The 40504-nt window shown below is 73.9% G+C and carries 40 protein-coding genes; 17 read left to right on the forward strand and 23 right to left on the reverse strand.

Features of this window, described 5'->3' with window-relative positions; all coding sequences use genetic code 11:
• Window positions 1-157: 157 nt before the first annotated feature.
• From DMH08_RS18520 to DMH08_RS18530, 3 genes are read left to right on the forward strand one after another with little or no spacing between them, the layout of a single operon-like run.
• Window positions 158-1228, forward strand: coding sequence for a ferredoxin--NADP reductase (locus DMH08_RS18520; RefSeq protein ID WP_026401972.1), 1071 nt, complete (start codon window positions 158-160; stop codon window positions 1226-1228).
• A gap of 30 nt (window positions 1229-1258) precedes the next feature.
• Complete coding sequence (locus DMH08_RS18525) at window positions 1259-1975, forward strand: enoyl-CoA hydratase/isomerase family protein (protein ID WP_125616303.1); 717 nt, start codon at window positions 1259-1261, stop codon at window positions 1973-1975.
• On the forward strand, window positions 1965-2888 hold the full coding sequence (locus DMH08_RS18530) for an alpha/beta hydrolase fold domain-containing protein (RefSeq protein ID WP_233617673.1): 924 nt from the start codon (window positions 1965-1967) through the stop codon (window positions 2886-2888). Before DMH08_RS18525 ends, DMH08_RS18530 begins: the two co-directional genes overlap by 11 nt.
• Here the strand turns inward: DMH08_RS18530 and DMH08_RS18535 are convergent.
• The 10 genes from DMH08_RS18535 to DMH08_RS18580 all read right to left on the reverse strand — a co-directional run bounded on the left by DMH08_RS18535 (window position 2797) and on the right by DMH08_RS18580 (window position 14022).
• Window positions 2797-3687, reverse strand: a complete 891-nt coding sequence (locus DMH08_RS18535) for an SDR family NAD(P)-dependent oxidoreductase (protein ID WP_026401969.1) — start codon at window positions 3685-3687, stop codon at window positions 2797-2799. The genes DMH08_RS18530 and DMH08_RS18535 overlap by 92 nt on opposite strands.
• Complete coding sequence (locus DMH08_RS18540; RefSeq protein WP_125616306.1) at window positions 3684-4595, reverse strand: LLM class F420-dependent oxidoreductase; 912 nt, start codon at window positions 4593-4595, stop codon at window positions 3684-3686. The genes DMH08_RS18535 and DMH08_RS18540 overlap by 4 nt, the downstream gene beginning before the upstream one ends.
• A gap of 94 nt (window positions 4596-4689) precedes the next feature.
• Window positions 4690-5991 (reverse strand): amidohydrolase family protein, encoded by a 1302-nt coding sequence (locus DMH08_RS18545; protein ID WP_125616309.1) that lies wholly within the window; start codon window positions 5989-5991, stop codon window positions 4690-4692.
• Window positions 5992-6005: 14 nt separating this feature from the next.
• On the reverse strand, window positions 6006-6449 hold the full coding sequence (locus DMH08_RS41055; protein ID WP_199747874.1) for a hypothetical protein: 444 nt from the start codon (window positions 6447-6449) through the stop codon (window positions 6006-6008).
• Window positions 6446-7207 carry an ABC transporter ATP-binding protein gene (locus DMH08_RS18555; RefSeq protein WP_125616312.1) on the reverse strand — a complete coding sequence of 254 codons (762 nt, stop codon included), beginning with the start codon at window positions 7205-7207 and terminating at the stop codon, window positions 6446-6448. Before DMH08_RS18555 ends, DMH08_RS41055 begins: the two co-directional genes overlap by 4 nt.
• Window positions 7204-7905: an ABC transporter ATP-binding protein gene (locus DMH08_RS18560; RefSeq protein ID WP_125616315.1), complete on the reverse strand. Its 702-nt coding sequence runs from the start codon at window positions 7903-7905 to the stop codon at window positions 7204-7206. Before DMH08_RS18560 ends, DMH08_RS18555 begins: the two co-directional genes overlap by 4 nt.
• Complete coding sequence (locus DMH08_RS18565; RefSeq protein ID WP_125616317.1) at window positions 7886-9949, reverse strand: ABC transporter permease subunit; 2064 nt, start codon at window positions 9947-9949, stop codon at window positions 7886-7888. Before DMH08_RS18565 ends, DMH08_RS18560 begins: the two co-directional genes overlap by 20 nt.
• 15 nt (window positions 9950-9964) lie before the next feature.
• Window positions 9965-11344 carry an ABC transporter substrate-binding protein gene (locus tag DMH08_RS18570; protein ID WP_199747875.1) on the reverse strand — a complete coding sequence of 460 codons (1380 nt, stop codon included), beginning with the start codon at window positions 11342-11344 and terminating at the stop codon, window positions 9965-9967.
• Window positions 11345-11380: 36 nt separating this feature from the next.
• Window positions 11381-12589: a CaiB/BaiF CoA transferase family protein gene (locus DMH08_RS18575; protein WP_125616320.1), complete on the reverse strand. Its 1209-nt coding sequence runs from the start codon at window positions 12587-12589 to the stop codon at window positions 11381-11383.
• Entirely contained in the window at window positions 12586-14022 is a 1437-nt protein-coding gene (locus tag DMH08_RS18580; protein WP_125616324.1) for an aldehyde dehydrogenase family protein, read from the reverse strand. Before DMH08_RS18580 ends, DMH08_RS18575 begins: the two co-directional genes overlap by 4 nt.
• Window positions 14023-14249: 227 nt before the next feature.
• On the opposite strand from DMH08_RS18580, the gene DMH08_RS18585 reads away from it, so the two are divergent.
• The 3 genes from DMH08_RS18585 to DMH08_RS18595 are packed head-to-tail and all read left to right on the forward strand — an operon-like array spanning window position 14250 to window position 16338.
• Window positions 14250-15056: a TauD/TfdA dioxygenase family protein gene (locus DMH08_RS18585; RefSeq protein WP_125616327.1), complete on the forward strand. Its 807-nt coding sequence runs from the start codon at window positions 14250-14252 to the stop codon at window positions 15054-15056.
• Window positions 15053-15793: an SDR family NAD(P)-dependent oxidoreductase gene (locus DMH08_RS18590; RefSeq protein WP_051300526.1), complete on the forward strand. Its 741-nt coding sequence runs from the start codon at window positions 15053-15055 to the stop codon at window positions 15791-15793. The genes DMH08_RS18585 and DMH08_RS18590 overlap by 4 nt, the downstream gene beginning before the upstream one ends.
• Entirely contained in the window at window positions 15790-16338 is a 549-nt protein-coding gene (locus DMH08_RS18595) for a carboxymuconolactone decarboxylase family protein (protein ID WP_199747877.1), read from the forward strand. The genes DMH08_RS18590 and DMH08_RS18595 overlap by 4 nt, the downstream gene beginning before the upstream one ends.
• A gap of 72 nt (window positions 16339-16410) precedes the next feature.
• Here the strand turns inward: DMH08_RS18595 and DMH08_RS18600 are convergent, their stop codons facing one another.
• Genes DMH08_RS18600 through DMH08_RS18610 form a run of 3 tightly spaced genes read right to left on the reverse strand, consistent with a single transcriptional unit; the run spans window position 16411 to window position 19220 of the window.
• Window positions 16411-17202 (reverse strand): enoyl-CoA hydratase, encoded by a 792-nt coding sequence (locus DMH08_RS18600; RefSeq protein ID WP_125616330.1) that lies wholly within the window; start codon window positions 17200-17202, stop codon window positions 16411-16413.
• Between the two features lie 9 nt (window positions 17203-17211).
• On the reverse strand, window positions 17212-18360 hold the full coding sequence (locus DMH08_RS18605) for an acyl-CoA dehydrogenase family protein (RefSeq protein ID WP_125616333.1): 1149 nt from the start codon (window positions 18358-18360) through the stop codon (window positions 17212-17214).
• Entirely contained in the window at window positions 18357-19220 is an 864-nt protein-coding gene (locus tag DMH08_RS18610) for an acyl-CoA dehydrogenase family protein (protein WP_125616336.1), read from the reverse strand. The genes DMH08_RS18605 and DMH08_RS18610 overlap by 4 nt, the downstream gene beginning before the upstream one ends.
• Window positions 19221-19295: 75 nt before the next feature.
• Here DMH08_RS18610 and DMH08_RS18615 point away from each other — a divergent pair, with 75 nt between their 5' ends.
• Entirely contained in the window at window positions 19296-19952 is a 657-nt protein-coding gene (locus tag DMH08_RS18615; protein WP_125616339.1) for a TetR/AcrR family transcriptional regulator, read from the forward strand.
• Between the two features lie 51 nt (window positions 19953-20003).
• On the opposite strand, the gene DMH08_RS18620 is transcribed toward DMH08_RS18615, so the two are convergent.
• Genes DMH08_RS18620 through DMH08_RS18630 form a run of 3 tightly spaced genes read right to left on the reverse strand, consistent with a single transcriptional unit; the run spans window position 20004 to window position 23246 of the window.
• Entirely contained in the window at window positions 20004-20531 is a 528-nt protein-coding gene (locus tag DMH08_RS18620; RefSeq protein WP_026401953.1) for a DoxX family protein, read from the reverse strand.
• Between the two features lies 1 nt (window position 20532).
• Window positions 20533-21543 carry an alpha/beta hydrolase gene (locus DMH08_RS18625; protein WP_125616342.1) on the reverse strand — a complete coding sequence of 337 codons (1011 nt, stop codon included), beginning with the start codon at window positions 21541-21543 and terminating at the stop codon, window positions 20533-20535.
• The gene (locus DMH08_RS18630; protein WP_199747878.1) at window positions 21540-23246 is read right to left on the reverse strand and encodes a thiolase C-terminal domain-containing protein; all 1707 of its coding nucleotides are present in this window, start codon (window positions 23244-23246) and stop codon (window positions 21540-21542) included. The genes DMH08_RS18625 and DMH08_RS18630 overlap by 4 nt, the downstream gene beginning before the upstream one ends.
• 128 nt (window positions 23247-23374) lie before the next feature.
• Between DMH08_RS18630 and DMH08_RS18635 the strand changes: the two genes are divergently transcribed.
• Window positions 23375-24550 (forward strand): NAD(P)/FAD-dependent oxidoreductase, encoded by a 1176-nt coding sequence (locus DMH08_RS18635; RefSeq protein ID WP_125616345.1) that lies wholly within the window; start codon window positions 23375-23377, stop codon window positions 24548-24550.
• A 39-nt stretch (window positions 24551-24589) separates the two neighbouring features.
• Here DMH08_RS18635 and DMH08_RS18640 read toward each other — a convergent pair whose 3' ends face one another.
• Complete coding sequence (locus tag DMH08_RS18640) at window positions 24590-26053, reverse strand: MFS transporter (RefSeq protein ID WP_125616348.1); 1464 nt, start codon at window positions 26051-26053, stop codon at window positions 24590-24592.
• Between the two features lie 168 nt (window positions 26054-26221).
• Between DMH08_RS18640 and DMH08_RS18645 the strand changes: the two genes are divergently transcribed.
• Entirely contained in the window at window positions 26222-26677 is a 456-nt protein-coding gene (locus DMH08_RS18645) for a MarR family winged helix-turn-helix transcriptional regulator (RefSeq protein ID WP_026401950.1), read from the forward strand.
• Window positions 26678-26779: 102 nt separating this feature from the next.
• On the opposite strand, the gene DMH08_RS18650 is transcribed toward DMH08_RS18645, so the two are convergent.
• The 4 genes from DMH08_RS18650 to DMH08_RS18665 all read right to left on the reverse strand — a co-directional run bounded on the left by DMH08_RS18650 (window position 26780) and on the right by DMH08_RS18665 (window position 30178).
• Window positions 26780-28147, reverse strand: coding sequence for a cytochrome P450 (locus DMH08_RS18650; RefSeq protein ID WP_125616351.1), 1368 nt, complete (start codon window positions 28145-28147; stop codon window positions 26780-26782).
• A 63-nt stretch (window positions 28148-28210) separates the two neighbouring features.
• Entirely contained in the window at window positions 28211-28402 is a 192-nt protein-coding gene (locus DMH08_RS18655; RefSeq protein WP_026401948.1) for a ferredoxin, read from the reverse strand.
• Between the two features lie 36 nt (window positions 28403-28438).
• Window positions 28439-29299, reverse strand: coding sequence for a mycofactocin-coupled SDR family oxidoreductase (locus DMH08_RS18660; RefSeq protein WP_026401947.1), 861 nt, complete (start codon window positions 29297-29299; stop codon window positions 28439-28441).
• Window positions 29300-29335: 36 nt separating this feature from the next.
• Entirely contained in the window at window positions 29336-30178 is an 843-nt protein-coding gene (locus tag DMH08_RS18665; protein ID WP_125616354.1) for an NAD(P)-dependent oxidoreductase, read from the reverse strand.
• Between the two features lie 1302 nt (window positions 30179-31480).
• On the opposite strand from DMH08_RS18665, the gene DMH08_RS18670 reads away from it, so the two are divergent.
• From DMH08_RS18670 to DMH08_RS18690, 5 genes are all read left to right on the forward strand, one after another.
• On the forward strand, window positions 31481-32362 hold the full coding sequence (locus tag DMH08_RS18670; RefSeq protein WP_125616357.1) for an NAD(P)-dependent oxidoreductase: 882 nt from the start codon (window positions 31481-31483) through the stop codon (window positions 32360-32362).
• 265 nt (window positions 32363-32627) lie between these two features.
• On the forward strand, window positions 32628-33716 hold the full coding sequence (locus tag DMH08_RS18675; protein ID WP_125616360.1) for an NAD(P)H-dependent amine dehydrogenase family protein: 1089 nt from the start codon (window positions 32628-32630) through the stop codon (window positions 33714-33716).
• A gap of 45 nt (window positions 33717-33761) precedes the next feature.
• Window positions 33762-34193, forward strand: coding sequence for a carboxymuconolactone decarboxylase family protein (locus tag DMH08_RS18680; protein ID WP_233617674.1), 432 nt, complete (start codon window positions 33762-33764; stop codon window positions 34191-34193).
• Window positions 34190-35062, forward strand: coding sequence for an NAD(P)-dependent oxidoreductase (locus DMH08_RS18685; RefSeq protein ID WP_125616363.1), 873 nt, complete (start codon window positions 34190-34192; stop codon window positions 35060-35062). Before DMH08_RS18680 ends, DMH08_RS18685 begins: the two co-directional genes overlap by 4 nt.
• 99 nt (window positions 35063-35161) lie before the next feature.
• Entirely contained in the window at window positions 35162-36013 is an 852-nt protein-coding gene (locus DMH08_RS18690; RefSeq protein WP_125616366.1) for a DUF72 domain-containing protein, read from the forward strand.
• Between the two features lie 8 nt (window positions 36014-36021).
• Here the strand turns inward: DMH08_RS18690 and DMH08_RS18695 are convergent, their stop codons facing one another.
• Complete coding sequence (locus tag DMH08_RS18695) at window positions 36022-36501, reverse strand: inorganic diphosphatase (protein WP_026401942.1); 480 nt, start codon at window positions 36499-36501, stop codon at window positions 36022-36024.
• A gap of 70 nt (window positions 36502-36571) precedes the next feature.
• Window positions 36572-37486 carry a LysR family transcriptional regulator gene (locus tag DMH08_RS18700; RefSeq protein WP_026401941.1) on the reverse strand — a complete coding sequence of 305 codons (915 nt, stop codon included), beginning with the start codon at window positions 37484-37486 and terminating at the stop codon, window positions 36572-36574.
• Between the two features lie 105 nt (window positions 37487-37591).
• On the opposite strand from DMH08_RS18700, the gene DMH08_RS18705 reads away from it, so the two are divergent.
• From DMH08_RS18705 to DMH08_RS18715, 3 genes are all read left to right on the forward strand, one after another.
• Complete coding sequence (locus DMH08_RS18705) at window positions 37592-38566, forward strand: fumarylacetoacetate hydrolase family protein (protein ID WP_233617675.1); 975 nt, start codon at window positions 37592-37594, stop codon at window positions 38564-38566.
• Window positions 38566-39522, forward strand: coding sequence for a cyclase family protein (locus DMH08_RS18710; protein WP_199747880.1), 957 nt, complete (start codon window positions 38566-38568; stop codon window positions 39520-39522). The genes DMH08_RS18705 and DMH08_RS18710 overlap by 1 nt, the downstream gene beginning before the upstream one ends.
• The coding region (locus tag DMH08_RS18715) for an amidohydrolase family protein (RefSeq protein ID WP_148108595.1) at window positions 39519-40504 on the forward strand (986 nt) is incomplete at its 3' end. The genes DMH08_RS18710 and DMH08_RS18715, both read left to right, overlap by 4 nt.

Genomic DNA, 40504 nt, shown 5'->3' on the forward strand with positions numbered 1-40504 from the left:
GCATCCAGTTGGACACCAGCCCGCCCGGGACCCGCTTCACGGTCGTCATCAGCTCCCCGTCGGTGTCGGGGCGGGGCGGGTTCTCAGGCATGGCGTCAGCTCCGGAATCTCGAACCGAGAATTGCACTCTCCCAGATTGAGAAGATAGATTCCATACATGGCACGAGACCACGGCTTCCATCCGGTCCGGATCACGCGGGTCGTCGAGGAGACGGCCGACGCGCGCACCTTCGTGCTCGACGCGCCGTGGCCGTACCGGGCAGGGCAGTTCGTCACGTTCCGGGCGTGCGGCGTCCTGCGCAGCTACTCGATGTCCAGCTCCCCCGACACCGACGGGGAGCTGATGACGACCGTGAAGCGGGTCCCGGGCGGGCTGGTGTCCAACTGGATGCTCGACAACCTGGCGGCGGGCGACGTCGTCGAGGTGACGCGCCCGGCCGGGGTCTTCTGCCTGCGGGAGACGTCCGCGCCGCTGGTCGCGTTCTGCGGGGGCAGCGGCGTCACACCGGTCCTCTCCCTGGTCAAGAGCGCGCTCGCGACGACCCGGCGGCGGGTCCGGGTGCTCCTCGCCAACCGCGACGCCGACGCGGTCATCTTCCGGTCCGCGCTCGCCGACCTGGCCGACCGGCACCCGGACCGGCTCGAGGTCCACCACCACCTGGACGTCCTGAACGGCTTCGCCACCGAGACGCAGCTCCGCAACTTCGTGAACACCGACACGCACGCCGACTTCTACGTGTGCGGCCCCGCGCCGTTCATGGACCTGGCGGAGCGCGCGCTCCGCGCCCACGGCGCGGGCGCCGACCAGATCTTCGTCGAGCGCTTCGGCTCGGCGGACGCGTCCCCGGCCGAGCAGGAGCCCGCGGCGGAGACCGCGGCGGAGCCCGCGGCGGAGACCTCGCGCGAGGAGCCCGCCGCCGGGGACGGGACGCCCGAGGACGAACCGCGCGAGGACGGGACGGTCACGATCGTCCTCAACGGCAAGAAGCACACCGTCCCGCAGCACCCGGGCGAGACGCTGCTGCAGAGCGCCCGCCGGGCGGGGCTCGCCCCGCCGTTCTCCTGCGAGGCCGGGAACTGCGCCACCTGCATCGCCCAGATTACCGCGGGCGAGGCGAAGATGCGGGTCAACAACGCCCTGGACGACGACGAGGTGGCCGAGGGCCTGATCCTCACCTGCCAGGGCGAGCCCGTGTCCGCCGACGTCACCGTCGTCTACGAGGACTGAGCCCGGACCCGGGCGGTTGGAGCACCCTGAATGGTCGATCTCGAACTGGACGAGGGGCTGGCGGTCATCACCATCGACCGCCCGGAGGCGCGCAACGCCATCGCCCCCGCCACCATGGACGAACTGGACGAGGCCATCGACGCGGCCGCGGGCGCGCGCGCCCTCGTCGTCCGCGGCGCCGGCGACCGCGTGTTCGTCTCGGGCGGCGACCTGAAGCAGCTCGCCGCGATCCGCACCGAGGCCGACGCGACCGCGATGGCGCTGCGGATGCGCGGCGTCTGCGACCGGCTCGCCGCGTTCCCCGCCCCCGTGATCGCCGCGCTGAACGGCCACGCGCTGGGCGGCGGCGCGGAATTCGCGGTCGCCGCCGACATCAGAATCGCGGCCGACGACATCACGATCGGTTTCACCCAGTCCACGCTGGCGATCATGCCTGCCTGGGGCGGTGCCGAACGGCTCGCCGCCCTGGTCGGCCGCGGCCGGGCCCTGCTGCTCGCCGGGACCGGGGAGACGCTCGGCGCGGTCGAGGCGGAACGCGCCGGCCTCGTGGACCGGGTCGTCCCGCGCGCGACGTTCGACCGCGACTGGCGCGCGCTGGCCCGGTCGCTCGCGCACGCCCCGGCCCGCGAGATCAAGCGGGTCTCCGCGGGCGTGGGCGCGGACGAGGCCGCGCGCGCGTTCGCGCGGCTGTGGGTGGCCGACGAGCACTGGCAGGCGGTGGAGAGGATGACGCGACGTGGCAGGTGACCGGCTGATCAACGGCCGTGCGGCGGACGGGCGCGCGGCCCACGACGGCGTACCCGACGACGGCGTACTGGACGACGGTGCGCTCGACGACGGCGCGCTCGGTGACGGCGTGCCCGACGACGGGGTGCCCGACGACGGCGGGGCGGGCGCCCCGCGGATCGAGGAGGGCCCCGCGGGGCCCGTCCTGCGTCCGCCGGGCCGCGCCGACAAGACCGTCCTCTACCTGCGCGGGGACCGGCCGCACCCGGCGGCGTCGGCGTCGGCGCTGGAGCCGTACGGACGCCTCGCGCTGCGGGCGAACGCCGCGGTGGTGCTCCCCCGCCACCGCGCCGAGTTCCCCGCCGCGCTCGACGACGTCCACCGCGCGTACGAGCGGGCGCGGGAGTCGGGCCCGGTGATGCTGGCCGGCGACCGGCTCGGCGGCGGGCTGGCCGCGGCGCTGCTGGTCCGGCTGCGCGACACGGGGGCCGCGCAGCCGGCCTGCGCGGTGCTCGTCTCGGCGCTGCTCGACCTCACGCTGGAGGCGCCGAGCCTGCTGCTCAACGCCGCCGCCGACCCGACGTTCGACCTGGACGCCCTGCGGGAGCGGGTGGCGCGGCACGCCGGGGACACCCCCCGCACCGACCCGCTGCTCAGCCCGCTGCACGCGAACCTGCACGGCTTCCCGCCGCTGCGGCTGCTCACCGCCGGGACCGACCCCCTGCTGGACGACTCGCTGTCGTTCGCCGCCCGCGCGGCCCGGTCCGGGGTGACGGTGGACCTGCGGGTGCTCCAGGACGCCGCGGACCTGCGGACCGCGTTCGTCCCGGCCGTGGCCGACTTCATGGACGTGTGGAGCCCGCGGACGGATCCGGCCGACCGGTCAGAAGGTGCGCGGGAGCGTGGTTGGCCCACCCGGAACCGGGCCAGTTGAACCAGCCCGCCGACGCGGACGTCCCGCCGTCGGGGTGCAGCGTGGCGCCGGTGACGTAGGCCGACAGGCCCGACGCCAGGAACACCACGCACCCCGACACGTCCGTGACCCGGCCCGCCCGGCCCATCGGGATGGCGGCGCGCAGGCCGGCCTCGGTCGACAGCGCCCCGTCCCCGTGGGTGAAGCGGGCCATGTTCGGCGTCGGCGTGAAGTCGGGGGCGACGTTGTTGACGCGGATGCCGTCGGGGGCGAGCTCGACGGCGAGCGTCCGCGCGAACTGCTCCACGGCCGCCTTGGCCGCCGCGTAGACGGCGAAGCCGGGCGCCGCGCGGTGCGCCTCGATCGTCGTCATGTTCACGATGCTGCCGCCGCGCCCGCCCGCCCGCATCCGCGGGATCGCGAGCGAGCAGGCGTCCAGCACGTGCAGCAGGTTGGCGCGCAGCAGCGCGTCCCAGCCCTTCGCGTTCGTGTCGGTGAACGGGGCGCGGAACGTCCCGCCCGCGACGTTGACGAGGGTGTCGAGCCGCCCCCACCGCTCGTCGGCGGCGGCGAACAGCCTCTCCAGCGCCGCGTGGTCGCGGGCGTCGCCGTGGTGGACGACCGCGTCGCGGCCCCGGTCCGCGAGCGCGGCGCGCAGCCGGTCCGCCGCTTCCGCGTCGCTGTCGAGCACGGCCGGGCGGACGCCGTTGGCCGCGAGGTCGTCGACGATCGCCTCCCCGAGCCCGCCCGCCCCGCCGGTGACCACGGCGACGGTGCCGTCCAGTCCCGCGCGGTCCTCGAACCACCCCGGGGCCGTCACCGGCCCGCCGCCAGGTACGTCGCGCCGAACGCCTCGAGCCAGTCGAGGGTGGCCCGCGCGGTGCCCGTCCGGCTCGACACCAGCAGCCAGGTGACGCCCGCCTTCTCGATCTCGGCGAACGCCTCCCGGTGCCGGTCCGCGTCGGCGTCCGGCGCCGCGAGGCCCGCGCCCTGGTAGGAGTGGAGGACGTCGATGGGTTCGTCGCGTCCGGCTTCGGCCGCGGCCGCGCGCAGTTCGGCGGCGGCGCCGGCCAGTTCGCCGAGCGTGCCGAGCGCGGGAGTGCGGGCGGTCGCGCCGAGTCGCGCGCCGCCGGACATCGGCATCCAGCCCTGGGCGCGCAGCGCGGCCCGGCGGCGGCTCAGCTGGGAGTTGCCGCCGATCCAGATCGGGATCGGGTCCTGGACGGGGCGCGGCCGCGCGACCACGTCGCGCGCGCTGAAGTGCCGGCCCTCGTAGGAGAACGGCTCGCCGCTCCAGTGCATCGGGAGCACGTCGAGGGCCTCGTCGAACAGGGCGTTGCGCTCGTCCATGCCGACGCCGAGCGCGTGGAACTCGCTCTTCTGGTAGCCGGCGCCGAGCCCGAGGATCAGCCGCCCGTCCGACAGCTTGTCGAGCGTCGCGGCGGCCTTGGCGAGCAGGAACGGGTTGCGGTAGGGCGCGACCGCCAGGTGGGTGAGCAGCCGCAGCCGGACGGTCGCCGCGGCGACGTGCCCGAGCGCGACGAACGGGTCGAGCGTCTGGTGCCCGCCCGCGTGCAGCCAGCGGGCGCCCGGCACCGGATGCTCGCTGAGGGAGAACCCGTCGAACCCGGCCTTCTCCGCCGCCGCCGCCACCTTGTGGAGCGGCCCGGCGTCCAGGACGTCGCCGTCGGGTCCGTTCGCCTCCGGGTAGTGAAAGACGAAGCGCATTCTCTGTCTCCTCACACGGCCGCCGGCGCGGTCCCGCGCGTCCCGTCCCGGCGGGGAACGGTGCGCGCGACCGGCCGGCGGCCGACGGCGGCGGTCAGGACTTCGCGGCGGCGGCCGCGGCCGCGCGGGCCCGGCTGCGGTAGCCCTCCAGCTTCTCGGCCGGGTCGATGACCCGCTTGCTGCGCGACCGGATCGACACGTCGTGGTCGGCGGCCGCGGCGCGCAGCGCCCCGACCGTCGCCCGCTCCTTCGGGACGTGCGCGAACGGGTCGAACGAGTACCAGCGCATGGCGTTCTCGTACGTCATCTTGTTGATGTCGCCGTCGGGCACCTGGCAGTCGGTCAGGACCTTGTGGAGCTCCTCGGGCGCGTCCGGCCACATCGAGTCGCTGTGGGGGTAGTCGGCCTCCCAGCAGATGTTGTCGATGCCGATGTCGTGCCGCAGCCGCACGCCGAGCGGGTCGCTGATGAAGCAGGTCAGGAAGTGCTCGCGGAACACCTCGCTGGGGAGCTTGCCGCCGAAGTCCTGGAGGGTCCAGGTGGCGTGCATCTCGAACGTCCGGTCGACCCGCTCCATGAAGTAGGGGATCCAGCCGGTGCCGCCCTCCGACAGCGCGATGCGGATGCCGGGGAACTCCTTGATCACGCGGGACCAGAGGAGGTCGGCGGCGGCCTGCACGATGTTCATCGGCTGCAGCGTGATCATCACGTCCGGCGGCGAGTCCACCGCGGGGATCGACAGCCGCCCGGACGAGCCGATGTGCACGTTCAGGACCGTGCCGGTGTCGACGAGCGCCCGCCACAGCGGGTCCCAGTGGTCGCTGTGGAAGCTCGGGTACCCCATCGCCGCCGGGTTCTCGCTGAACGTCAGCGAGCGGCAGCCCTTCCCGGCGACCCGCCGCACCTCGGCCGCGCACGCCTCCGGGTCCCAGATGACCGGCAGCGCCATCGGGATGAAGCGGCCCGGGTGGGCGGCGCACCACTCGTCGATGTGCCAGTCGTTGTACGCGCGCACCAGCGACAGCGAGAAGTCGGCGTCCTCGGTGGCGAACAGCCGCGCCGCGAACCCCGGGAACGACGGGAAGTTCATCGACGCGAGGATGCCGCCCGCGTTCATGTCCTTGACGCGCTCGTCCACGTCGTAGCAGCCGGGCCGGATCTCGTCGAGGCCCTGCGGTTCGAGGCCGTACTCCTCCTTGGGACGGCCCGCCACCGCGTTCAGCGCCGCGTTCGGGATCACCGTGTCGCGGAACTTCCACACGTCCGTGCCGTCCTCCCGGTGGACGAGCTGCGGCGCGTCCTTCCTGTACTTCTCCGGCAGGTGGTTCACGAACATGTCGGGCGGTTCGATGATGTGGTCGTCCACGCTGATCAGGATCAGATCGTCTTTCTTCACGGGGAGCGCTCCGTTCAGTCGTTGTCTTCTCGGGTCCGGTCGGCCGGCTCCGCCCCGTCCGGCCGCGCCTCCGCCGGTCCCGCCTCGACCGACAGGGTGAGGCGGGCGAACCAGAAGCGGAGGACGTTGGCGAGCGTGTACCGCAGGTAGAGGGCGCTGCCGACGATGCAGCCGCAGACGCCCGCGATCCCCGCGGCCTGCGCGTCCCGCTGGGCGAGCGCGTCGGTGGTGCCCCGGGACAGGAAGTAGGACGCGACGCCCGCCGCCAGCCCCGCCGCCATGAGGGCGACGCCGACCCGCAGCCAGAGCAGGGCCCGTCCCGCCGAGGGGTCGGGGATCCTCATCTCGGCGAGCTGGCGGACGAACCTGTCCGCGCGGGTCTCCCCCGCCTCCGTCCGCCCGGCCGGCCCGGTCGCCTCCGCCGCGGGGGCCGCGGCCGTCGTGGATGTCTCGGTCATGTCGCACTTCCCAGGTAGAGGGCCGAGAGGTCGGCCAGGAGTTCGTCGCCGGGGGCGTCCACGCGCTCGATGCGGCCGTTCACCATCACCGCGGCCAGGTCGCAGATCCGCATCACGGTGCTGGCGAACTGCTCGACGACCAGGACGGCGACGCCGGTCCGCGCGATCTCGACGACCAGTTCGTACAGTTCGGCGACCACCAGCGGCGCGAGGCCCATGGACAGCTCGTCGATCAGCAGGACGGCCGGGTCGGTGGCCAGTCCGCGCGCCAGCGCGAGCATCTGCTGCTCGCCGCCGGACATCGTTCCCGCGGTCTGCCGCCGCCGCTCGGCCAGCTTCGGGAACCGGGTGTAGGCGGTCTCCTCCACCGCGGCGCGGTCCGCGCCGGTGAAGGTCATCATCCGCAGGTTCTCCCGCACGGTGAGGTTCGGGAAGATCCCCCGCCCCTCCGGGATGAGGCAGACGCCGCGCCGCGCCAGCTCCACCGGGTCGGCGCCCGCGACGGCCCGGCCGCCGACGCGGACGTCGCCGCGGTCGGCCGGGTGGAGTCCCGCCGCGACGTTCAGGGTCGTGGTCTTGCCGGCGCCGTTCGGGCCGAGCAGCGCCACGATCCGCCCCGCGCCCACGGCCAGGTCCACGCCGTGCAGCACCGAGATGCGGCCGTAGGACGCGTGGACGCCCGACAGTTCGAGCAGGTTCGCGTGCGCGCGCGGATCGGCGGTCGGGTCGGGGTCCGGGTTCGGCGCGGGTGCGGTCATGACGGGGCTCCCAGGTACGCGTCGAGCACGGCCGCGTCGGCGCGGATCCGGTCGGGCGGGCCGCTGGCGATGAGCCTGCCGAGGTCGAGGACGTGCACGGTGTCGCACGCCTCCATCACCAGCCGCATGTCGTGCTCGACGAGGACGACCGCGAGGCCGTCCGCCGCGAGTTCGCGCAGCAGTTCGCCGAACCGCCCGGTCTCGTGCTCGTCCTGCCCGGAGGCGGGCTCGTCGAGCAGCAGGGCCTTGGGCCGGACGGCGAGCGCCCGGCCCAGTTCGACGAGGCGGGCCCGGCCGGTCGGGACCGAGTCGGCGCGGACGTCGGCGATGTCCGCCAGTCCGAGCCGGTCGAGGATCCCGTCGGCGGGCAGGCCGTCGCGGTGGAAATCGGCGGCGACCCGCAGGTTGTCCCGCACGGTCAGGTGGCCGAAGATCTCCAGCCGCTGGAAGGTGCGGCCGAGGCCGCGGCGGGCCCGCGCCGCCGGGCCGAGCCGCGTGACGTTCCGCCCGTCCAGCAGGACCCGTCCCGACCTCGGCCTGACCAGCCCGGAGACCACGTTGAACAGCGTGGTCTTCCCGGCGCCGTTGGGTCCGATCAGGCCGGTGACCCGGCCGGCCTCCGCGGTGATGTCGACCTCCGCCAGGGCGACGTTGCCGCCGAACCGGACGGTCACCGCGCTAGCTTCGAGCAAGGCCATCGAGCACCTCCTCCCGGTCCGCGGGCAGCCAGGGCCGCCGCACGCCGCGCCATTCCAGCGGGACGTCCGCCGCGCTCTCCGGCGCCCGCGGCCTGGCCAGTCCGCGCAGCGCGAGCGCCGCGGCGACCGTCCCGAACGTGAGCACCCAGCCGTTGACGACGTCCAGGAGGCGCAGCCCCCACAGCGCGCCGACGGCCGCGGCGAGCGGGACCCAGAACCGGCGCAGCGGGTCCCACGACTCCCGGAAGTGCGGGACGACGCCCTCGGGGTGGCGGCCCATGCCGATCCCCGCGAGCCCGACCAGCAGCGACGACACGTGGTGCGCGCCGGGCCACAGGGCGGTGATCGCGTGCATGATCCCGGCGAGGTTCACGCCGGTGAAGACCCCGGACCCGACCGCCGCCATCCCGCCGATGACCACCAGCAGGAAGATCGGCAGGCCGGTGACGAGGGTGAAGTGGTCCGGGGTGATGGACCGCGCCTGCATGCCGAACAGCGCGCCGCCGAGCCCCGCGATCCCCGCCGACAGCGCGAACACCGCGACCTTGGTGACCAGCAGCCGGCCGCCCAGGGTGGCACAGGCGGCCTCGCTGTCGCGCATCGCGATGAGCCGCCGCCCGAAGAAGCCGCGGCGCAGGACCACGACCAGCAGGCACAGCACCGCGAGCACCGCCGCCGCGAACATCATCTGGACGCGCTGCCCGGCGAAGACCGGCGTCACCTCGGCGCTGCCGCCGCTGAACAGCCAGTCCACCGGCATCGTGAAGATCCAGCCGTCCAGGATCAGCGCGAACGCCGCGGTCGCGAGCGCCAGGTAGATGCCCGACAGCCGCAGCGCGGGGATCGCGATCACCGCGCCGACGACCGCCGTGACCGCCACCACGGCGAGCAGCGCGAGGGGGTTGCCGCTCGCGCCGACGCCCGCCCAGACGACCGCGCCGATTCCGGCCAGGCTGAGCTGGGCGAGCGAGATCTGCCCGGAGAAGCCGGTCAGCACGACGATGGACAGGCCGATGATCGACATCGGGAAGATCTGCCCGTAGGTGATGACGTCGGGGTCGCTGAGCGTCGTGGCGAGGATCGCCGCGAACACCATCAGGCACGCGCCGAACACCAGCGTCCCCCGGATCGTCGGGGCGGGCAGCGACCGGGTGATGCGGACGCTGCCCCGCACCCGCGGGTTCGGGAACAGCAGCAGGACGACGAACAGCAGCAGCGCGGGCGCCGCGATCCGCAGCCCCGGGAGGTACTCGTTCTGCGGGAGGTACCCGGTGAGGTAGCTCTCGGTGCAGCCGACCACCAGGGCGCCGGCGAACGCCATCGGCAGGCTGCGCAGCCGGCCGAAGATCGCCGCGGCGTACGCGCTGACGATGAGCAGGGACAGGTTGGCGGCGTCGAGGGGGATGCTGGGCGCGATGAGGATGCCGCCGAGGGCGGCGAGCATCGTGCCGAGCACCCACGCCGCCCGCGCGGCGACGACGGGGTCGCCGCCGTTGAGCCGGGCGAGCGACGGGTCGTCGACCGTCGCGCGCATCCCGACGCCGAGGCGCGAGCCGTACAGGAAGGCGTACAGCCCGAGCGCCACGGCGGCGGCGACCAGCAGCGTGACGAGCTGGTGCCACGTCATCGTCGCCGGTCCGAGCCGGATCGCCTCCCGGTCCGCGAAGAACGGCGAGAGCGGACGGGCGACGTTCGGGTCCCAGATCCACTGCGCCATCGCGATCAGCCCGGTGAGCAGGGCGATCGTCACGACCAGCCGCTCGACCTCGCCCACGCCCTGGACCGGGCGCATGATCAGCCGCTCGATGAGCAGGCCGAACAGCGGGGCGAGGACGAGCAGCACCAGCGCGAGCGCGATCGGGACGGGCAGGCCCCACCCCCCGGTCAGCTGCCAGTAGGCGAACGCGGCCATCATCCCCGCCGCGCCGTGGGCGAAGTTGAAGATCCCGGTGGTCGTGTAGGTCAGGACCAGGCCGCTGCTGATGACGGCGTAGATGCCGCCGGTGCTGAGACCGACGATCCCGAAGGTGAGGAACTTGTCCATGGTCGCCGCCGGCCCCTACTGCAGATCCGCCATGCTCTTGCCGACGTCCTCGAGCTTCAGCGGAGCCGGGTAGTCGCCCGTGTACCGGTGCTCGACCTCCTCGCACCGGTAGGCGCCGTCGTCGGGCCGGAAGTCGGCGGGCTCCCAGCCGTCGGGCGTCGCCTGCACGGCGTTCCAGCACCGGGGCGGCGAGGCGGGGTCGGACAGGTCCAGCGGCGCCCGCAGGCCGCCCGCCGTCCACGCGGTCTCCTTCTCGGCGTTCTCCAGGACGCACTTGCGGGTCAGCTCGTCGCACGCGCCGGCCGACTTGGCGAACAGCAGCCAGGCGGAGAAGGACCGCAGGACCGGCAGGTTGACCTCCGCGTCGGGCGCGTACCGCTCGAACATGTCGAGGACCTGCCGCGTCGCCGGGTTGTCGTCCGCCTTCTCCAGCGGGTGCATGCCGCTGAGGTCGGCGTAGGAGGGCTGGCTCTCCAGGGCCGCGCCCGCCAGCTTCACGAACTGGGGGCCGTAGGCGTTGTTGGTGGTGTCGATCCAGTCGAGCTCATGGCCGATGTTGGTGAGCGACTGGAGCAGCTTGGCCAGCTGGTTCCAGTCGCCGAGGAACATCAGGGCCTTGACGTCCTTGTCCTTCATGGCCTGGGCGTACGGCGTCCAGTCGGACACCCCGCGCGCCGGGTACAGCCCGGTGTAGGCGACCTTGCCGCCGAGTCCCTCGATCGTCTCCGAGTGCTGGGCGACCATGATCTTGGTGACCGGCGAGTCGCCGGCGATGACGCCCACGGCGTCCTTCGACGACGGGTACTTCTCCTTGAGCAGCCAGTTGTAGAAGCCGGCGTAGTCGTTGTAGCCGAGCGACGCGCCGTTCGCCATCGCCTGGAGGTCGGCGCCGCGCGCCTGCACCTGGCTCGACTGGGCGGGGAACTCCGGCAGCAGGCACGTCAGGCGGGTCTCGACGCCCTGGCCGTCCAGCGCCGCGGAGCCGCCGACGACCGCGAAGTCGTCCGCGCACGCCTCGGTCATCCGCTGCCGGACCTCCATCAGCTTGGCGTCGCGGACGACGGGGACGAGCTTGCGCCCGTTGACGCCGCCGGCCGCGTTGCACCACTCGGTGAACACCTTGGCGGCGTCCACCATGTCGGGCTTCTTGGTGAAGCCGACGTCGGTGAAGACGCCGACCTTGATCTCGCCGTCGGTGACGCCCCGGGCGTCGGACGGCTTCGCCTCGCCGGGCCCGCACACGTCCTTGAGCGTGCCGAAGTCGGTCTTCGGGACGGCGGCGGACGTGCCGCCGCCGTCCCGTGTCCCGCCCTCGTCGTCCGCCGCGGTGGTGCCGCCGCGGGCGGCGCACCCCGTCAGCGCGACGAGCAGCAGGCCGATGATCAAGGGTCTCAACGTTCCTCCTCGGAGCCGAACCCCCGGATGCGATGGTCAGGTGACCGCGCCCGCCGCCTTCAGGGCGAGGATGCGGTCCCAGTCGAGACCGAGTTCCATGAGGATCTCCTCGGTCTGCGCGGCGAATTCGGGAGCGGGGCCGAGCCGCGGAGCGGTGACGTCGAACTGCACCGGGTTGGCGACGAGTTCGAGCTCACCGGCCCGCACGAGGTACTCGTTGTCGCGGATCTGCGCGTCGTCGCCCACCTGCAGGGAGTCCTGCACGGGGGCCCAGGGCCCCGCGAGGGTGGCGAAACGCTCGGTCCATTCGCCCAGCGTGCGGGAGGCGAGAACCTCCCGCAGCGCCTCGACGGCCGCCGGCGTGTTCGCGGCGATCAGCTCCGCGGTGGCGAAGCGGGGATCGTCGGCCAGGTCGGGGCGGTCGATGTGCCGGCACACGTCGGCCCAGAAGCGGGCCGGCTGCAGCATGACGAAGGCCAGGTGGCGGCCGTCGGCGGTGCGGTACAGGCCGGACAGCGGGTTCGTGGGCGAGCCGTGGGCGCCGGTCGGGGGCGCCTCCAGCGGCTTGCCGAGGTGCTGGGACAGCGCGACGCCGTGGCCCATGGCCCACAGGCCGCTGCCCAGCAGGGAGACGTCCACGACGGGCGCCTCGCCCGTCCGCTCGCGGCGGAACAGCGCCGCGGCGATGCCCCCGGCGAGGTTGGTGCCGGAGACGGTGTCCCCGTAGGCGGGCGCGGGCGGGGGGATCATGCCCTCCACGCCGGGCGGGGTGATGCTGGCGGCGGTGGCGGCCCGCGCCCAGAAGGCGGTCATGTCGTAGCCGCCCTTCTCGGCCTCCCGGCCGCGCGGCCCGAGGGCGCTGCCCCGGGCGTAGACGACGCGCGGGTTGACGGCGCGGACGTCGTCCACGTCGATGCCGAGCTTGCGGCGCGCCGCGGGCAGGAAGCTGGTCAGGAAGACGTCCGCGCGGCGGATCAGCTCGTGCAGGACCTCCCTGCCCTCGGGATCGGCCATGTCGAGGCCGAGGCTGCGCTTGCCGCGGTTGGCGTGCTCGATGTTGGGGTTCGGGTCGCCTTCGACCTTCATCGCGCCGGTCTGCCGGAGCCCGCGCTGCGGGTCGCCGTTGACCGCGTGCTCGATCTTGACGACCTCCGCGCCCCAGTCGGCGAGCACCGCGCCCGCCGACGGGACGAACCCGTACATCGCGACCTCGACGACGCGGACGCCGTCCAGCGGCGCGCTCACGACGCCGCCACGGCGAACGTCTTGCGCTCCATGAACTCCTCGAGCCCGGCGACGCCCATCTCGCGGCCGATCCCGGACTGCTTGTAGCCGCCGAACGGCGCGTCGGGCGCGAAGTAGTTGCCGCCGTTGATGCTGAACGTCCCGCTGCGGACGCGGCGCGCGACCGCGATCGCGCGGTCCTCGTCGGCGCTCTGGACCCCGCCGGACAGCCCGTAGATGGAGTCGTTGGCGATGCGGACGGCGTCGTCGTCGCCGTCGTAGGGGATCACGACGAGGACGGGCCCGAAGATCTCCTCCTGCGCGATCTCGCTGGCCGGGTCGACGCCGGCGAGCAGCGTCGGCGTGTAGAAGAAGCCCGGGTCGACCCGCTCGCCGCCGGTGACGAGCTTCGCGCCCGCCTCGACGGCGCGCTTGACCATGCCGTCGACCTTGTCGCGCTGGGCCTCGCTGATGAGCGGGCCCATGTAGGTCTTGGGGTCGCCGGGGTCGCCGTACGCGACCCGCCCGAGGTTGGCCGCGACCTTCTCGACGATCTCGTCGTGCCGGTCGCGCGGCACCAGGAGGCGGCTGGTGAGGGCGCAGCCCTGCCCGGCGTGCGAGCAGATCATGAAGGCCGAGAACATGGCCGCGGTGTCGAAGTCGGCGTCGTCGAGCAGGATCATCGCGGACTTGCCGCCGAGTTCGAGGAAGACGCGCTTCACGGTGCGGCTCGCGGCCTCCATGACCCGGCGGCCGGTGGCGGTCGAGCCGGTGAAGGTGACGACGTCCACGTCCGGGCTGGCGGTGAGCACCTCGCCGACCGCGGCGTCGGAGGAGCTGAGGACGTTGACGACCCCGGGCGGGATGTCGGTGTGCTCGGCGATCAGCTCGCCGAGCGCCAGCGTGACGAGCGGCGTGTCCGGCGCGGCCTTGAGCACCACCGTGCAGCCGGCGGCGAGGGACGGCGCCAGCTTCGCGAACCCGATCTGGTTCGGGTAGTTGTACGGGATGATCGCGGCGACGACGCCGGCGGCCTCCTTCTCCACCCAGCGCCGGTGCCGCTGCCCGCGGGACTCGAGGTCGGGGAGCTCCTCGGTCAGCGGGTACTCGCGCAGCAGGTCGGCGTAGTAGCGGAACATCTCGATCGGCACGTCGAGCTGGTTGGCGTGGGTGAGCATGCGCGGCGCACCGACCTCGGTGATCGTCAGTTCCCGCAGCTCCTCCCGGTGCTCGAGCAGCGCCATGTGGAGCTGGTCGAGGCACCGGATGCGCAACTCCCGGTCGGTCGCCCAGTCCGTGGCGTCGAACGCGCGCCGCGCGGCCGCGACGGCCCGCTCGGCGTCGGCGGCCGTGGCGTCCGGGGCCCGGTCGAACTCCTCGCCGGTCGCGGGATTGACCGAGGGGTAGGTCCGTTCGGTCTCGACGAGCCTTCCGTCGATGAGCAGGTTCTTCACCCTCGCCCCGCCTCCTGAAGTCGCATCCTGCCTCCTTGATGGCTGGAAACTACATTCTCGCCGCACGCAAATCAACCATCCAGTTTCGAGAACGGAGTGCCAGTACCGACTCCGCCCGACACTCCCGGCACCGCGGCCCCACGATCCGCCACCGGGACCCCGACCAGGGGGCTTTCCCGGTCTCACCGTTGGAGAGTAATGTTCTCGTATTCGGAAGGGAGATTTTCATGATCGAGACCCGGGCGCTCAGCCCGCACCTCGGCGTGCAGGTCACGGGCGTCGGCGACCTGCTCGACGACGCGCTGGTCGGCCGCTGCGACGAGGCGCTCAGGTGGCGCGGCGTGCTGCTCGTCCGCGGCCTGCACCTGGACGACGAAGCCCAGCTCGCGTTCTGCCGCAAGCTGGGACGGGTCGTGTCGCTGCGCGGCCGGGAGATCTTCACGGTGTCGCTCGACCCGTCCAGGAACCCCACCGCCGAGTACCTCAAGGGCACCTTCCACTGGCACCTGGACGGGACGACCGACCCGACCCCGGTCAGGACGACGACGCTGACCGCCCGGCACGCGGCCATGACCGGCGGCGGCACGCAGTTCGCCAGCACCTACGCGGCCTACGAGAACCTCCCCGAGAAGCAGCGCGAACGCTACGACGGCCTGCGGGTGGTGCACAGCTTCGAGGCGGCGCAGCGGCGGGCGAACCCCGAGCCCACCGAGAAGGAGCTGGCGTCCTGGCGCAACGTCCCCGCGCAGGAGACGCCGCTGGTCTGGAAGCGGCGGGACGGCCGCCGCTCGCTCGTGATCGGCGCGACGGCCGACCGCATCGTCGGCATGGACCCGGACGAGAGCACGGAGATCCTGGAGGAACTGCTCGACTGGTCCACCCAGGAGCGGTTCCGCTACACGCACGAGTGGGAGGTCGGCGACTTCGTCATGTGGGACAACACCGGCATGCTGCACCGCGCCCTGCCCTACGACCCGTCCTCGGAGCGGACGCTGCACCGCACCACGATCGTCGGCGACGAGGCGTTCGCGTGAGCGCCCCGGAGCAGGGCGCGGGCCGGGGCGCCGGGAGGACCGCCGTGGTCACCGGCGGCGGGTCCGGCATCGGCAAGGCCGTCTGCGAGCGGCTGGCCGCCGACGGCTACAACGTCGCCGCGCTGGACCTGAACCCGGCCACCGCCGCCTTCGGGCAGGCCGCCGACGTGACCGACCGGGCGCAGGTCGACAAGGCGCTCGCCGCCGTCCGGGAGCACTTCGGCCCGGTGACCGTGCTCGTCAACGCCGCCGGGCTGGACGGCTTCAAGCGGTTCGCCGACCTGTCGTTCGAGTCCTGGCGGCGCGTCATCGACGTGAACCTCAACGGGGTCTTCCACTGCGTGCAGGCCGTCCTGCCCGACATGACGGAGGCCGGCTGGGGGCGGATCGTCAACATCTCCTCGTCCAGCGCCCACTCCGGCCAGCAGTACATGGCGCACTACGTGTCGGCGAAGTCGGCCGTCAACGGCCTCACCAAGGCGCTCGCGCTGGAGCTGGGCCCGGCCGGGATCACCGTCAACGCGGTGCCGCCCGGCTTCATCGACACCCCGATGCTGCGCAAGGCCGAGGGCCGCGGCCTGCTCGGCGGGACCGTCGAGGAGCACATCGCGCGCACGCCCGTCCGCCGCGTCGGGCGTCCGGAGGACATCGCCGCGACCTGCGCGTTCCTCGTCTCCGAGGAGGCCGGGTACATCACCGGGCAGATCGTGGGCGTGAACGGGGGGCGGAACACGTGACGCGCCTGCCGCCGCTCCCCCGCGACATGTGGGACGCCGAGACCGTCGCGGCGTTCTCCCCGCGCGAGGGCCGGCTCCCGCCGCCCAACAACGCGCTCGACCTGCTGGCCCGGCATCCCGCGCTCGCGCGGGCGTTCATGCGGTACAACGCGTACACGCTGAACCGCTCGTCGCTGCCGGACACCGTCCGCGAGCTGGCCGTCCTGCGGATCGCGTGGCGCCGCCGCTGCCGCTACGAGTGGGCGCAGCACGTGGTGATCGCCCGGGAGGCCGGCGTCACCGAGGCGGAGATCGAGGAGGTGCGCTCCGGCGCGCCCACGCTGCTGAACCGGGTCGTGGACGAGCTGGACGAGCGGGCCGACCTCACCGACGAGACCTACCGGAAGATCGCGGCCGAGCTGGGCGACGACCGGCGGCTCATGGACCTGGTCTTCACGGTGGGCACCTACGGGCTCCTCGCCATGGTCTTCAACAGCTTCCGGCTGCCGCTGGACGAGGGCATGTCCGACGAGGGCTTCGACGCGGCCTTCGGCGCGGAGACCTGACCCGGAACCGGTGAACGCGGTGGCGGCCGCCCCTCGCCGGGACGGCCGCCACCGCGTTCGCGCTCGGGGGCGTCACTGCGACTTGAGCTTGTCCTTCATGCCGTCGAGCTTCATCAGGACGGGGTAGCCGTCGACGCTGAGGGCGTTGCCGTGCCCGGTCTGGTGGGTGTCGAACACCGACTGGATCGCGGCGTAGAAGCCCTGCACGTCCAGGGTCTGGTTGACGGCCCGCTTCGCCTGCCGCAGCGCGAACGGGTGCATCTGCGCGATCTGCCCGGCCAGCTCCATCGCGGACGCCTCCAGCTCGCCGAGCGGCACGACCCTGTTGACCATGCCGACCTTCTCGGCCTCCGCGGCGGTGACCGCGCGGCCGGTGAACAGGATCTCCTTGGCCTTGCGCGGCCCGAGCTCCCAGGTGTGGCCGTGGTACTCCACGCCGCCGATGCCCATGTGGACGACCGGGTCGGAGAACTCGGCGTTCTCGGCCGCGACGATCAGGTCGCACGGCCAGCACAGCATCAGCCCGCCCGCGATGCACTTGCCCTGCACCGCCGCGATCGACGGCTTCGGGACGTTGCGCCAGCGCAGCGTGTACTCCAGGTACCGGCGCGACTCGACCGAGTAGATCCACTCCAGGGTGAGCTTCTCCGGGGCCCACTCGCGGTCCTTCAGGTCGTGCCCGGCGGAGAAGTGCCGCCCGTTCGCCTTCAGCACGATGACCCGGACGCCGTCGTCGGCCGCGGCCCGCGCCCACGCCGCGTCCAGGTCGTCCAGCAGCGCCCCGGTCTGCGCGTTGGCGGCCTCGGGCCGGTTCAGCGTGATGACCGCGACCTTGTCGGCGACCTCGTAGAGGATCTGGTCCATTGGCTCTCCTTACCTGGGCAGGCCGAGGACGCGCTCGGCGATGATGTTGCGCTGGATCTCGGACGTGCCGCCGGCGATCGTCCCGGCGAAGCTGCGGACGTACCGCTCGAACCAGCTGCAGGAGAACGCCTCGTTGCTCATGTGGTTGGGCGGCGACGTCCGCTCGGGATGCACGAGCCCCCCGGCGCCCCGCTCCTCCAGGGCGTGCAGGGACGCCTCCTGCACGGCCTCGGAGCCGAGCAGTTTCAGCACCGACAGCTCGGCGGGGTCGACCCGGTCGCCCAGGGCCCGGTACCCGAGCAGCCGGAGCGCCTGGAGGTCCATCTGGAGCGTGGCGTACCACTCCTGGTCGCTGGGCGCGTCCCGGACCAGGTCCTCCAGCCGCTCGGCGAAGCTGAGCCACAGCAGCGTCCGCTCGTGGCCCAGGGAGCCGTGCGCGACGCCCCAGCCCTTGTTCAGCGCGCCGATCAGGTTTTCCTTCGGCACCCGCACGTCGGTGAAGAAGACCTCGTTGAAGTCCAGGTCGGCGGGGTCGGCGATGGACCCGAACGGCCGGCGCACCACGCCCGGCGCCCCGGTCGGGACGAGCAGGACGCTGATGCCCTTGTGCTTGGGGGCGTCCGGGTCGGTCCGGACGAACGTCAGCAGCACGTCGGCGTCGTGCGCGCCCGACGTCCACACCTTCTGCCCGTTGACGACGAACTCGTCGCCGTCGAGGACGGCGCGGGTCCGCAGGCCGGCCAGGTCCGACCCCGCGCCCGGCTCGCTCATGCCGAGCGCCGCGGTGATCTCGGCGCGCAGGATGGGCACGGCCCAGCGGCGCTTCTGCTCCTCGGTCCCGAACGTCAGGACGGACGCGGCGATGATGCCGACGCCCTGCGGGTTGAAGCTGTGGTAGATCCGCCGCCGCGACAGCTCCTCCAGGTGCGCGAGCTGCTGCGGGAGCGTCGCGTTCCGGCCGCCGAACTCGGGCGGGTTGCCCGGCAGGAGCCAGCCCGCGTCGAACAGCGTCCGCTGCCACCGCCGCGCCCACTCGGGGACGTCCGCGCTCGACTTCGACCGCGGCACGGCCTCGGCCGCCGTCGGCAGGTGCGCGTCGAGGAACGCGGAGAACTCGGCGCGGAACGCCTCGACCTCCGGATCGGAGCCCAACCTCATCGGAGCAACGCCCTCCTGTGCTCGGCCGCCGTTCCCAGCAGCAGGTCGCAGGCTTTCGCCCGCTTGAGATGGATCTGCAGCTCGTTCTCCCAGGTGAAGCCCATGGCCCCGTACAGCTGGAGGCCGTTGCGGAAGACGACCTGCTGGCATTCGCCGGCGGCGGCCTTGGCCATCGCCGCCGCACGGCCGCGGCGGGGGTCGTCCTCGGCGATCGTCAGGGCGGAGAAGTAGGCGAGCGCCCGGGCGCGCTCGATGGCGACGTGCATGTCGGCCGCCTTGTGCTTGACGGCCTGGAACGAGCCGATGGGCACGCCGAACTGGTGCCGGTCGCGGACGTGCGCGACGACCATGTCGAGGATGCGGCGGCAGCTCCCCACCGCGGTGATCGCCAGCCCCATCAGCGCGAGGTCGGGGACTCCGGCGACGAGGCGCGGCCCGTCCGGCCGGGACGGCACGTGCGCCACGTGCAGGGTGGGGTCGAACGTGTCGACGCGCTCGGCGGCCGCGTCCGCGCCGTCCACGACGACGACGCCGTCCGCCGTCACCAGCGCGATCTCGTCCGCGCGGTCGGCGTCCAGGACGAACCGGCCGGTCCCGTCGCACACCGCCGTCCCCGTTCCCCGCGGCGGCCGCCCGGCGAGCGGGAGGAACCAGGTGGCGGTGGCGAGGAAGGGCGTCGGGTCGGCGGCGTACCCGAGTTCCTCCAGCACGATCGCCAGCTCCACCGGCGGGGCGTCCAGCCAGCCCAGCTCGCGGTGGGCCGCCCACAGCTCGTCTTCGGGACGCGACCGCGACTTGGCGACCGTTTCGCGGACCGTCTGCCGGAGCAGCCGCTGGTCCTCATCCAACTCGAACTCCATGCGCGCGAGAATAGCATTCTCGTTCTTTGTAAGTAAGAGTCTCATATTTCGCTTCACGCGAGTATCATCAACGAGATGTCCGAGGTCGTGGAAGAACCCGCCTGGCGCCGACGCGCGGTCGAGCGCTCCACCCGAGCCGCCAAGCTGCGCGCCGAGCAGCGCGTGCAGCGCTTCCTCGACGCCGCGCAGGAGCTGATGGCGGAGAAGGGGACGACCGACTTCACGGTGCAGGAGGTCGTGGACCGCTCCCGGCAGTCGCTGCGCAGCTTCTACCAGCACTTCGACGGCAAGCACGAGCTGCTGCTGGCGCTGTTCGAGGACGCCCTCGCCGCCGGGGCGGCCGAGGTCCGGGAGGCCGCGGAGCGCCGGTGCGAGCCCCTGCCGCGGCTGCGGGCCGCGGTCGAGACCCTCTACGGGCAGTGCCGTCCGACGCCCGGGGAGAGCCGCCCGCTGTTCAGCGACTTCGCCCTGCGGCTCCTCGTCTCGCACCCGCCCCAGGTGGCGGCCGCGCACCGCCCGATGCTGGACGTCTTCACCGAGCTCGTCGAGGAGGCCGCCGCGGCGGGCGCCGTCCGTCCGGGCCGGCCGCGCCGCCAGGCGGCCCTGGTCATGCAGACGGTCATCTTCACCGCGCACAGCAGCGGCGGCGGCGACGGCTCCGCCGTCCCGATGACCGCACCGGAGATCTGGCATTTCTGCCTGCGCGGCATCACGGCCCCCGCCGCGGACTAGCCGGGCCCGCCGCGACGGCGGCGGGCCCGGCACGGTCCGCGGGGGGTGCGGTCAGGCGGCCTGCTCCTCCGGCTGCGCCGCGGGCTCGCGCTCCGGACGCCAGAACGCGGCGAGCAGTCCCGCGGTCGCGGCGACCCCCACGCCGAGCGCGATGCCGCCGCCTGCCCAGCCGGTGACCTCGATGTCCGCGGCGGCGTCCACCGAGACCGTCCCGGGGCCGAGCGCCGCGAGCGCGACGCAGACGACGGCCAGGACCAGGACGTACTCGTAGCCGTCCTTGAACACGAAGAACCCGTTCGACCGGTGCGCGAGCAGCCCGGCGACGAGCATCACCGACACGATCGCCGCGCAGGCCAGCGGCGTCAGCAGGCCCAGGATCAGCAGCGCGCCCGCACCGATCTCGGTGAGCACGCTCAGCCACGCCTGGAGCGTCCCGCGGCGCAGCCCGAGGCCGCTGAACCAGCCCGCGGTGCCCGCGATGCGGCCGCCGCCGCGCCAGTGGTTGTACCCGTGGACGATCATCGTGGCGCCCACGACCAGCCGCACGGCCAGCAGGGCCGCGGCCTCGGCTTCCGGCATCTCATTCTCCCGTCGGGTCGGTGTCGGCTCCGGTCCCGGTTCCGGGGCCGTCGTCGGCGTCGGCGCGGAGTCGGGTGCGCGCCGACGCGCACTCCTCGGCGAACGCCAGCGCCTTCCAGTGGTAGGCGGCGGCGGCGTACCCGAGGCTCAGATTGTGGCCCCCGCCGGCCTGCTCGTCGACGGCGACGCGGGGCGATCCGCCGAACAGCCCCGCGACCTCGTCCAGCGCCGCCCGTCCGGGACGCCAGACGGTCTCGTGCTCGGCGAGGGTGTAGCGCACGGGGACCCGCACCCGGGCGGCCAGCCCGGGCAGGCGGGACGGCCAGGGCGGCACCACGTCCCCCTCGTAGGCGGGCGACCTGGCCTGCAGGTCCGGGTGGCCGATGACGTCGGGCGGGTACAGCTCGTCCGGTCCCCAGATGAGCCCGCGGATGCTCCGCGCCGCCGGGAGCCGCTTCCCGTCGCCGGGGGCGAGGATCCCGGCGGCCCGGTCGTGGTGCCGGACGCCGGTGCCGGAGAGCTCCAGCCCCAGCAGCGCGTCGCCCCGCCCGCAGGCGGCCATCCGCACGGCCAGCTCGCAACCGACCGAGTGCGCCAGCACGAACAGGCCCGCGCCGCGCGGGCGCGGCCCCAGCAGGGCGTCCACGGCCCGGTACGCGAGGTCGACCCGCCGCTCGGCGGGCGCCACCCGCTCCGCGTGCGGGGCGGACGCGCCGTAGCCGGGCCGGTCGAGCGCGATGACGGTGAAGCCGAGCGCGGCGCCCGTCCGCAGCAGCGACAGCCGGGGATGCCCGGGCGCGTCGAAGTAGGCGGTGCTCACCGCCCCGCCGTGCAGCGCGAGGACGGTCGCGCGCGGGTGCGGCACCGCCGCGATCCGCGCCGACATCGGCACGCCGCCGACGTCGGCGACGCGCGCCTCCACCGTGCCGCCGGTACGGGCGCCGCCGTCGCGGGCGCCGCCGTCGCGGGTGTCCGTGCGGGCGTCCGTGCGGGCCCGTTCGCCGAGCGTCATGCGTCCGTCCTGAGGAGCATCGCGCCGCCGGGGGTGAGGCCGCCGCTGCTCACCACGGCGACCCGGGCGCCCGGCACCTGGCGCTCGCCGCCGTCGCCGCGGAGCTGGACGACCGCCTCGTGAACCAGCCCCATCCCGTGCGTCCGGCCGTGCGAGAGCTGCCCGCCGTGCGTGTTCAGCGGGAGGACGCCGTCCCGGGCGATGTTCTTGCCGCCGTCGAGGAAGTCCTTCGCCTCGCCGATGCCGCAGAACCCCAGCGCCTCGATCCAGGAGAGGCAGTTGATCGTGAACCCGTCGTAGAGCTGCGCGACGTCCACGTCGGACGGCCGCAGCGTCGTGCGCGTCCACAGGTGGGCGGCGGGGCCGAGCACCTGCGGCTCGTGCGTGAGGGTGCTCTGGTCCCAGTCGATCCGCTCGGTGATCTGCGTGCCGACCGCCTCGACCAGGACGGGCGGCCGGGCGAGGTCCCGCGCGGCGTCCGCGGCCGACACGATCACGGCGACGGCGCCGTCGCAGGGCACGTCGCAGTCGTAGAGGCCGAACGGCGTCGTGATCGGCCGCGCCTCCAGGTAGTCGTCCATCGTCATCGGGGACCGGTAGATCGCCGTCGGGGTGAGGGCGGCGTTCGCGCGCTGGTTCAGCGCGATCCAGCCGAGGGTCTCGCGGGTCGTGCCGTACCGGTGGAAGTGCCGCTGGGCGTTCTGCGCGAGGGTGTGCGCCGCCGACGTCGACCCGAACGGCGTCCGCCAGCTCGCGGCCCCCTCGACGCGGCCGCCGCCCGCGCCCGCGCCGCCGCGCCGCGCCAGCTCCCCGTGCGTGGTCTCCCACAGCGTCCGGAAGCACAGGACGTGCCGGGCGAGCCCGCCCGCGACCGCCAGCATCGCCGCGATCAGCGACCCGCCGGGACCGAACGTCTCGGCGCCGCCGTTGTACCAGGTCGGCCGCAGGCCCAGCGCGGCCTCCAAGGCGGTCACGCCGCCCTCGCCGAACCCGCCGAACGGGCCCGCTCCGGGGTAGGTGGCCAGGCCGTCGATGTCGTCCAGGGTCAGGCCCGCGTCGGCGACGGCGCGCTCGCACGCCTGCACGGTGAGGGACAGCGGGTCCGCCATGAGCCGGCGGCCGAGTTCGGACGCGCCGATGCCGGTGAGGGCGGCCCTGTCCTCGAACTTGTCGGTGGTGAGCATCGGGCGGACGAGCGTCGCCATCCGCTCGGGCGGGACCTCGTCGGCGGGGAGGCCGGCCGGCGGCCCCTGCTCGGCGGCGGGCCGGAAGAGCGGCAGCCACACGTCCTCGACGTGCTCGAACACGACCTCCATCCGCATGCCGAGGACCAGGTCGCCGGGGTCGCACCCGACGGCGTTGGTGGTGAGCCGCACGCGGGGGTCGTCCTCGAGCGCCACCTGCGCCACGACGTACGGCGCCGGGAGGCCCGGCAGGCCGAACCGGTGGTTGACGGTGAACCCGATGAGGGTGGCGCGGCCGGAGACCTCCCGCACGCCGAGCGCCGTCCCGCGGCAGTACCGGCACACCGGTTGCGGCGGGTGGATCAGCGCCGAGCACGCCTCGCACTCCTGCACGCGCAGGCGCCCGTCCGCGCCGGACGTCCAGAAGAACTCGTTCTCCGGGGTGAGCCGGGGCAGCGGGCGCCCCGCCCCGGCGGCCGCCTCTCCCCCGGTCGCGCTGCCGGTCGCGCTGCCGCCCACCGTGCCTCCTCACTCCATGGCGTCCGACGTCATGGGCTTCAGATGGATTGAATTATGGTTCATTTTCTTGGATCATCGTTGATCCTACTGATGGGAGGCTCATCTGTGAACAGCGAGGTGCGTGCGCCGTGAGGCGGCCGCGGAGCGTCGTCGTGGCGGGCGCGGGGGCGGCGGGCGTCGCCGCCGCCGAGACGCTGCGCCGCGAGGGCTACGAGGGTCCGCTCGTCCTGCTCGGCGACGAGCCGGCGCCGCCCTACGACCGCCCCCCGCTGTCGAAGCAGGTGCTGACCGGCGCCTGGGAGCCCGAGCGCACCGACCTGCGCGACGCGGACCACTTCGCCGGCCTGGACGTCCGGCTGGTGCGCGGCCGCGCGACGGGCCTCGACGTCGGGCGCGCGCTCGTCCGGGTCGAGGGCGCGCCGGACCTGCCGTACGACGGGCTGGTGATCGCCACCGGCCTGCGCCCGCGCCGCCTTCCGGAGTGCCGTGACCTGGCGGGCGTGCACGTCCTGCGGGACCGTTCGGACGCGCTGGCACTGCGGGCGGCGCTGCGGGACGCCCTGCGGGACGGGCGGCGGGCCGTCGTGGTCGGCGCCGGCTTCCTCGGCCTGGAGGTGGCGGCCGCGGCGCGCGGCATGGGCCTGGAGGTGACCGTCGCCGACCCGCTCCCGGTGCCGATGACGCGCCAGGTCGGGCCGCGGGTCGGCGCCGCCGTCGCCGCCCTGCACCGCGACCGCGGCGTGGACCTGCGGATGGGCGCGGGCATCGAGGAGGCGGTGGCCGAGGACGGCCGGGTCGCGGCCGTGCGGCTGTCGGACGGGACGACCGTGCGGGCGGGCGTCGTGGTCGTCGCCGTCGGGGCGGAGCCCGCGGTGGGGTGGCTGCGCGGGTCCGGGCTGCCGCTCGGGGACGGCGTCGAGTGCGACGAGCACTGCCGCGCGGCGCCCGGGATCTACGCGGCGGGCGACGTCGCCTCGTGGCTCAACCCGAGGTACGGGCGCCGCATGCGCGTCGAGCACCGGACCAACGCCACCGACCAGGGCGCCGCGGCGGCGCACAACCTGCTGCACGGCGACGTGAAGCCGTTCGCCCCGCTCCCCTACTTCTGGAGCGACCAGTACGACGTGAAGATCCAGGCGCACGGCGTCTTCCCGGAGGGGAGCGACGTGACGATCGAGGAGGGGGCGGTGGAGGACGGGAGGTTCGTCGCGCTGTACCGGTCCGGCGGCGCGCTCACCGGCGTCCTCGGCTGGAACCTCCCCGCCCGCGTCATGCCCTACCGGAAGCGGCTGCTGGAGCGGTGACCGCGCCGGCGGGGCACGGCGGCGGGGAGGTCCGGGGCGTCAGCCCTTCGCGGCGGCCCCGGTCCCGGCGGGCGCGGCGCTCTCGGCGGCCCGCCCGCCGACGGCACCGGGCTCCGCGCGGCGGCCCGGGATCGTCAGCGCGATCAGCGCGGAGACCAGCGCCGCGCCGCTGCCGATCAGCAGGCCGACGCGGAAGCCGTTCTCCGACGGCAGCGCGTGCCCGCCCAGGGAGACGGTCATCTCGGCCAGGACGACGCCGACGACCGCCGCCGCGACCGAGGTGCCGATGGACCGCATCAGCGTGTTGAAGCTGTTGGCCGAGGCGGTCTCCGAGTGCGGCACCGCGCCCATGATCAGCGCGGGCATGGCCCCGTAGGCGAACCCGACGCCGATGCTGATGATGCACGTGAACGCCACCACGCCCCAGGGCGAGCCCGTCATCAGCACCGAGCTGCCGTAGCCGGCGGCGATCACCAGCGCACCGGCGCAGAGGGTGACCTTGGGGCCGCGCGCGGCCGACAGCCGGGCGCCCAGCGGGGAGACCAGCATCATCATCAGGCCCGCGGGCGCCATCCACAGGCCGGCGGCCAGCATCGACTGGCCGAGCCCGTACCCGGTCGCCTCCGGGATCTGCAGCAGCTGCGGCCCGATCAGCGCCTGCGCGTACATCGCGAAGCCGATCATGACCGAGGCCAGGTTCGTCAGGAGCACCGGGCGGCGCGCGGTGACCCGCAGGTCGACGAGCGGGTCGCGGGTCCGCAGCTCCCAGGCGCCCCACAGCAGGAAGAGGACGACCGCGGCCGCGAGGAGCCCGACGGTGGTGCCGCTCGTCCAGCCCCAGTCGCCGCCCTTGGAGACGCCGAGCAGGAAGCACACCAGCCCGGCGCCGAGGCCCACCGCGCCGACGGCGTCGATGCGCCCGCCGCCCCGCGCGGGGACGTCCGGGACGAGGAACCAGATCGTCACGGCCACCAGGAGGCTCAGCGCGGCCGAGCCCCAGAAGAGCGCGCGCCAGCTCGTGTTCTCGATCACCGCGGCGGAGAGCGGCAGCCCGAAGGCGCCGCCGATGCCCATCGACGAGCTCATCAGCGCGATCGCCGACCCCAGCCGCTCGGGCGGCAGCAGGTCGCGCAGCGCGCTGATGCCGAGCGGGATCATGCCCATGCCGACGCCCTGCAGCCCCCGCCCGACGATCATCGGGACCACGGAGCCGGACACCGCGCAGACGACCGACCCGGCGATGAGCGGGATCATCAGGATCAGCAGCATCCGCCGCTTGCCGTACAGGTCGCCGAGCTTCCCCGTCACCGGCATGGCGACCGCGCTGGCGAGCAGCGTCGCGGTGACCACCCAGGCCGCGTTGGACGCGGTCGTGCCGAGCAGCCGCGGCAGCTCGCCGATGAGCGGTACGACGAGCGTCTGCATCAGCGACGCGACGATGCCGGCCACGGCCAGCACTCCGACTATTCCCCCGGAGCGCCCCCGGGCCGTGGAGTCCTCCACGTTGCACACCCCATTTCCACACGATTCAGCGTGTGCAACCTACATACGATGTGTCCTATGCACAACTTGTGCATCATGCATATCGCTGTGGTAAGCATGCTGGCGTGCGGGAACGGCGCGGCGGGCACGGATTCCCGGCGAGCGCGCAGTGAGCGAGAGAAGGACGGCGTGGACAAGCCGACGGAACGGGTCGAGTTCGAGACGATGCTGCTCACGCGGCACACCCTCACGACGGTCCGGCGCGCCGGCCAGGAGACGGGCGGCCTCGAACGCAGCGCCTACATCCTGCTCAGCCGCATCCGGCTGGAGGGGCCGATGTCCATCCGGGAACTCAGCGAGGTCTTCCGGCTCGACCAGTCGACCCTGAACCGGCAGACGTCCGCCATGCTGCGCGCCGGACTCGTGGAGCGCATCGCCGATCCCGGCGCCGGGATCGCGCGCAAGTTCCGCATCACCGACGAGGGCGCCCGCCGGCTCGACGACGAGCGCGACCGGATCGTCCGGGGCCTGGAGAAGGTGCTGCACGACTGGACGGCCGAGGAGGTCGAGGCGTTCGCCGGGTACCTCGAACGCTTCAACACCGACATCGAGCGCCTGTCCGGACGGACCTGGCCCCGCCCCTGACCCGTCCCCCGGGCACGCCGGAGGCCGGTGCGGCCGCCGCGCCGACGGTCGCACCGGCCCCGGTGCCCCGCTCCCGGAGGGGCCGCCGGGAGCGGACGGACATCAGTCGATCTTCGCCTGGGCCTTCCGGACGGTCACCGGCTCGGCGAGCCGCTGCTCGTCGCAGATCCGCTGCATCCGCTCGATCGTCTCGTCCAGCCCCGCCCCCAGCCGCTCGCCGGGGGTGAAGGCCGCCGGGAGCTTCCGCATCCCGTTGATGACGCCGATCGTGTCGTAGTGCACCGCGCCCTCGGGGTCGCACCGGTAGTCGGGCATCCGGTCGAGCACCTGGACCAGCATCCGCTTGAACACCGTGCGCGCGACGTTCGAGCCGATGCACCGGTGGATGCCGATCCCGAAGCTGCTGTGCCGGTTGTTCTTGCGGGAGAGGTCGATCGTGTTCGGCTCCGGGAACACCGCGGCGTCCCGGTTCGCCATGGCCCACGACAGCCAGAGCCGCTCGCCCTCCTTGAAGGAGGTTCCGGCGATCTCGCAGTCGGCGGAGATCGTGCGCCCGTCGCCCGGCGCGGGCGTGTAGTAGCGCAGGAACTCCTCGGTCGCCGAGTTGAGCAGCGTGTCGCGCTCGCGGCTGAGCCGCGCGCGCTCCTCCGGGTTCTCCGAGAGCCACTCCAGCGCGTGCGCGGTGAGCGCGGTCGTCGTGTCGAACCCCCCGCCGATGATCAGCCCGAGCGCCCCGACCTGGTCCTCGAACGGCGGGGCTTCCCCGTCGATCTCGATGCGGGCGATCTCGTCGATCAGCCCCGGCCGCGGATTCTGCTGGATCTCGAAGAACTGGCCGACGAGATGGCGCCCCATCTCCTTGTGCATCTCGGCGACCCGCTCCGCCTCCGGCGTGTTCGGCCGCGTGTAGACGGCGGCGTGCACCGGCTCGTTGTAGACGACCCAGTCCTTCATCGGGATGCCCATCATCCCCAGCGTGAGGACCGCCGGGACGACGTTGGCGAGGTCGTCGACGAAGTCGATGCGGCCGCTCTCGATCCGCTCGTCGAGGCAGGCCCGCACCAGCTCGTCGATCACCGGGATCCACCGGTTGATCGCGGCCGGGGACAGGTACGGGTTCAGCGCCTGCCGGTAGTACCGCTGCGCGGGCGGGTCCATCTCCAGGAAGCCGCCGGTGCTGCCCCTCCCCCGTTCGGGCGGCGGGATGGAGATGCCCTGGTAGCCGCGCCGCTCGCCCTTGATGTCGTGGTCGTTCGACACGCGGTCGGCCGACCGGGCGAGTTCGAACACCTCGCGGTTGCCCGCGGCGACCCAGTGGCCCCCGTAGGTCTCCGTCCAGGCGATCGGGCACTTCTCGTGCATTTCCTCGGTGATCGCCTCGAACCGCCCGCGGTACTCCGGCGCGTGCCGGTCGAAATGGTACCGGTTCTGTTTACGGTCGTCGCCCGTGACGACGTCATCCGCACCCATATTGCCCTTCTCCAAAGTCACTCGAGGTCGGGGTCATCGCGGTGGGAGCCGGACACGGCGCCGTCAGTCGACGGAGATCGCACGCTCGGGGCACGAGTTGACGGCCTCGATGACCTGCGCCTCCTGGTCCGCCGGCACGTCCTCCCGCACGACGCACGAATGGCCGTCGACGTCGCGGAGTTCGAAGATCTCCGGGGCGATCATCGCGCAGAGCGTGTGGCCCTGGCACCGTTCCGAATCGACGCGCACCTTCACGCTCTTTCCTCCTGCCTTTCGTCCGGCCGTCGCTTATCAGACGTGGTAGTCGTGCCACTTCAGGTAGCCGCCCGCGTCCACCCGCATCTGCATCCCGGTCACGAACTTGGACTCGTCCGAGGCGAGGAACAGGACCGTGTCGCTGATGTCGCCCGGCTCCACGTAGGAGACGGGGAACGCCTGCTGCACCGCGAACGCCGGCTCGGCGTCCGCGCGGGTCGGGTTCTCCAGGTCGGGGCGGAACGAGCGGTACATCGGTTCGCTCTGCAGCATCGGCGTGTTGCAGTTCGTCGGATGGATCACGTTGATGCGGATCTTGTGCGGCGCGAGGTTGCGCGCCAGCTCGTGCGCGTACTCCGACAGCGCCCGCTTCGTGAACGCGTAGCCCGCCCCGCCGGGGTTCGACCCGGGCGTCTGGACGATGCCGTGGTTCATCATCGCCGCCGCCGACCCGGTCGCGATGATCGACGCGCCCTCGCCGAGGTGCGGCAGCGCCACCTGGATCGCGTTGATCGTGCCGACCAGGTTCACGTTGACGACGTCCGTCCACGCCTGCAGCGGCGGGTTCCCGTGCAGCGGCGCGATGCCGGCCTGGGCGACGACGACGTCGAGCCGGCCCAGCTCGCGCACGCCCCGCTCCACCGCGTCCGCGAGCTGCGCGGCGTCCCGCACGTCCGCCTGCACCGCGACGGCGCGGCGGCCCGCGGCCTCGATCAGCCGCACCGTCTCCTTGAGGTCGTCCGGTCCGGCCAGCTTGTAGCCGACCGTCTCGATGTCCCGGCAGATGTCGACCGCGATGACGTCGGCGCCCTCTTCGGCCAGCCGGACGGCGTGGCTGCGTCCCTGCCCGCGCGCCGCGCCCGTGACGAACGCGACCTTCCCCTCGACACGTCCCATTGGTGTCGTCCCTTTCCTGCTCTGCCGCCCGTTCCGTCAACCGGCGGTGGAAGTTCCCGTCCGCTCGCCCGCGGCGGCGTCCAGCGCTCCGGCCAGCGCGTCCAGCCCCCCGCCCAGCGCGCCGAGATCCGCGCCGTGCCCGGCGGAGACCCGCCGGACGACGTCCATGTCCTTGCCGAGGAACCCGCCCACCGCCGCCGCGAACCGCGCGACCGACCCGCGGGCCGCGACGCCGGTGAGCGCCCGGCTCGACGCGCTGCCGTGCCCGAGCGCCTCGAGCAGCACGGACTCCTCGACGCCGAACGCCGCGCCGAGCCGGACCGCCTCGGCCAGCAGCCCGATCTGCGCGGCGAACAGCGCGTTGTTGAGCAGCTTCACCCGCTGGCCCGCGCCCAGCGCCCCGACGTGCAGGACCGGGTCGCCGTAGCAGCGCAGCGCGGGCCGGACCCGCGCCACGGCGTCGTCGCCGCCGCCCGCGAACACCGCGAGCCGCCCGGCCGCGATGTCGTGCGGGCCGCCGCTGACCGGCGCGTCCACGACCCGGACGCCGCGCGCGGCGGCGCGCCGGGCGACGGCCGCGGCCGTGTCCGGATCGCCGGTGGTGTGCAGGACGACGACCGATCCGCGCGGCATCCGGTCCGTCAGCGGCCCGCCGACGCACACTTCCCTGACCTGGTCGTCGTCGAAGACGCACACCAGGACGGCGGCCGCGCCCTCCCCGGCGGAGGCGGCGTCGGCGACGGGCTCGGCGCCCTCCGCGGCGAGCGCCGCGCGCGCCTCGGCCGTCCGGCCCAGCACGCGGACCTCGTGGCCGGCCCGGACGAGGCGGCCCACCATCGGGCGGCCCATCCGGCCGGCTCCGACGAATCCGAGGCGCATCGGCCGCTCCTGTTCGCGCGTGGTCGCCGCACGGGACGCGGCACGGCGGCCGGTCCGGACGACGTCGATCCCCGGCGGGGGTCTCAGGTGACCGCGACACTAGCCAGGCTCAACGGTTTGAGCAATAGGTCACCCTGATGAACAGTGATTCAAAGTCCTGACCCGGCTTGCATGAACGCCTCCCGGCGGCACGGTCCACAACCGGCACGGAAACCGCGTTGCTGCTGGTCAGGGCACATTCTCGATCGCTACGAAAAGCGTTGGGCCACCGCCCCTCCGGGGTCGCCGGAAGGCACTGCGAGCGACCTCCGAGCACCCCGGCGGTGCCGTCCGGCACTGTTGACGGCCCGTCGGACGACTGCTTTCCTTCGCCGTGAGCGACCGCCCGCCCCAAGGCCCGCCTCCGACCCACCACAAGCCCGCACCCGCCAGCCGCACGCCCCCGGACGAGCGGCCACCGGACGAGCGGCCACCGGGCGACGGACAGCGGGCGAGGGCCACCGGACGAGCGGCCGCCGGGCGAGGGCCACCGGACGAGCGGCCACCGGGCGACGGACGGGCGGCGGGCTACGGACGGCGGGCTACGGACGGCGGACGGCGGGCACGGACGACGGGCACGGACGACGGACGACGGGCACGGACGACGGACGACGGACAGCGGGCTACGGACTAGGGACCGCGGACGACGGACCCCGGGCAGCGGACCGCGGGCGGCGGGCGACAGACCGCGGACCGCGGACCGCGGGCGGGGGGCGGCGGACCGCGGGCGACGGGCGACGGGCAACGGACGACGAGCGACAGGCGACGAGCGATGAGCACCGGGCGACAGGCGATGGGCGACAACCCGAGTCTGCAGTCGCAGCCCCCGTTCGTCCGAACGGACGGCGGCGCTCAGCAGGAGGCACGCACGCCAGCGGCCTCACGGCCAGCGCCGGGGAGCCGCCCTCGCACCACGTACGAGAGAACGCCCGTCCGAGACACCACCGCACGTAAGAAACACCGTCCGACGCACCGCTCGAAACACCACCGGCTCGAAAAACCACCATCCAAAACACCACCACCCCGGCAGAAGACCGCCACCCAAAACACGACCACCCGAACAGCGCCACCCGAAACGCGGCCACCCGAAACGCGGCCACCCGAGACACCACGATCCGAGACACCGCCGCCCGAAAACGCCGTCCGAGACACCACCACCCAGACACCACCACCCGAAGCACTACCGCCCGAAAGACCACCGCCCGAAAGACCACCGCCCGAGAGAACGTCGTCTGAGAGAACGTCGTTTGAGGAGGAGCGCCGATGAGCGGACCGTCAGTGACCCCACCGCCCGGGACATCGTCCGGGAGCGCGCCCGCGGCGAAGGCGCGCGTCGGCTTCGTCGGGCTGGGCAGCCAGGGCGCGCCCATGGCCCGCCGGATCGTCGAGGCCGGGCATCCGACCACGCTGTGGGCGCGCCGCCCGGACTCCCTCGCCCCGTTCGCGGACACCGCCGCGGCGACCGCCGCCTCCCCCGCGGCGATGGCGGCCGACTGCGACGTCGCCTGCGTCTGCGTGGTCGACGACGCGGGCGTCGAGGAGGTCGTCGCCGGTGCGGACGGGATCCTGGCCGGGCTCGCCGAAGGCGGGGTGATCGTCGTGCACAGCACGGTGCATCCCGACACCTGCCGGCGCCTCGCCGACCTCGCCGCCGCTCGGCGCGTCGCCGTGGTGGACGCGCCGGTCAGCGGGGGCGGGCCCGCGGCGGCCGAGGGGCGGCTGCTGGTGATGGCGGGGGGCGACGACGACGCCGTCGAGCGGTGCCGCCCGGTGTTCGCGACGTACGCCGACCCGATCGTCCACCTCGGCCCGCTCGGGTCCGGGCAGCTCACCAAGCTGCTGAACAACGTGCTGTTCACCGCGAACCTCGCGACCGCCGCGGGCGCGCTCTCGCTGGGGCGGTCGCTGGGCGTCGACCCGGCCCGCCTCGCGGAGGTCGTCGCGCACGGCAGCGGGGCCAGCTTCGCACTGGAACGGGTCGCGGCGGCGGGCGGCACGCTCGACCCGCTGGCGGCCCGCGCGGGCGCGCTGCTGCAGAAGGACGCGCGGCTGCTGGCGGCCGTCGCGGAGGCGGCGGACGTTCCCGCGGGCCCGGCCCTGCGGGCGGCGGACGACGCGCTCGACCTGATGGACCACCGCAGGTGAGCACCCTCCCGGGTGCCCTTCGGCCGTCCGCCGGGGCCTGGTCGCCGGCGTCTGCGCGGGCGCGTTCGCCCACGGCCAAGCGCGCGGTCCACGCCGCCGGGGCGCGTGGCGTCCCTGTGCACCGGCGCGTTCGCGCTCGCCGCCGCCGGCCTGGATCTTCTCCGAGACGGTCCGCACGAGGGGGTTGACGTTGACGCGAGTCCGGTATTGACCATCTCTGCTGGCGAGATTAACGTTCTCGCTAGCAGAGAGCGAGGTGCCGCACATGCCGGAGACGCCGCAGGACGGACCGGGCGTCCCGCCCGCGGACGGGCGGGACGAGCGAGCCCGGTACCGGGTCGTCCAGTGGGCCACCGGGAACATCGGCACGCGGGCGCTGCGGGCGGTGATCGAGCATCCGACCCTGTCCCTGGCCGGAGCGTACGTGCACTCCCCGGCCAAGGCGGGGAAGGACGCCGGGGAGCTGTGCGGCGCCGGCCCGACCGGCGTCACCGCCACCCGCGACGTCGGCGAGGTCCTGGCCCTGCGCCCCGACTGCGTCCTCTACATGCCGGCCGCCTGCGACATCGACACCGTCTGCCGGCTGCTGGAGGCGGGCGCGAACATCGTCACGACGCGCGGCGAGTTCCACCGCCCGGACGGCATGGACCCCGATGTCCGCAAGCGGGTCGAGGCGGCGTGCGAGCGGGGCGGCGCCTCGATCCACAGCACCGGCAGCAGCCCCGGGTTCATCACCGAGGCCGTGCCGCTGGTGCTCACGTCGATCCAGCGGCGGCTCGACCGGCTCACGATCAGCGAGTTCGCCGACCTCTCCCGGCGCGACTCCCCCGGGCTGCTGTTCGACGTGATGGGCTTCGGCCGCCCGCCCGCCGACCTGGACGAGCGCCGCCTGAACCACGGCCGCGTCAGCTTCGGCCCGTCCCTGGCGCTCCTCGCCGACGCGCTCGGGCTGCCGCTGGACTCGATCGAGGCGTCCGGCGAGGTCGCGACCGCGCCGCGCACGGTCCGCATCGCCGCGGGCGAGATCGCGGCCGGGACCGTCGCCGCGCAGCGCATCACGGTCTCCGGCATCCGCGGCGGGCGCGCCCTGCTGCGCTTCCGCGCGACCTGGTACTGCACCGCCGAACTCGACGCGGACTGGGACGTCCGCGCCACCGGCTGGCACGTCGCGGTGGAGGGCGACGCGCCGCTGGACGTCGACCTGCGGTTCCCCGTCCCCCTCGACCGGATGGCCGCGACCACCCCCGGCTACACCGCCCACCGCGCGGTCAACGCGGTCCCGTTCGTCTGCGCCGCCGAGCCCGGCATCCGCACCACCGCCGACCTGCCGCAGATCGTCGCCGCGCTCGGCTGAGCGCGTCCGTCCCCCGTCCGGCCAGCGAGCACGAGGAGCGAGCCGTTGAGCGTCACCGACGCGAACCCGTCCCTTTTCGACCGGGGTCTGGCGACCCGCCGGGAGGTGCTCGGCGCCGAGCACGTGGAGCGCTCCATGGACGGGGCGAGCGAGTTCTCCCGGCCCGTCCAGGAACTGGTCACCGAGTTCTGCTGGGGCGCGGTGTGGACCCGCGACAGCCTCGACCGGCGCACCCGCAGCCTCATCAACCTCGGGACGCTGACGGCGCTGGGCCGCGACCACGAACTCGCCGTGCACGTCCGCGCGGCGGTCACCAACGGCTGCACGGTCGCCGAGATCCGCGAGGCGCTGCTCCAGACGACGGTGTACTGCGGCGTCCCGGCGGCGACGAACGCGTTCCGCATCGCCGAGCGGGTGCTCCGGGAACTGGGCGAACTCCCGGACGGGCCCGCCGGCGCGGGGACGGCGGAGCGATGAGCGGGCGCGCGCCGATCCGGACGGTCGGGTTCGTCGGCCTCGGCAACATGGGGCGGCCGATGTCCCGGCGCCTGGCGGAGGCCGGGCTGCGGGTCCGGGCCCACGACCCCGTGCCGCCCGGCGGGGACCTCCCGGACGGCCTCGTGCTCGCGGCGTCGCCCGCCGACGCGGCGCGCGGCGCCGACGCCGTCGTGCTCATGCTGCCGAACAGCGACATCGTCGAGGGCGTCGCGGACGGCCTGCTCGACACGCTCGCACCCGGCGCGGCGCTGGTCGACATGGGGTCGAGCCGTCCCCTGTCCACGCAGAAGCTCGCGGCCCGCGCGGCCGAGCGCGGCATCGGGTTCGTGGACGCCCCCGTGTCCGGCGGGGTGAAGGGCGCCGAGGGCGGGACGCTCACCGTCATGGCCGGGGGCGCCGCCGCCGACGTCGCACGCGTCCGCCCGGTCCTGGACGTGCTGGGCCGCGCCGTCGTCCACGCCGGGGACGTCGGGGCCGGGCACGCGCTGAAGGCGTTCAACAACCTGCTGTCGGCCTCCCACCTGCTGGCGACCGCCGAGATCATGCGGGCGGGCGGCCGCTTCGGGCTGGACCCGGCGGTCATGATCGAGGCGATCAACGCGTCGAGCGGCCGCTGCGCCTCCACCGAGGTCAAGTGGCCGGAGTTCGTGCTCACCGACCGCTACGACTCCGGGTTCGGGCTGTCGCTGATGCTCAAGGACATGCGGATCGCGGCCGAGCTGGCGGAGGCGCAGGGCGAGCCGCTGGCGTTCGGGCGGGCCGCCGTGGACCTGTGGGCGGCGGCCGCCGAGGACCTCGGCCCGGACGCCGACCAGACCGACATCGCCCGGTGGCGGGGCCGCGGCTGACCGCCGGGCCGACACGGCGGGCGTCCGCGGGCGGGACCGCACCACCGGGACGGCGCGACCGGGATCCCACGATCGGGATCGCACGATAACGTCGGGGCCGTGCGGCTTCATGTGGGATGCGCGATGTGGAACCTCGCCCCGTGGCAGGGGCGCTACGTGCCCCGCTCGCTGCCCGCCGACGAGCGCCTGCGCGCGTACGCGTCGTGGTGCAACGCGGTCGAGGGCAACACGACGTTCTACGCGACCCCGTCGCGGGACGCGGTCGAGTCGTGGGCGCGGCAGACGTCCCCCGACTTCCGGTTCGTGGTGAAGCTGCCCAAACCCGTCACCCACGGGAGCCGCCTGGCGGGCGCCGACGACGAGCTGCGCGCGTTCCTGCACGCGATCGAACCGCTCGGGCCGCGCGCCCACGCGCTGTGGGTGCAGCTCCCCGGCTCGTTCGGGCCCGGCGACGTCGGGACGCTCGTCCGGTTCCTGCGGCGGCTGCCCTCCTCGCACCGGTACGCGGTCGAGGTGCGGCACCGCGCGTTCTTCGAGGAGCCCCGGGCGGCGGCCCTCCTGGAGCGCGCGCTCGCCGAGACGGGCGCCGAATGGGTCCCGTTCGACACCACCACGCTGTTCCGGAGCCCGCCGACCAGCGACGCCGAACGGGACGCGTGGCTGAAGAAGCCGCGGATGCCCCGGCGCACCGCGGCGCTCACCGGGCGCCCGATCGTCCGCTACCTCGGCCGCGACGACGCCGACCGCACCGTCGAGGGCTGGCAGGGCTGGGTCGCGGCGGTCGCCGACTGGCTCCGCGAGGGCCGCACGCCGACCGTGTTCGTCCACACGCCGGACAACGCCGAGGCGCCCGAACTCGCCCGCCGCTTCCACGACGACGTGCGGGCGCGGGTGCCCGAGCTCGAGCCGCTGCCGGAACCGGAGCCCGTCGGGCCGCCGACCCTCTTCTGAGCCGCCGGTCAGCCGCGGGCGCGCGCGAGGGAGTCGGCGATCTCCTTGTCGGCGACCTCCCGGTCCTGCCAGCCGCGGACGTCGGAGCTCTTGCCCGGTTCGAGGCTCTTGTAGATGTCGAAGAAGTGGCCGATCTCGTCGAGGGTGTGCGCGTGCACGTCCCGCAGGTCGCGGATGCCCTCGTAGCGGACGTCCCGGGCCGGGACGCCGAGAATCTTCGCGTCCGGCCCCTTCTCGTCCAGCATCCAGAAGACGCCGATGCTGCGGACGGTCACCTGGCAGCCGGGGAAGGTCGGCTCCTCCAGCAGCACCATGATGTCGAGGGGGTCGCCGTCCTTCGCCACCGTGCCGGGGATGTAGCCGTAGTCCACCGGGTACTGCGTGGAGGTGAACAGCATGCGGTCCAACCGGATCCGCCCGAGCCGGTGATCCATCTCGTACTTGTTCCGCGACCCCCGCGGAATCTCGACGATCATCTCGGTCTCCATCGGTTCCCCCCTCGCGACGCGCGTCCCTCTCCGGGAGTTCGCCGCTGAGAACGTCCCGAAACCGGTTCGGTCACGCCGATCCGCCGGTGAACGCGGCGGCCGTCCGGGCGGCGAGACCGCGCAGCCAGACGTGCGCGGCGTCGTGCGTGTGCACGGGGTGCCACCACAGCGCCTCCTGGACGGGCACCGCCTCGAACGGGCACGGCAGCGCGCGGACGGCGGCGACCGGCGCGAGGAGCTCGGCGAGCCGGCGCTGGATCAGCGCGAGCCGGCGGGTCCCCGCAACGAGCGACGGCATCAGCTGGAAGCTCTGCACCGACACCTCCACCCGCGGTTCCAGGCCGAGCATGCCGAGCTGCCGCGCCGCCGGCGCGTCGTGGGGGCGCTGGTACACGACCCACGGCAGGCGCGCGAGGTCGTCCAGGGTCAGCTCGTCGCCGATCTCGGGATGGTCGGCGGCGACGAGGCACACCCACTCGTCCCGGTACAGCTCGACGGTGGGGAAACCGCTGATCACGCCGTGCGGCATGAGCACGCCGTCCACCGCGCTGAGCAGCGCGTCGGTGTTGTCGCCGATCTCCGGGCCGACCTGCCGGAACGTCAGCCGCACCCCGGGCGCCGCGGCGTGCACGGCGCGCGCCAGCGCGGCGCCGAACACCGCCACCGCGTAGTCGGACGCCATGATCGTGAACTCCCGGCGCTCGGACGCGGGATCGAACTCGGCGCGGCTGGTGAACAGCCGCTCCAGCAGCACGCACGCGTTGGCCGCGGGCGCCTCCAGGGCCGCGCCGAGCGGCGTCGGGTCGTAGCCGTTGCCGTTCCGGACCAGCAGCTCGTCGCCGAAGTGGCGGCGCAGCCGGGCGAGCGCGGCGCTGGTCGCGGGCTGGCTCAGCCCGATGCGCCGCCCCGCCCGGGTGACGTTGCGCTCCTCCAGGAGGGCGCGCAGCGCCACCAGCAGATTCAGGTCGAGGCTGGCCAGGTTCACGGCGGGACGCCTCCATTCACTCCATGGATGCCGGGCATCTGGGGAATCGATTTCCCAGATCTCCCCTGGTGCTCCAAGGTTAATGGCATCGCTAGGAGGGACGCCGTGGAAAGCACACTCGCCGAAAAGTGGCCCGCCGGCCGGTTCGCGGTCGGCTCGTTCTCCGCCGGGGACGGCCCCGTGTTCCCGGGGCTGGTCACCGGCGACCGGGTCGTCGACCTGCGCACCGTCCCCGGGCTCGCCGCCCACGGGACCGTCCGGGACCTGCTGGACCGCTGGGACGACGCGCTGCCGCTGCTGCGCGCCGCCGACGGCGACCGCCTGCCGCTGGACGGCCTGCGCGTCCACGCGCCCGTCGAACCCCGGCAGATCGTCCAGTCGGGCGCGAACTACCGCACGCACGTCATCGACCTCGCCGTCGCGCACGAACCGGAGGGCGGGCGCCCCGCTGAGCGGGTCCGCGCCGAGACCGCCGCGATGATGGACCGGCGCGCCGCCGAGGACGAGCCGTACGCGTTCATCGGCCTGCCGTCGTCCGTCACCGGCCCCTACGACGACGTGGTGATCCCGTCCTGGTGCGCCGAACCCGACTGGGAACTCGAACTCGCCGCCGTCATCGGCCGCCCCGCCTACCGGGTCCCCGCGTCCGAGGCGCTCGCGCACGTCGCCGGGTACACGATCGCGAACGACGTGACGGCCCGCGAGCTCGTCTTCCGCCGCGACATGCCCGAGATCGGCACCGACTGGCTCCGCGCGAAGAACGCCCCGACGTTCACGCCCCTCGGCCCGTACCTCGTCCCCGCCGAGTTCGTCGACCCCGCCGACCTCCGGGTGACGCTCCGCCTGAACGGCGACGTCATGCAGGACGAGTCGACCGCCGACATGATCTTCGATGTGGCCCGGCTGGTGGCGCACGCGTCCGAGACCGCCCGGCTGCTGCCCGGCGACCTCGTCCTCACCGGCAGCCCCGCCGGGAACGGCAAGCACTGGGGCCGGCTGCTGCGCCCCGGAGACGTCATGGAAGGGACGATCACCGGGCTGGGCGCCCAGCGCAACCGCTGCGTCGCCGAGGAGGCGTGATGCTCGACCGCACCGACCCCGAGGGCGCCATCGCCGCGGCCGCCGCCGCCTGCTCCAACTGGGGACGCTGGGGCGACGACGACGTGCTCGGCACCGTCAACTTCATCGACGAGGCCAAGCGCCGCGAAGGCGCCGCGCTCGTCCGCCGCGGCGCGTCGTTCTCCCTCTCCCAGCGGTTCGACATGAACGGCCCGCAGAAGGGCTGGCGGCGCCGCACCAACCCGGTGCACACCATGCTCGACACCGGCACCGACGCCGCCCTCGGCAACCAGGGCTTCCCGCACGGGATCGGCGGCGCCGACGACGTCGTGTCGATGCCGCTGCAGTGCTCCACCCAGTGGGACGGACTCGGCCACATCTTCGACCACGGCCGCGCCTGGAACGGCCGCCCCGCCGAGAAGGTCGTCACCTCCGAAGGCGACCTGGTCACCGGCATCGAGCACATGGCCGCGCCCGTCGCCGGACGCGGCGTCCTGCTCGACGTCGGCCGCGTCGTCGGCGGCGGCGAGCTCCCCGACGGCTTCGCCATCACCGAGGAGCATCTCCGCGCCACGATCGACGCGCACGGCGTCGCCGTCGGGCGCGGCGACATCGTCTGCGTCCGCACCGGCCACCTCGCCCGCGCGCGCCGCGACGGCTGGGGCGACTACGCGGGCGGCCCCGCGCCCGGGCTGTCGTTCACCACCGCGTCCTGGCTGCACCGGACCGAGATCGCCGCGATCGCCACCGACACCTGGGGCTTCGAGGTGCGCCCCAACGAATTCGACGACGCGTTCCAGCCGCTGCACCAGGTCGCCATCCCCAACATGGGCCTCCTCATCGGCGAACTCTGGGACCTCGACGCGCTCGCCGCCGACTGCGCGTCCGACGGCGTCCACGAGTTCTGGCTCACCGCCGGGCCCATCCCCGTCACCGGCGCCGTCGGCGCCCCCGTCAACCCGATCGCGGTCAAATGAACATCGACGTCCATGCCCACGTCCTCCTTCCCGCCGTCGACGCGGCGGTCGCCGACCGGCCCGGCCACGCCGAGCACCGGGCCCTGGACGCCCGCCGCAACGGCCCCGCGTCCCTGCGGGCGAGCGGCGCCATGATCGGCGAACGCCTCCACCGCCTCACCCGGGTCGACGCGCGCCTCGCGGACATGGACGCCGCCGGCGTCGACGTCCAGATCGTCAGCCCGTCCCCGTCCCACTACCACTACTGGGCCGACCGCGACCTCGCCCGCGAGGTCTACCGCCTCGCCAACGAGGGCACCGCCGCGCACTGCGCCGCCTCCGACCGCCTCCACGGCCTCGGCCTCGTCCCCCTGCAGCACCCGGACCTGGCCGTCGAAGCCCTCGACCACGCGGCGGCGCTCGGCCTCAGAGGCGTCGAAATCTCCTCGCACGCCCCGGGCCGCGAACTCTCCGACCCCGCGCTCGCACCGTTCTGGTCCCGCGCCGAAGCGCACGGCGCCGTCGTCTTCGTCCACCCCTTCGGCTGCACCCTCGACGAACGCCTCGACCGCTTCTACCTGTCGAACATCGTCGGGCAACCCGTCGAGAACGCCGTCGCCCTCTCGCACCTGGTCTTCTCCGGCGTCCTCGACCGCCACCCCGCGCTGAAGATCCTCGCCGCCCACGGCGGCGGCTACCTGCCCGCCTACCTGGGCCGCGCCGACCACGGCCACGCGGTGCGCCCCGAGGCCCGCGAGTGCGCCGACCCGCCGAGCACCTACCTGCGCCGCATGTGGTTCGACTCCCTGGTCTACGAACCGTCCGCGCTGCGCGCCCTCATCGACGCCGTCGGCGCCTCCCAGGTCGTCATGGGCTCCGACCACCCGTTCGACATGGGCGTCGACGACCCCGTGGCCCGGATCCGCGCCGCCCTCCCCGCGGGCCCCGCCCGCGACGCCGTCCTGCGCGCCAACGCCACCGCCCTCTTCGCCCTCCCCACCTG

Source organism: Actinomadura sp. WAC 06369, assembly GCF_003947565.1.
GTDB lineage: Bacteria > Actinomycetota > Actinomycetes > Streptosporangiales > Streptosporangiaceae > Spirillospora > Spirillospora rifamycini.

Coding starts and splice junctions, on each gene's coding strand:
- DMH08_RS41055 (WP_199747874.1), bottom strand. CDS start 6,449: ATGACCGAGACATCCACGACGGCCGCGGCCCCCGCGGCGGAGGCGACC.
- DMH08_RS18660 (WP_026401947.1), bottom strand. CDS start 29,299: ATGGGACGTGTCGAGGGGAAGGTCGCGTTCGTCACGGGCGCGGCGCGC.
- DMH08_RS18555 (WP_125616312.1), bottom strand. CDS start 7,207: ATGACCGCACCCGCGCCGAACCCGGACCCCGACCCGACCGCCGATCCG.
- DMH08_RS18605 (WP_125616333.1), bottom strand. CDS start 18,360: ATGAGGTTGGGCTCCGATCCGGAGGTCGAGGCGTTCCGCGCCGAGTTC.
- DMH08_RS18520 (WP_026401972.1), top strand. CDS start 158: ATGGCACGAGACCACGGCTTCCATCCGGTCCGGATCACGCGGGTCGTC.
- DMH08_RS18525 (WP_125616303.1), top strand. CDS start 1,259: ATGGTCGATCTCGAACTGGACGAGGGGCTGGCGGTCATCACCATCGAC.
- DMH08_RS18695 (WP_026401942.1), bottom strand. CDS start 36,501: ATGGAGACCGAGATGATCGTCGAGATTCCGCGGGGGTCGCGGAACAAG.
- DMH08_RS18600 (WP_125616330.1), bottom strand. CDS start 17,202: ATGGACCAGATCCTCTACGAGGTCGCCGACAAGGTCGCGGTCATCACG.
- DMH08_RS18670 (WP_125616357.1), top strand. CDS start 31,481: ATGAGCGGACCGTCAGTGACCCCACCGCCCGGGACATCGTCCGGGAGC.
- DMH08_RS18685 (WP_125616363.1), top strand. CDS start 34,190: ATGAGCGGGCGCGCGCCGATCCGGACGGTCGGGTTCGTCGGCCTCGGC.
- DMH08_RS18540 (WP_125616306.1), bottom strand. CDS start 4,595: ATGCGCTTCGTCTTTCACTACCCGGAGGCGAACGGACCCGACGGCGAC.
- DMH08_RS18565 (WP_125616317.1), bottom strand. CDS start 9,949: ATGGACAAGTTCCTCACCTTCGGGATCGTCGGTCTCAGCACCGGCGGC.
- DMH08_RS18625 (WP_125616342.1), bottom strand. CDS start 21,543: ATGACGCTCGGCGAACGGGCCCGCACGGACGCCCGCACGGACACCCGC.
- DMH08_RS18665 (WP_125616354.1), bottom strand. CDS start 30,178: ATGCGCCTCGGATTCGTCGGAGCCGGCCGGATGGGCCGCCCGATGGTG.
- DMH08_RS18710 (WP_199747880.1), top strand. CDS start 38,566: ATGCTCGACCGCACCGACCCCGAGGGCGCCATCGCCGCGGCCGCCGCC.
- DMH08_RS18675 (WP_125616360.1), top strand. CDS start 32,628: ATGCCGGAGACGCCGCAGGACGGACCGGGCGTCCCGCCCGCGGACGGG.
- DMH08_RS18620 (WP_026401953.1), bottom strand. CDS start 20,531: ATGCCGGAAGCCGAGGCCGCGGCCCTGCTGGCCGTGCGGCTGGTCGTG.
- DMH08_RS18610 (WP_125616336.1), bottom strand. CDS start 19,220: ATGGAGTTCGAGTTGGATGAGGACCAGCGGCTGCTCCGGCAGACGGTC.
- DMH08_RS18585 (WP_125616327.1), top strand. CDS start 14,250: ATGATCGAGACCCGGGCGCTCAGCCCGCACCTCGGCGTGCAGGTCACG.
- DMH08_RS18560 (WP_125616315.1), bottom strand. CDS start 7,905: ATGGCCTTGCTCGAAGCTAGCGCGGTGACCGTCCGGTTCGGCGGCAAC.
- DMH08_RS18650 (WP_125616351.1), bottom strand. CDS start 28,147: ATGGGTGCGGATGACGTCGTCACGGGCGACGACCGTAAACAGAACCGG.
- DMH08_RS18615 (WP_125616339.1), top strand. CDS start 19,296: ATGTCCGAGGTCGTGGAAGAACCCGCCTGGCGCCGACGCGCGGTCGAG.